Origin of the sequence: Bradyrhizobium sp. CCBAU 45321, from assembly GCF_028128975.1 — a bacterium.
In the GTDB taxonomy this organism is placed as follows: Bacteria; Pseudomonadota; Alphaproteobacteria; order Rhizobiales; family Xanthobacteraceae; genus Bradyrhizobium; species Bradyrhizobium yuanmingense.
The window spans coordinates 227,563-282,807 of sequence record NZ_LFKZ01000015.1 but is presented as its reverse complement, the minus strand read 5'-3'; the positions used below and the strand labels follow the sequence as shown (position 1 = coordinate 282,807).

The window sequence follows — 55,245 nt, the reverse complement described above, 5'->3', positions numbered from 1 at the left end:
GATGGCGCCGACGACGCCAAGCCGACCGCCGGTTTCCAGCGCGTGATCCAGCGCGCGGTGATCCATGTGCAGTCGTCCGGTCGCGAAGAGGTGACCGGCGCCAACGTGTTGATCGCGATCTTCGCCGAACGCGAGAGCCATGCCGCGTATTTCCTGCAGGAGCAGGACATGACGCGTTACGACGCTGTCAACTACATCAGCCACGGCATTGCCAAGCGGCCGGGCGTCTCCGAGGCGCGGCCGGTGCGCGGCGTCGACGAGGAGACCGAGACCAAGGGTAACGAGGACGCCAAGAAGAAGGGCGAGGCGCTCGAGACCTATTGCGTCAACCTCAACAAGAAGGCGCGCGACGGCAAGATCGATCCGGTGATTGGACGCAATTCCGAAATCAATCGCGCGATCCAGGTGCTGTGCCGCCGGCAGAAGAACAACCCGCTGTTCGTCGGTGAAGCCGGCGTCGGCAAGACCGCGATCGCAGAAGGGCTCGCCAAGCGCATCGTCGACAGCGAAGTGCCGGAGGTGCTGGCGGCCGCCACCGTGTTCTCGCTGGACATGGGCACGCTGCTTGCCGGCACGCGCTATCGGGGCGACTTCGAGGAGCGCCTGAAGCAGGTGCTCAAGGAGCTCGAGGCGCATCCCAACGCCATCCTGTTCATCGACGAGATCCACACCGTGATCGGTGCGGGCGCGACGTCGGGCGGGGCGATGGACGCCTCGAACCTGCTCAAGCCCGCGCTCGCCTCGGGCACGATCCGCTGCATGGGCTCGACCACCTACAAGGAATATCGCCAGCACTTCGAGAAGGACCGCGCGCTGGTGCGGCGCTTCCAGAAGATCGACATCAACGAGCCGACGGTCGAGGACGCCATCGCGATCCTCAAGGGCCTCAAGCCGTACTTCGAGGACTATCACCGGCTGAAGTACACCAATGAGGCGATCGAGGCTGCGGTGCAGCTCTCCTCGCGCTACATCCACGACCGCAAGCTGCCCGACAAGGCGATCGACGTGATCGACGAGTCCGGCGCGGCGCAGATGCTGGTCGCCGAGAACAAGCGCAAGAAGACCATCGGCATCAAGGAGATCGAGACCACGATCGCCTCGATGGCGCGGATCCCGCCGAAGAGCGTGTCGAAGGACGACGCCGAGGTGCTCAAGCATCTCGAGCAGACCTTGAAGCGCACCGTGTTCGGGCAGGACAAGGCGATCGAATCACTCGCCGCCTCGATCAAGCTGGCGCGTGCCGGCCTGCGCGAGCCGGAGAAGCCGATCGGCTGCTACCTGTTCTCGGGCCCCACCGGCGTCGGCAAGACGGAAGTGGCAAAACAACTCGCGGCGACGCTCGGCGTCGAGCTGCTGCGCTTCGACATGTCCGAGTACATGGAGCGGCACACCGTGTCGCGCCTGATCGGCGCGCCTCCCGGCTATGTCGGCTTCGACCAAGGTGGCCTGCTCACCGACGGCGTCGACCAGCATCCGCATTGCGTGGTGCTGCTCGACGAAATCGAGAAGGCGCATCCCGACCTCTACAACGTGCTCCTCCAGATCATGGACCACGGCCGGCTCACCGACCACAACGGCAAGCAGGTCAACTTCCGCAACGTGATCCTGATCATGACCACGAATGCCGGTGCGGCGGATCTCGCCAAGCAGGCGTTCGGCTTCACCCGGTCGAAGCGGGAAGGCGACGACCACGAGGCGATCAACCGGCAGTTCGCGCCGGAATTCCGCAACCGTCTCGATGCCATCGTCTCGTTCGGCCATCTCAGCGTCGAGGTGATCGGCACCGTGGTCGAGAAGTTCGTGCTTCAGCTCGAGGCGCAGCTCGGCGACCGCGACGTGACTATCGAGCTGTCCGAGCCGGCGAAGGCTTGGCTGGTCCAGCACGGCTACGACGAGCAGATGGGCGCACGTCCCATGGCGCGCGTGATCCAGGAGCACATCAAGAAGCCGCTGGCGGACGAGGTGCTGTTCGGCAAGCTGAAGGGCGGCGGCCACGTTCGCGTCGTGCTCGTCAAGGACGAGGCCGACGAGACCAAGGAGAAGATCGGCTTCGAATTCGTCGAGGGCCCGGTCACGCCGAAGCAGGAGAAGCTGCCCGGCACCCGCAAGCGCCCGCCGGGCAAATCCAAGCCGGGTGGCCCCGGCGGCTCGAAGGGGCCGACCTCCAAGGGGCCGCTGGTCAAGGTTTGATCGGCACAGGTGACAAATCGAAAAAGGCCGGCTGAGAGCCGGCCTTTTTTTGTTGGCTATCCGTACAGTGAACCGGTTTCAGTCGCCCCGGAGGCGCTGATCGTCCTGCACGCGGACGTGCTCGGCACCGCGCGCGCCGGCTGTGGAAAGCCGCAGCATGCTCAGCATCGCGCCGCAGAGCGCAAATCCAACGCCGACAAGGAGCGCCAGCCTGGTCCCCTCAACCGGATACCGTCCGAGCAACAGCGCCACCAGCGCCGCTCCGGTGGTCTGGCCGAGCAGGCGCGCCGTTCCCAGCATGCCGCTGGCGCCGCCGGCGCGCTCGCGCGGGGCGGCTGCGATCATGGTACGGTTATTGGGGGTCTGGAACAGACCGAAGCCGGCGCCGGCGAGCGCCATCCGCCAGATCACGTCGAGCGGCGTTGGCGTCGCCGGCAAGAAGGCCAGCGCGCCAAGGCCGCAGGCGAATAGCGTGAGCCCAATACCGCCGAGCAGGCCGGCCGGATAATGCTCGACCAGGCGGCCGGCGAGGGGGGCCGCAAACGCCAATGCAATCGGCCATGGCGTGATCAACAGGCCCATATGCACGGCCGAATAGCCGAAGCGGCTCTGGAGATAGAAGGGGATAGCGACGAAGGCGAGCATCTGCCCGCAGAACGACGCGATCGAGGTCGCAATCGACAGCGCGAAAACGGGGATACGCAGCAGGTCGACCGGCAAGAGCGGCGAGGTCATGTGAGTCTCGCGATAGATCAGCAGCGCACCCGCGGCGATCGCGATGGCGAATTGCACGAGACAGGTGATCGCGGCCTCGCCATGACCGACGCTGTCGACCGCCGCGATGCCGACGCCGAACGTGATCGCCGACAGCCCCGCACTCTGCCAGTCGAAGGAGCGGCTCGCGGGCTTGGTGTGCGGCAGGCTGCGCAGGCCCAGCACCAGCGTCACCACGCCGAGCGGCACGTTGATCGCGAACAGCCAGGGCCAGCTTCCGACTGCGAGGATGCCGGCGGCGAGCGTCGGGCCGATCGCGGCCGAGAAGGCGACGACGAGCGCGTTGAGCCCGATGCCGCGGCCGAGCAGGCTACGCGGATAGGTGAAACGCACCAGCGCCGCGTTGACACTCATGATGCCGGCCGCGCCAAAGCCCTGGAGGATGCGCGCGATCGTCAGCGTCGGCAGCGTGTGGGCCAGCGCACAGAAGGCCGATGACAGCGTGAACAGCGCCAGCCCGACCAGATAGACGCGTCGATAGCCGACGATCTCGCCGAGCGAAGCCAGCGGCAGCAGCGAGATCGTGATCGCGAGCTGGTAGCCGCTGACGATCCAGATCGACAAGGCCGGGGTCGCATCGAGATCGGCCGCGATCGTCGGCAGCGCCACATTGACGATGGTGCTGTCGACCACCGCCATGACGATGCCGAACGCAATGGTCAGCACCGCCTGATTGCGTTGCGGCTGCGGCAGGCCGTCGGCATGCTCGATGGTGACTGTCGACATCGTGAGCGGCGTATCGTTGGCGAATCGAACTCGGCCACATGCCGAGTATTGCGCCAACAGGGCAGGGTCGCGATAGTTCCGGAACCGCGCTGCCAGCGCGCCGGCTTACCCAAGCGCGCTTGATGCAGCTGTCCTACACCGCCGGTGGATTGCGGTCGCTGAAGGTCACGCGCTGGTGCCAGTAGGGATAGGGCAGCGTCACCGTGCTCGCGGCATCGAGCTTTGCGACCTGGTCCTTGGTCAAGGACCAGCCGACCGCGCCGAGATTTTCGCGCAGCTGGGTCTCGTTGCGTGCGCCGATGATCAGCGTCGAGACCGTCGGGCGCTGCAGCAGCCAGTTCAGCGCGATCTGCGATACGCTCTTGCCGGTCTCCTTTGCGATCTCGTCGATCGCATCGACGACACGGTAGACGTGCTCGTCCGAGACGGGCGGTCCGAATTCGGCCGTCTTGGGCAGGCGGCTGACTTCCGGTTTCGGCTGACCGCGGCGGATCTTTCCGGTGAGGCGCCCCCAGCCGAGCGGCGACCAGACCACGGCGCCCAACCCCTGGTCGAGGCCGAGCGGCATCAACTCCCATTCGTAGTCGCGCCCGATCAGGGAGTAGTAGGTCTGGTTGGCGACGTAACGCGGAAAACCGTGCTTGTCGGCGACAGCGAGCGACTTCATCAGGTGCCAGCCCGAGAAATTCGAGACGCCGACATAGCGGATCTTGCCGGCGCGCACGAGCACGTCGAGAGTCGAGAGCACCTCTTCGGGCGGCGTGAAGGCATCGAAACCGTGGAGCTGGAACAGATCGATGTAATCGGTGCCGAGCCGGCTCAGCGAACCGTCGATGGCTTTGAGCAGGTGCTCACGCGACGAGCCGATATCGTTGGGACCGTCGCCAAAGCGGAAGGTCGCCTTGGTCGAGATCAGGACCTTGTCGCGGCGACCCTTGATGGCCTCACCGAGCACCCGCTCGGACTCGCCGAGCGAGTAGACATTCGCGGTGTCGAACATCGACACGCCGGCCTCGAGGCAGATGTCCAGAAGACGCCGCGCCTCGGTCGCGTCCGTCGTGCCCCATGCCGCAAGGCGGCCGACGCCGCCGAACGTGCCCGTTCCCAGGCTCAAGGCAGGCACCATGAGGCCGGACCGGCCCAAGCGTCGGTATTCCATCGATCTGCTCCTCGGCTGGCCGCTCGTTGATCGGTACGGCCTTGGTGCCGAGTTTAGCGCAAGCGGGTGCCTTGTCCTATCACGCGCTCACATGGCGGCTCTGCTTGGTAGTCCGTATTTGTTAGGCTACGCTCGTGGTCTGCAAGTTTGCAGCCGAGATCTTCGCGCGCAGCCAAGCCTCGAACGCGCTGACATGGCTACGCCCTTTCGCCTCAGCCGAGCGCACCAGATAGTAGGAGATCGTCTCCACTTCGAATTTGGGTTCGCGGAACGGTACGATGAGCGTGCCCTTGTCCAGCTCCTCGGCGGCAAGGATCTCGCTCTCCAGCACCACGCCAAGCCCCTCGACGGCTGCATCGATCGCCATGGTGGAGCGGTCGAACCACAATTCGTGACGCGCCTTGATGATCGCGCCTGTGACCTTGCGCAGATAATCGGTCCAGGTCAGCGCGTTCGAGGAATGGATCAGCGTGGCGCGCGCGAGATCGCCGGGCTCGCGCAGGTCGAGCTGCTCGATCAGCCGCGGGCTGCAGAGCGGGCGCAGGCGCTCGGCGAGGAGCGGCTCAATCTGCCTGTCGTTCACGACTGGTGGGCGCCCATAGGCGATCGCGAGGTCGAAGCGGATGGTTTCGAGATCGCGCAGATCGGCGATGGTCGACAGTCTGATCCCGATCTCCGGATGCTGGCCGATGAAATCTCCGATCCGCGGTTGTAGCCATTTGGCGGCAAAGCTCGGTCCGCTGGCGATGAACAAATGATCACGCTGCGATTGCGGCGCCACCAGCCGCGTCGCACCCATGATCGTGCCGAACGCGCGCTCGATCTCGCCGGCATAGAGGCGGCCGGCGTTGGTAAGTACGGCACGGCCGGCCTGCCGCGAGAACACGCGCACGCCGAGAAAATCTTCGAGGTTCTGGATGTGATGGCTGATCGCGGAAGGCGTGACCCCGAGCTCCTCGGCAGCGCGGCTGAAGCTGCCGTGGCGGGAAGCAGCTTCGAACGCCGACAGCGCTTTCAGCGGCGGCATGCGCGGCCGCCCCGTTGAGCTTGCTTCATCGGCTGCTGAGTTTTTTGAACTGGCGCCCATCATGTCTGCCCGGTTACGAATTTCTCCATTGCACTGGCAAGTTTCGTACCGCGAACGCCCCGACGCAACAGCTGCGTGCCCACAACCTGACCCGAGACCGGCGAGCAGGCTCCGCATCGCCGCCCGTGCCCCGCGCGCGGCAGATGCCGCTTGCTTAAGGAGACGCCATGACTTCAGCGCTGAAACAAGCCGCCGACGAATTCCTGGTGCGGTACGGCGGAGACGTGTTCCCGAACCTTTTTACGACCGCGAAGGGGACCATCGTCACCGACAGCGACGGGCGCGACTATCTCGATTTCACCTCGGGGCAGATGTGCGCGACGATCGGCCACAACCACGCTGCTATTGTCGCGGCGGTGGAGCGGGCCGGGAAGAAGGCGTTCCATATGTTCAGCGGGATGATTCCCGAAGTGGTGGCCGAGCTCGCCCAGGTGCTGGCGACGGATTGGCTGCCCGGCGATCTCAAGCGCTCGATCTTCATCAACACCGGCTCGGAGGCGACTGAAGTCGCGCTCCGGATGGCCAAGATGTACACCGGCGGCTATGAGGTCCTTGTCCTCGGCGGCTCCTGGCACGGCATCACCGGCGGCGCCGCCTCGGTCTCGATGGCGAGCGACCGCAAGGGCTATGGTGTGCCGCCGCCCGGCGTGTTCGTCATCCCCGAGCCGAATGCCTATCGTCCCTACATCGACAAGGGGAGTGAGGAAGCATCCGCGCTCGCCAATCTCGAGCTGGCGCTGAAAATGTTCGACATGCAGTCGAGCGGGCGGGGCGCGGCGATCATCGCCGAGCCCGTGATCAGCGCCGGCGGCGTGCTGGTGCCGCCAAAGGCCTTCATGGAGGCGCTACGTAGAGCCGCCGACGACCGCGGAATGCTGCTGATCTTCGACGAGGCCCAGACGGCGTTCGGACGCATCGGCCGGAAGACGGGATCGGAACATTTCGGTGTCGTGCCTGACATCATAACGATGTCGAAAACGCTCGGCGGCGGGCTGCCGCTCGCGGCTGTATCGACCACCGAGGCGATCGAGAGCAAGCTGCACGAGGATCACTTTACCTATTACACCAGCCACGTCTCCGATCCGCTGCTGGCCGAGGTCGGGCTCGCGGTGCTGCGTGTGATCGCGGAGGAGAAGCTGGTCGAGCGTGCCAACGTCATGGGCGCCTATCTGCGCGACCACTTCGAGGGTCTTCAGCAGAAATACGAGCAGATCGGCGACATCAGGGGCATGGGGCTTCTGCTCGGCGTCGAGCTGGTCACCGACCGCAACAGTCGGCGCGCGGCCCACCAGCTCGGCGGCCTGACGACGAAGAAGTGCTTTGAACATGGGCTGAGCATGAACATCCGCCGCCGGCCCGAGCGCGGATCGGTGTGGCGCATCGCCCCGCCGCTGACCGTCTCGACCGAGGAGATCGACCGCGCCGTCGAGATCCTGGATCGATCCTTGAGGGAAAGCCTCGACGAGTTGTCGCGAAATTCCGCCGCATGATCAACAGTCCGGAGGCCGACATGATCCGCAGACACGCGCCGACGCTTGCCCTGGCCGTACTTTCGCTTGCGCTGTTGGACGTTCCGACGGCGCAAGCGGCCAGCCCAACCCTCGACAAGATCAGAGAGGTCGGCAAGATCAGCCTCGGCTATCGGGAGGCTTCCATCCCATTCGCCTATCTCGGATCGGACCAGAAGCCGATCGGGCTCTCGCTCGATCTCTGCTCCGCGGTGGCCGACAAGATCAGGATCGTGCTGCAGCGGCCGGAGCTGGGGATCGACTATGTCCCGGTGAATGCGTCCAATCGCATCCCGCTGCTCCAGAACGGCACCATCGACGTCGAGTGCGGCAGCACGACCAACACTGCCGAACGTCAGAAGCAGGTTTCGTTCTCCGTTGCGACCTATGTGGCATCACCGCGCTGGCTGGTGTCTGCGGCGTCGCGGGTGATGGAGCCGAAGGGCCTCGACGGGCAGACGGTCGTCATCACGCAGGGCTCGTTGAACGTTGCGGTCGCAAAGCAGGTTCTCGGCGAGCAGAAACTGAACGTGACGATCATCCAGGCCAAGGATCACGCCGAGTCCCTGCTGATGCTGGGAACGGGCCGCGCCGCGGCGTGGTTCGAGGACGACATCCTGATCGCCGGGCTCGTCGCGAACGCGTCCGATCCGAAGGCCTTCCGGATGCTGGGCGCGACCTATGCGCCGTCCTACTACGGATTGATGACCCGTCGGGAAGATCCCGAGTTCAAGGCCTTGGTCGACACCGCGATCAAGGAGAACATGGCCTCCGGCGCGTTCGACAAGCTCTATGCCAAATGGTTCGAGGCGCCGATTCCGCCGAAGGGACAGAACCTCCGGCTTCCCATGAGCGAGGCGATGAAGGCCCGCGTCGCCTCACCGAGCGAAACGCTCGCGCCGTAGGAGCGTCAATGCCGCAACTGGCTCTGCCTGAAGTCGCGCGGCGACATCCCGAAATGATCGCGGAAGACGCGGCCGAAATGCGAGAGGTCGTTGAAGCCCCAGGCGAAGGCGATCTCGCTGATGTGGCGATGGGCGAGCAGAGGCGAGGCGAGATCCCTCCGACATCGGGCGAGGCGTTCGGCAAGGACATGACGCTGGAAGGAGGTGTCCTCGTCTGCGAGAAGATCGTTGACATAGCGCGGGGAGATGCCGAGCGCGGCTGCGGTCTCAGCGACCGAGAGATCGGGATCGGCGAGGTGCGCGCGGATGTGCGCCTTCACTCGGTAGAGCAGGGCCGAGCGGTGGGTCGAGGACGGCAGCGGTGACTTGCCGAGCCGCTCGCTCAACGCCATCGCAAGCAGATCAACTGCCTGCTCCGACAGCGCCGTGGCCGTATCCGGAGCCAAGCTATCCGCATTCTGGCAGAGCCGGACAATGAAATCATAGGCGAGCCGCTCGAGCGGTGCGTCGACGCCAAATGACATTGCGGTCAGCGTCTCGGTGCCGCCGAGCCGCCGCTGCAGCATCTCGCGTGGGACCTTGAAGATGGTCTGCGTAAAACTGTCGTTGAACTTCAGCTCGTACGGGCGCGTTGTGTCGTAGATCGCGAACTCGCCAGGGTGGATCACGGTCTCGCGGCCGTCCTGCACAACACCACCGTTGCCGCGGTTGCCGAGCGCGACGAGGACGAAGTCCTGATCCGAGCGCGCGATGCGCGACGGTGTGCGGAAGACGTGCTGGCGGTCCGAGCAGACCTCGGAGCACACGGCCTTGCCGAGCGAGGCCTGCGTGACCGAGCCATGAAAGGCGCTGCCGAGGTCGGACTTGCAGTCGAGCCCGACGAAGACGTCGCAGACGATGTCCTGCCAGAGCGCGAGCCGCCGGTAGCCGGGACTGCCGTCTGTCGTGAACTGGATTGGCATCAGGACAGCCTCCCTTTCACATCCTGCAAAACCGCATGTTGGCGCAGATCGAGCCTGACCGGAGGCAAATTCCGTACCGGGCGATCCCTTCCAGTCGAGTTTTTGTTCCGCCGTGGTCGAGCGCCTGGCCGCCCGGCTTGGCCAAATAGACTGCATCGGACGTGGCTTGCGATCAACCGGCAATGGAGGCGGCAATGGGCATCGAACATCCGAAATACAAGGTTGCGGTGGTGCAGGCGGCTCCGGCCTGGCTCGATCTCGACGCTTCGATTGACAAGTCGATTGCGCTGATCGGGGAGGCCGCGGAAAAGGGCGCCAAGCTGATCGCCTTTCCGGAAGCTTTCATCCCCGGCTACCCCTGGCACATCTGGCTGGATTCCCCGGCCTGGGCGATCGGGCGGGGCTTCGTGCAGCGCTATTTCGACAACTCGCTGTCCTATGACAGCCAACAGGCCGAGCGCCTGCGCGAGGCCGTGCGCAAGGCAAAGCTCACCGCCGTGATCGGCCTGTCCGAGCGCGATGGCGGCAGCCTTTACCTCGCGCAATGGCTGATCGGCCCCGATGGCGAGACCATCGCAAAGCGCCGCAAGCTGCGGCCGACCCATGCCGAGCGCACGGTCTATGGCGAAGGCGACGGCAGCGACCTTGCCGTGCATGCGCGGCCCGACATCGGCCGGCTCGGCGCGCTGTGCTGCTGGGAGCATCTGCAGCCGCTGTCGAAATACGCGATGTACGCTCAGAACGAGCAGGTCCATGTCGCGGCCTGGCCGAGCTTCTCGCTCTACGATCCCTTCGCGCCGGCATTAGGGGCCGAGGTCAACAACGCGGCTTCGCGCGTCTATGCGGTGGAAGGCTCCTGTTTCGTGCTCGCGCCTTGCGCCACCGTCTCGCAGGCCATGATCGACGAGCTCTGCGACCGGCCGGACAAGAATGCGTTGCTGCATGCGGGCGGCGGCTTTGCGGCCATCTACGGCCCCGACGGCAGTCAGATCGGGGACAAGCTGGCGCCCGATCAGGAAGGCCTGCTGATCGCAGAGATCGATCTCGGCGCCATCGGCGTTGCCAAGAATGCCGCCGATCCCGCAGGCCATTATTCGCGGCCCGACGTCACACGGCTGCTGCTCAACAAGAAGCGGTACCAGCGGGTCGAGCAGTTCGCGCTGCCGGTCGACACCGTCGAGCCTATGGACATTGCCGCGGCGGCAAGCTGATCGCCGCGATCACGGGAGAGGATCCGGCCATGGAATCAGCAATTCCTGCGCATCTCGAAACCCCACGCACGCGCCACAAGCGCGTGCCGGACGATTACCAGCCGCCATATCCGTCCTTCGTGGCGCGCTACAAGCCTTCGGTCAGCCGGGTCGTGATGGCCTATTTCGGTGTTCAGTATGGCGGTGCGGCACCGGCGGCAGCAATTGACGCGTCGAAAGAACTCGCAGGATTGTTCGCAATGGATGGCGGCCCGTCACATTGGGACCGTGCGCGTTATGCCGATCAGTCCGGCTCCGAGAATGTTGTCACAGTCGCTTATTGGGACAATCTCGCGCGCTTTGATGCCTGGTTCGCGCGAGCTCGCGAGATGTGGACCGGGCGGCAGCGCGAAGGCATCGGTACCTTCATCGAGGTGTTGCGTCCCATTGTGACCCGTCACGAGACGCTGTTCTCCTCGCCCGATCGGCCCGAAGGTATCGCCGTCGTTGCGGAGGGCATGAGCGGTGAGGTGCAGGAGCACGCCTATTGGGGCGGCATGCGCGATCGCATCCCGCAATCACAGACCGATGCCATGGCGCCCGCGGGGACTCTAGGGCTGATCCGCGACGGCGCGCGGCTGAGAGTCGTGGCGCACGATAATCTCTGCCTGATCCGGTCCGGGCAGGACTGGAGCGATACGGAAGCATCCGAGCGAAAGCTCTATCTCGACGACGTCGAACCGGTGCTACGCGAGGGCATGGATTTTCTGCGCGATGATGGCCTCGCGATTGGCTGCTATGCCAACCGCTACATGCAGGTGCTGACGGCCGACGGCAGCGCGAGCGAAAAGTCCTACGGTCAGAGCTGGTGGAAGAGCCTCGCCGCGCTCGAACGCTGGGCGGAGTCGCATCCGACTCACGTCAAGATCTTCGGCGCGGCTATGAAATATCTGTCGACGCTCGGGCCGTCAGCCAAGCTGCGGCTCTATCACGAGGTGACGGTGGCAGCCGCCGATGAACAGTTCTTCGAATATCTGAACTGTCACTCGAAGACGGGTATGCTTGCTGCGGTCGAAACGGTCAGCACCTAAGCGACGCAATGGCCGAGCAGCTCGGGATGTGCCGCGCAGATGTGATGCGCGCCGGCCTCTCGCAGCTCGGTCTCGCTGCCATAGCCGTAGAGCACGCCGATGGCGGTCATTCCGTTGGTGCGGGCGCCGACCACGTCGTGGCTGCGGTCGCCGATCATGATCGCGCTGTTCCCATCGACCCTGGCCTCATCGAGCGCGTAGCGGAGCAGGTCGCGCTTGTCGACGCGCGTGCCGTCGAGCTCGGATCCGAACACGCGTTCGAAATACGGCTTCAACCCGAAATGATCGACGATGCGGCTGGCGTAGACGGCGGGCTTGCTGGTCGCCACGAACATGCGCTGACGTGTCGCTGCGAGCGAAGATAACGTGTCCGTAATTCCGCTGTAAGCCTCGTTCTCGAACAGGCCGATATCGCTGAAGCGCTCGCGATAGAGCAGCAGTGCGCGGTCGGCGAGCTCATCGGCTCCGGTGAGCTTGCGCAGGCTGGCAAGCAGCGGAGGGCCGATGCACCAGGTCAGTTCGTCCTCGCTCGGCACGGGAACGCCGAGCCGTTCCAGCGCATATTGGATCGAGCGGGTGATCCCGGGCTTCGGGTTCGTCAGCGTGCCGTCGAGATCAAAAAAGATTGTCACCATCGGGCGGGACCGGTGTTGATACTGCCGTCTGTTGCTAGTTGGCTCTGGTTCCAAGTCAAGGTCCGATTTGTCCTGTTACGTCGATGCCATGCGAATAGCTCGGGTCATTGCTGTCTTGTGCCAGGTCCTCGTGCAGTCGCCGGCGCTTGCAGAGGAGGCGCCCCCCATCGATGCGCCTCCGAAGGCCGAGGAACCCGAGAGGCCGCCGGAGAAACCGAACGACGCGCGCGAGAGCGACACGCGGGAGTCGATCTGCCTGATCGTGGAGGCGGCCGCGCGCGACAATAGCCTGCCGCTGGAATTCTTCGCGCGCGTGATCTGGCAGGAAAGCCGCTTCCAGGCCGATGCGGTCGGGCCCATGACGCGCAGTGGCCAACATGCGCAAGGGATCGCGCAGTTCATGCCGGGCACTGCCAGCGAGCGCGGGCTGCTCGATCCGTTCAATCCGGTGCAGGCCTTGCCGAAGTCGGCCGAATTCCTGAATGAGCTGCGCAACCAGTTCGGCAATCTCGGCCTTGCCGCCGCCGCCTACAACGCCGGCCCTCGGCGGGTGCAGGAATGGCTCGCCGGCACCGGACCGATGCCCGAGCAGACCCGCAATTACGTCTATGCCATCACCGGCACCAGTGTCGATGCCTGGGCCAAGGCGGGGAGCACCGGCAAGGGACCGCCCAGCTCACCCCCGACGAGCTGCCGTGATCTGATGGCGCTGCTCAAGCGTGCTCCCAATCCGTTCGTCGCCGAGCTCGAGCAGCATGTCGAGCTTGCAGCCGCAAAGATCTGGGGCGTCCAGCTCGCGGCCGGCTTCGACCGCAACAGGGCGCTGACGATGTATTCCCGGGCCGTGACGAAACTGAGCACCGTGATCGGCGAGCGTGATCCGAGCCTGCTCTCCTCGGTGATGCGCAGCCGCGGCACACGCGCGTTCTATCAGGTCCGCATCGGCACGGATACGCGCGCCGAGGCTGATGATCTGTGCAACCGCATCCGCAAGGCGGGCGGGGCGTGCTTCGTGCTGAGGAACAGGGGTGTGGCGGGGTAGGATAAGCTGTCATTCCGGGGCGCGACGAAGTCGCGAACCCGGAATCCATCGTCAGCGATTTCTGTGGCCTGATGGATTCCGGGTTCGCGCCAAGTGGCGCGCCCGGAATGACGGCGGTGGGTGTGTCACGCATGCCAGCCCCGCCGCACCCTTCCTTGACGCGCGCCCCCGTCTCGCCCGTTATGCCGGCACGATTCCTCACCGGCCAAAGCTTCCGTGGCGCTTCCTCCGCTCGATTCACCGCAATGGAATAGTCCCTGGCGCGCCTTCGCGTGGGGACTGCGCTCGATCACGCAGACGATCCTCACCATCGTGCTGTTCGTGACCTATCTCGGCATCGGTGCGCTCGCTCACGACACCCATTTCAGCCTGCTCTGGGCATTGTGCTCGACGCTGTTCGTCTGGGCAGGTCCGGCGCAGATCATCCTGATCACCACGCTCGGCTCGGGCGCCACCATCATCCAGTCGGCAATCGCGGTGACCGTCAGTGCCATCCGCCTGTTTCCGATGGTGGTCTCTGTGCTGCCGCTGATGCGCACACCCACGACCAAGCGGCGCGAGCTGATTTTCGCCGCGCATCTCACTGCAGTGACGCTGTGGGTCGAATGCCATCGCTTCCTGCCGCAGGTGCCGCGCGAACGGCGGATCGCCTTCGTCCACGGGCTCGGCTGCGGGCTCGTCTCCGTGTGCCTCGTCGCCAATATCGTCGGCTATTTCCTCGCCGCCAACCTGACGCAGACGCTTGGTGCGGCGATCCTGCTGTTGACGCCGCTGTCGTTCCTGTTCTCGACCGCGCGCAACAGCCGCGAGGTCGCCGATGTCGTCGCGCTCGTGCTGGGCATCGTGCTCTATCCTCTGGCGGCGAAGATGAACTCCGGTCTCGACATCCTCGTCAGCGGCGTGGTCGCCGGGACGATCGCTTATGGCGTGCACTGGTGGCGGGAGGTGCGCGCATGAGCTTTGCGCAAGCGATCGGCGACTGGCACGCGCTGGCGGTGCTGTTCGTCGCCGGCGTCGTTCCCAACCAGATCTGGCGCATGCTGGGCCTGTGGTTCGGCGGCGGCATCGACGAGGGCTCGGAGCTGCTGGTCTGGGTCAGGGCGGTCGCCACCGCGATCCTGGCCGGCGTCATCGCCCAGATCGTGGTCCAGCCACCGGGCGCGCTGGCCAGCGTGCCTGACGTCCTGCGTTATGGCGCGGTCGGTGCCGGGCTCGTCGTTTTCCTGCTGACCCGCCGTTCGATCTTCGCGGGCGTGGTCACGGGCGAGGTCTTCATGCTGGCCGGCAAGTGGTGGTTGGGCTAAAACCGCCAGCGAACAGCCAGGGAATAGGACATATGGTTCGCGAACAGGAGCTCCGCGAGGGCGAGGTCGCCATCGAGCTGCCGCCGCCGCAAGATGCCGGCCTCGTCTTCATCGGCCGTATCCGCACGCCCTGGTCGTCGCGGCTGGAGACGCCGCGGCAGGGGCGTCACGATGGCCCGATCTGCCGGCTCGAGATCTTCGAGCCGTTCGTGCCCGCGATCAAGGGCGTCGATTTCTACAGCAATCTCGAGGTCCTGTACTGGCTCGACAAGTCGCGCCGCGACATCATCCTGCAGAGCCCGAAGAACAACGAGAAGACCCGCGGCACGTTTTCGCTGCGCTCGCCGGTGCGGCCCAATCCGATCGGCACCTCGATCGTCAAGCTGGTCGGCATCGATGGCAATGCCATCCTGGTGCGCGGCCTCGATTGCATCGACAACACGCCGCTGATCGACATCAAGCCCGACCGCTGCGAGTTCACGCCGCTGGCCGCGCCGCAAAAGGGTGATTTCGAGACGGAGTGACTTTCTCCGTCATTCCGGGGCGACGCGAAGCGTCGAACCCGGAATCCATCGGGCGGCAGTGACGGTAGTGAAATGGATTCCGGGCTCGCGACTTCGTCGCGCCCCGGAATGACGATCAACCCTTCAACGCCGCCATCAGCTTCGCCGCGTGTTCTTGCAGCACCTTGTCGTCTTCCTTGCGGCTCGCCGGCGGCAACATGGCGACGCCGTCGTGGCGCGGCATCACGTGCATGTGCAGGTGAAACACCACCTGTCCGCCGGCGGGCTCGTTGAACTGCTGCACGGTGATGCCGTCGGCGTCGAACGCCTTCATCGCGGCGGCCGCGATCTTGTGCGCGCCGCGGGCGACATGGGCATAATCGTCGGGCTTGATGTCGAGGATGTTGCGGGCAGGGGCCTTCGGGATCACCAGCGTGTGACCGGGCACCCGCGGCATGATGTCGAGGAAGGCGAAGACGTGCCCGTCCTCGTACACCTTGTAGCAGGGCAGTTCGCCGCGCAGGATCTTTGCGAAGATGTTGTTGCTGTCGTAGGCGGTCATGGCGGCGGCTCCTCGGACGATTTGCGCTTACTGTCACCAGCCGTGGCGAGGCGTCAAGGCGCCTCGTCGGCCCCTTTGCGGAACGGGCCGAGCTCGGCGAGCTCTCGTCCGGCTTCCGCAACATAGGCGCGCTCGCGCTTGAGGTAATCGTCGATGGCGCGGCGCAGGCCAGGATCGGCGATGAAGTGGGCGGAATGCGTGGTGCGCGGCAGGTAGCCGCGCGCGATCTTGTGCTCGCCCTGCGCGCCGGCCTCGACGTGTTTGAGGCCGCGCTTGATCGCGAAATCGATCGCCTGGTAGTAGCAGACCTCGAAATGCAGGAACGGGTGATGCTCGACCGCGCCCCAATTGCGGCCGAACAGCGTGTCCGAGCCGATGAAGTTGATCGCGCCCGCAATCCAGCGATTGTTGCGGCGGGCCATCACCAGCAGCACGTCCTCGTTCATGGTCTCGCCGATCAGCGAGAAGAACTCGCGCGTTAGATACGGCCGACCCCATTTGCGCGAGCCGGTCTCCATATAGAATGCGAAGAAGGCATCCCAGGCATCTTCGGTGATGTCCTTGCCGGTGAGCCAATGGATCGTGATGCCGGCCGCGAGCGCATCGCGCCGCTCGCGCTTGATCGACTTGCGGTGGCGCGAGTTCAACGTCGCCAGGAAGTCGTCGAAGCTCGCAAAGCCCTCATTGTGCCAGTGGAACTGCTGGTCGGTGCGCTGGAGGAAGCCGTGCTCGGCGAGCAGCTTCCATTCCGACTCCCGCGCGAAGGTGACGTGAACGGAGGAGGCCTTGCTGACGCCGCACAGCGCGATGAGCCCGCTCGCCAGCGCCTCATTGATGCGCTCGCGATCGATGCCGTCGCGCACCAGCAGCCGCGGCCCCGTGGCCGGCGTGAAGGGAACCGAGACCTGGAGCTTCGGATAGTAGCGTCCGCCGGCGCGCTCATAGGCGTCCGCCCAGCCGCGGTCGAAGACGTACTCGCCCTGGCTGTGCGATTTCAGATAGCAGGGCACGACGCCAGCCACGCGGCCGCCTAGCCTGGCGACCAGATGCCGGGGTCCCCAGCCAGTCCGGATCGTGGCCGAACCCGATTTCTCCACGGCGGAGAGAAATGCATGTGAGACGAACGGGTTGTAGGCGGGACTTGAGAGGCCGAGGGAATCGCTTGGAAGAGCGGATGAGGTTCCGGCGCCAGCCCCATTGCACCGTCCGCCGGGATTGGCGCAGGCGTCCCAATCCTCCGGTGACACGTCGCCAATCGAAGGTACGGCCTCGAGCGTGATTTCCGATGATGCCATCGTGCCCAAGATCGTGCATTGCAGCAGCGACTTCAAGAGGGCGGGAACATCAGGGGGTCGCGTGTCCCGGACGCAGTGCAGCGCTCCTTCAGCGGTGCGCTGCAGAGCCGGGGCCCATGTGGCAGCGCGCTCGCAGAGAGATGGGTCCCGGCTCTGCGCCGCAACGCTGAAGCGTTGCAGCTTGTCCGGGACACGCGAGGTGCTACGGCACGAACCCCTCGAAGATCATCTGGTCCGCATACCGCCCGACCCGGCTCCGCTGCTCCGGGGTGCGGACGGTCCAGCCGAGCAGGGCGCAGCCGAACAGGTTGCGGGCGATCCAGGGGGCGGGGGCCGGCAGGTGGTCGACCTTGAAGGCGACGAAATGCGGCCGGGTCTGCAAGCCGTGGCGCAGGTACAGCATGCTGTCGCGCTGTTCTTGGGTGAGGTTGGCCCAGTACTCGTCCTCATAGCTCCGCTGCGCGACGATGCCGCGCGGACGGTTGGGCAACAGGTCACGCAGCGCCAGCACCTGGTCGGGATCGAAGGACATGCCGACGGCGGGGCCGTCATACGAGGCCAACACCTCGGCCATCCGCTTCACCAGCTTGCGATCGCCACCGAAATGGCTCTTCACCTCGATCACCAGGGGCACACGTCCGGCGACCATGGCGCAGAGGTCGGCGAGCGACATCATCCGCTCGTCGGTGTCCTTGAACCTGACGGCCTTCAGCTCGGTCGCGGTCTTTGCGATCACCTCGCCGGTGGCCTCGGTGAGTCGGCCCAGGGCATGGTCGTGATGGACCATGGCCTCGCCGTCGGCCGAGAGCTGGATATCGACCTCGATCGCAAAATTACCAGCAATCGCAGCCTGCACCGCGCCCGGCATGTTCTCGACGATGCCGCGCGAAATGTCATGCAGGCCGCGATGGGCGACCGGCCGCGCTGTCAGCCAATCCGGAGCGCGCATTTGGCGTCAGGCGACCTCGAACACGCCTTCGACCTCGACCGCCGCATCCGCGGGCAGCGAGGCGACGCCGACGGTGGTGCGGGCGTGGCGGCCCTTGTCCCCGAAGGCGGCAACCATCAGGTCGGAGGCGCCGTTGAGCACCTTCGGCGCATCCAGGAAATCCGGGGCCGAGTTGATGAAGCCGCCGAGGCGCACCACGCGTACGACCTTGTCGAGATCGCCGAGCGCCGCCTTGACCTGGGCCAGCAGGTTGACGGCGCAGCCGCGCGCGGCTGCGGCGCCGTCCTCGATCGAGACGCCGGCGCCCAGCTTGCCCTTGGCGATCAGCTTGCCGGCGGGGTCGAAGCAGACCTGGCCGGAGACGAACAGGAGGTTGCCCGTGCGCACGAAGGGCACGTAGTTGGCGACGGGGGAGGGGGCCTCGTGCAGCTTGATGCCTTGCTCCGCCAGTTTCTGCTCGACCGTGCCCGCCATGTCCGACCTCGTTGTCCAAAAATCCTTCGTTCCGGCGCGTCCCCTGGATGGCCGGGCGCGCCCTGTTTCGCCCATCGTGCCGCCACATGCAAGCAACCGGAGGGGGGCGCATTGTGTTGGGGGGGCAGCAGGTTCAACGTGGAGGGGCAATATTACCTGTACGGCCTCAGTTGCGGCGCAATGGAACGGTCATTAAAATGTCGAATCTGCGCTTTCCTCAGGGAACAGACATGTTGCACCTTTTCCGGACTTCGCTCGGTGTGATGGCGCTCGCCGCAGCCAGTGTTGGCCTTGGCGGCGAAGCCCAGGCCGCCAACGGTCCGTTTCTTGCGCACCAGGCGCTCTATGACCTCCGCCTCGTCAAATCGCGCACCAATTCGGTCAATAGCGCCCGCGGCCGGATCCTCTACAATTTCACGGGGAACGCCTGTGAAGGCTATACCTCGGAATTCCGCCAGGTCTCCGAGCTCGACAGCGGCGAGGGCAAGGTCACGCTCAGCGACCTCCGCTCCAACTCCTGGGAGGATGCCGCGGGCAAGAGCTACCGTTTCAAGATCGAGACGCGCATGAACGAGACGGATGCCGGCCGCGTCGACGGCTCTGCCGAGCGCGACGGCGACCACATCAACGTCAAGCTGAAGCTTCCGGCGCCGAAGACGTTCACGCTCGACGGCAAGATCGTGTTCCCGACCGAGCAGATCCAGCGCATCATCGCAGCGGCGAGGCAAGGCAAATCGCTGCTCGAACTCTCCGTCTATGACGGCTCCGATGACGGCCAGAAGGTCTACAACACGCTGACCGTGATCGGTCAGCCGATCCCCGCCGACCGCGCCACCTCGTCCGATCCGTCGACTGCGGACGAGCACATGAAGTCGCTCAAGCGCTGGCCGGTCACCGTCAGCTATTTCGACCGCGACGCCCAGCAGAAGGAGGGCGAGCAGACGCCGGTCTATGCGATGGCGTTCGAGCTCTACGAGAACGGCGTCTCGCGCCAGCTCATGCTCGACTACAACGATTTCGTCATCTCCGGCGCCATGGGCAAGTTCGACGTGAAGGACAGCAAGCCCTGTAATTGAGGCACAGAGCTCTCCGCGCGCGCAGTGCCCGTAGGGTGGGCAAAGCGTAGCGTGCCCACCACTTCGAGGCGCGAGTGATGAAAGATGGTGGGCACGGCGCAAGGGCGCCTTTGCCCACCCTACAAGATGCCTCTTCGCCGCTTCACCGTGACAGGGCTAGCTCTCGTCACACTCTCCCGCTACGCTCCCTCACAACCACAAACTCGGGGAGCCAGCCCATGCCGAAGCTCGACCATCTCCGCCCCAGCGGCCTGCATCACAATCCAGCCTATTCCCACGTCGTCACCGCGACGGGCGCGCGCACGATCTACATTTCCGGCCAGGTCTCGACCGACGAGGAGGGGCGGATCGTCGGCGAGGGCGATATCGCCGCGCAGACGACGCAGGTGATGCAGAATCTCGGCCTCGCGCTGAAGGCCGCGGGGGCAAGCTATTCCAACATCGTCAAGATCACGACCTTCGTGGTGAACTACAAGCCGGAGCTGCGCCCCATCATCGGCAAAGCCCGTTCGGCCTTCTTCGAAGGCATGGAGCCGCCGGCCTCGACGCTTGTCGGCGTCTCCGCGCTCGCTGCGCCGGAATGGCTGATCGAGATCGAGGCGGTCGCGGTTGCGGATTGAGGTTTTCCTGTACCCCGGATGAAGCGCAGGCGTAATCCGGGAAGCCTGTCGCCACGGAGCACTGTCCCGGATTGCGCTGCGCTCCATCCGGGCTACAGGTGCTATGAGTGCTTCGCCTCCGACAGCTCTTGCAGAACGGCTATCGCCTCATCCGCACGGTCAACGGGTACGAAGAGATGGTCGTGGTGGAACGCCGACACGGCATTCACGCTGATGCCGGCGTCGGCGAGGCGCGCCGTGATTGCCGCCAGGAAGCCGACCGCATCGAGCGCGGAGTGAACCGTGAGCGTGATCAAGCGTGAGGCGAATTCGTAGCGCAGTCCCGCCCGTTCGGCATCCTCCAGCGGTGCTACGACCGTTGTGCTCTCCTGCTCGCGGAAGATCAGGAGCGGATCGACTGCTGCGGGAATAGTCTCGTCTGCCGCGATCGTGCAAAATGCGAAGGTGCCCGGTCGCAGCTCCGGTTTCATCTGTCTCAGCAGCGCATTGAGATCGCGTTCGCCCGTCATCACTCCTGCGCCTTCTCCGGGCCCTGATAGGCAATGCCGCGGATCACCGCGGCGCTGCCGAACTTCTTGCGCAGGCTGTCGACCGCGCGTTCGGCGTGGGCGGCGCGGCGGTCGAGCATGTCGGTGTCGTCGATTGCCGAGCCCTCGCGCAGCGCGCTGACACCGGCGCCCATCAGGCGGAAGGCGGTGCCGTCGATTTCCTTGGCCAGCATCTCGCGGCAGATCGAGAAGATCTTCGCGGCGAGCTGCGTCGGCGCGGCGATCGATTGCGAGCGCGTGCGCTGGCGGAAGTCGGCGGTCTTCAGCTTCAGCGTCACGGTGCAGCCGGCGAGCTCGCTGCTCTTCAGTCGCGACGACGTCTTCTCGCAGAGTCGCCACAGGATCTTCTCCAGCGTCGCGAAATCGCGGATGTCGGTTTCGAACGTCGTCTCGCTGGAGATCGTCTTGGCGCCGCGGTCAGGCTCGACGCGGCGATCGTCGATGCCGCGTGCGAGCCGCCACAGCCTGCGGCCCTCGCTCGGAAACTGCCGCATCATCTCGATCTCGTCGGCCTTCTGCAGATCGGCGATGATGCGGAAGCCGCGCTGCACCAGGCGTTCCTGCGTCGCGGGACCGACGCCGAAGATGAAGCCGACCGGCTTTTCCGCCAGCATCAACCGCGCTTCCTCCTGGTCGAGCGCGGCAAAGCCTCTGGGCTTGTCGAGGTCGGAGGCGATCTTGGCCAGGAACTTGTTGCAGGACAGTCCGACCGAGACGGTGATGCCGATGTCGCGCTCGACGTCGCGGGCAAAGCGCGCCAGCACCTTGGCGGGGATCATGCCGTGCACGCGCTCGGTGCCGGAGAGATCGAGGAAGGCCTCGTCGATCGAGAGCGGCTCGACTAGCGGCGTCAGCGCCTGCATGGCCTGGCGGACCTCGCGGCCGACCCGGACGTACTTTGCCATATCCGGGCGGATCACGGTCGCATGCGGGCAGGCTTCCAATGCCTTGAACATCGGCATCGCCGAGCGAACGCCATAGGTGCGCGCGATGTAGCAGGCCGCCGACACCACGCCGCGCTTGCCCCCGCCGATGATGACAGGCTTGTCGGCGATGTCAGGGTTGTCGCGCTTCTCGACCGTCGCGTAGAAGGCGTCGCAGTCGATATGGGCGATGGTCAGGCCGGCGAGCGAGCGGTGGCGGACGAGGCGGGGGGAACCGCAGGCCGTGCAGCGCCGCACGCCCAGGTTCTCTACGCCCATGTCGAGGTCGGCCAGACAATCCCGGCAGAAGCAGCGGGGCCCGGCCGGCTCTGGGACGCTCACGGCACGTCGCGCTCCCAGGAGGGGTCGCCGAGCGCATCGCCGAGGACCTGCCGCGCCGCGGCAACGTTGGCCGGGTGCAGTTCCGCGGCCTTGGCAAAGGCCTTCACGGTAGCATCGTCCCGCATCACGAAATCGAGCACGTTGAGGAGGAAATTCGGGTCCGCGGCGGCGTTGCGCAGTGTCTCCGGACCGACCCCCGTCTCGGCCAGGAACAGGCCCAGCCGCTCAGGCTCGCCCGCGACGAAGGACAGGGCCTGAATCGCAACGATTTCAGCGACTTCGCGGGGGTTGTGAACAGGCTTTTTCACGGGGACGGTTTGCCTTTCCGTTAACTTTCGGTCTCTAATTTGGAATCATCATGCCCGAGTCTCGTGCTCAAGTCTTCCGGCCCCGGACAAGCAACTGGAAACCACATCGCAGAAAGTGGACCCTCGGGTTTAACGAAACTCAAGCGAATCTGAGGCTAGTTTGAATCCAGTTTTCGAAACGCCGGGAAGCGGCGTCTGAGGCGTCATATGTACCGGTCCTTCGGACCAATCAGGAGGGCGGGATGGCTAAGACCGTCCTGATCGTGGAAGACAACGAGCTCAACATGAAGCTCTTCCGCGACCTGTTGGAGGCGCACGGGTACCAGACCTCCGGCACCAGCAACGGCTACGAGGCGCTCGACCTCGTGCGCAAGATGCGGCCCGACCTCGTGCTGATGGACATCCAGCTGCCGCAGGTCTCCGGCCTCGAGGTGACACGCTGGATCAAGGACGATCCGGAGCTGCGTGCCATTCCCGTTGTCGCGGTCACGGCGTTCGCGATGAAGGGCGACGAAGAGCGCATCCGCGAGGGCGGCTGCGAAGCCTATTTGTCCAAGCCGATCTCGGTCGGCAAATTCATTGAGACGGTCCGGCGTTTTATCGGATAGGAAGTGAGTTCACAGTGTCCGCGCGTATCCTGGTCGTCGACGACGTTCCCGCCAACGTCAAGCTGTTAGAGGCCCGCCTTTCCGCCGAATATTTCGACGTGATGACCGCTGCGAACGGCACCGAGGCGCTCGCGATCTCAAGGCGTGCCGAATGCGACATCATCCTGCTCGACGTGATGATGCCCGACATGGACGGGTTCGAGGTCTGCCGCCGCCTCAAGACCGATCCGGCGACGCACCACATTCCCGTCGTGATGGTCACCGCGCTCGACAGCCCCGCCGACCGCAACCGCGGGCTCGAGGCCGGTGCCGACGACTTCCTGACCAAACCCGTCTCCGACGTCGTGCTGATCGCGCGGGTGCGCTCGCTGACGCGGCTGAAGATGATGACGGATGAGCTGCGCATGCGCGCCATCACCTCGCTCGAGATCGGCATGCAGGCGCCCGAGCGCAGTGCGATCGCCGACACCGGCAAGGGCGGCCGCATCCTGCTGGTCGACGACCGCCAGTCCTCCTACGAGCGGCTGGCGACAATCCTCGCTGCCGAGCACACCATCGACGTCGAGCCGAACCCGACGGAGGCGCTGTTCCACGCCGCCGAAGGCAATTACGACCTCCTGATCGTCTCGCTCGACCTCAACAATTTCGACGGCCTGCGCCTGTGCAGCCAGGCGCGCTCGCTGGAGCGCACGCGGCACGTGCCGATCCTGGCCATCGCCGACCCCGAGAACTCGACGCGGCTGCTGCGCGGCCTCGAGATCGGCGTCAACGACTACCTGCTGCGTCCGATCGACAAGACCGAGCTCTTGGCGCGCGCCCGCACCCAGATTCGCCGCCGCCGTTACACCGATCATTTGCGCGACAATGTGCAGAACTCGATCGAGATGGCGATCACCGACGCGCTGACCGGCCTGCACAATCGCCGCTACATGGAGAGCCATCTGGCGACGCTCGCCGAGCAGGCCGCGACCCGCGGCAAGCCGCTGGCGCTGATGATCCTGGACATCGACTATTTCAAGTCGATCAACGACAATTACGGCCACGATGCCGGCGACGACGTGCTGCGCGAGTTCGCGGTGCGGGTGCGCAAATCGATCCGCGGCATTGATCTCGCCTGCCGCTACGGCGGCGAGGAATTCGTCATCGTGATGCCGGAGACGGATCTCCACGTCGCCGGCATGGTCGCCGAGCGCCTTCGCCGCTCGATCGCGGGCGAGCCGTTCGCGATCCACAAGGGTGCCAAGCGCATCGAGGTCACGATCTCGATCGGCCTCACCACGCTGGAGCGCAAGGGCGAGGCCGTCGCCGACGTCCTCAAGCGCGCCGACACCGCGCTCTACCGCGCCAAGCACGACGGCCGCAATCGCGTGGTGTCGCACGCAGCGTAAGGGCCGTCCGCGCAAAGTTGCGAAAACAACCCCATGCACAGTAGCCGGTGCGAGCCGGATCAATGGGTTACGCGGGTGGCGAGTTGGCTTGCGCCTGCGGCAGCGTCATTTGACCCGTCGGGCAAAACAGGAGCATATTGGTAGGGTCGCGAAATGGTCCTGACGGTAGTCAGGCGCCCGCGCTTCCTCCGCAAATTCCGGTGTCATTCTCCGCCTTGTGCGCAGTCGCGCACTGGAGCGGGGAATCCAGTACGCCGCAGCTTCTCGGGTCTAGCCTCACTGTCTCTGGAATACTGGATCACCCGCTTTCGCGGGTGATGACAGCGAGCGATCAGGCGAGAGCGGTTAGTCTGGAGCGCGCTTGCTCCGTTTCTCCGCCGGGTTCGCATCCTCGCCCACATCCACCCCCGCATTCCGCAACAACACCTTCGCCGCTTCCTTCGCGGCCCTTGCCATCGCGGGATCGTCACGCACCAAGTCCTGCGCGATGGAGCCGTCGACCAGCAGCACCAGCTGTGTCGCGAGAGCCTCCGCATCGGCGACGCCGAGCTCGGTCAGGCGGTCGCGAAACCAGAGGCGGCGGCTTTCCTTGAAGGCGATCGCGATCTTCTTCACGGCGCGGTCGGCGGGGCCGAGCTCGGCGACCGCGTTGACGAACGGGCAGCCGCGAAAGTCTTTCGCCGCGAAGCGTCGCTCCAGCGAATCGAACGTTGCGAGGATCTGCTCGGCGGGCGGCTTGTCGGAGGGGCGTGCGCTGACGAAGCGGCGCTCGAGATAGGCCGCGATCAGCGCGTCCTTGGACGGGAAGTGATTGTAGAGCGTGCGCTTACTGATGCCGACCTCGGCCGCGATGGTGTCGACGCCGATGGCGCGAATGCCTTGCAGATAGAACAGCTTGTCGGCGGTCTGAAGGATCCGCTCTTTCATCGTCTGTGGGGCAGGCGGGGGAGCCATGCAGCGGAATGCGTCCTGTTCGCTTGACAGCCGCTTCCATCTATAGCCTAAGTAGACAGGTCTGTGTACCCAAAAACATCGGCAAAAGCAGACGACGGCACGCGTGCCGCGCCCAAAAGGGAGAAGAAAAATGCCCCTGCTGCAGGTCCTGCGTCCGACGTTGCCGATCCTGATCGGCGCCTCGATCATGCTGACGCTGAGCATGGGGCTGCGGCAGTCGCTCGGCATTTTCATGCAGCCGCTGACGCACGACATCCACATTTCGATCTCGGATTTCACGCTTGCACTGGCCGTGCAAAACCTCGCCTGGGGCTTCCTGCAGCCGCCCGCCGGTGCACTCACCGTGCGCTACGGCTTCCGACCGATCATGATCGCGGGCGCGCTGATGTACATCGCGGGCCTCGCGCTGATGGCAACGGCGAATGGGCTTCTCAGCATCATGATCGGCGCGGGCGTGCTGATCGGGACCTCGCTCGCCTGCACCGCGGCGGCGATCGCGATGTCGGTGGCGGCACGTGCGGTGCCAGAGACGGTGCGCTCGACCGTGCTCGGCATCGTCTCCGGCGCGGGCTCGCTCGGCGCGCTGCTGTCGGCGCCGATCGGGCAGATGCTCAACGAGGGCTTTGGCTGGCGCGTCGGGCTTGCCGGCTTCGTCATCATGTCGGTGCTGATGATCCCTGCGGCCTGGTATGCCGGGCGCGTCGACAAGATTCCGTTGCCGAAGCCGGCGGCCGACGAGATCGATGATGCCACGGCTGCAGCCGCGGCGAGGACCGCGTTCGGCAATGCCTCCTTCGTGGTGATGACCTGCGCCTATCTCGTCTGCGGCATGCAGCTCGTGTTCCTCACCACGCACCTGCCGTCATATCTCGCGATCTGCGGCCTCGATCCGATGCTGAGCGCGCAGACGCTCGGCATGATCGGCGGCTTCAACGTGCTGGGCTCGCTGTTCTTCGGCTGGGCCGGCCAACGCTGGAACAAGCTGGCGCTCTTGGGCGGGATCTACATCCTGCGCTCGCTCGCGCTCGCCTGGTACTTCATGCTGCCGGCAAGCCCGTTCTCGACGCTGCTGTTCGGCGCGATCATGGGCTTTCTGTGGATGGGCGTCGGCCCGCTGGTCGCGGGCGCGGTCGCCGAGATGTTCGGCCTGCGCTGGCAGGCGATGATCCAGGGCCTCGCCTTCATGAGCCACCAGATCGGCAGCTTCCTCGGCGCCTACGGAGGCGGGCTGCTCTACGACGCGCTCGGCTCCTACACCATGGCCTGGCGCATCGGCGTCGCGCTGGGCCTTGCCGGCGGCATCGTGCAGGTCGCGTTCGCGCTGATCAAGCCGTCGCAGCCGCCGGCGCCGGTGTTGCGGACGGCGTAGCAGGGCTGCGGTCGAAATCGCGCGCAGCCGGGACCAAGGCAAGTTCGCGTAGCAGATGGCCAGTACGGCCCATGTGACGAGCATGTTCCGAACGAGAAAGCCGATCGGCTTTCTCGGCCACATCACCAACATTGATACGAATTTACGCACTGAAGTTACCTGGCCTGCTCCTGCCGCGACGTTTCGGCGATGCCTTCGACAGCCCCGTTGCGTCAGATCACTTGTCGTTTCATTATGAATGGTTACACGCTACAGTAGTCTTCGCGAACGAGAAGCGAAGGCCTCGTCTTTTACGTTGCGTTCAAGGGGCCGCGCGACATTTCGTTCGGAGAGGGGCCGTGCGCGATGATGGCAGGAACTCTCTTGAATGCGTTGTACAGTGCGCGGCGCATCCGACCGCCGATCAGCGTAACATGTCGCTCGCTGTCGATCGCAGTCATGCTCTCGGCCTGGCCCGGTGGAGCGAGCCTGGCGCAGCAAGCGCTTCAGACCGGTGGCGCGGGCACGCTCTTTCAGAACGTCCGCATCTTCGATGGCAAGAGCGCCACGCTGTCTGCCTCCTCCAACGTCTTGGTGCGCGGCAACAAGATAGAATCAATCTCGCTCCAGCCGATAGCGGTGGATAGCCCGGCGGAGATTCGCATCATCGAAGGCGGCGGGCGCACGTTGATGCCCGGCCTCATCGACAACCATTGGCATGCGATGCTGATCCGAGTGACGCCGGAACAGTCGCTCGGCGACGTCGGCTACGTCAATCTTGTCGCTGGCGACGAGGCTGCGCACACTCTGATGCGCGGTTTTACCAGCGTTCGAGACGTGGGCGGGCCGGTGTTCGGGCTCAAGAGCGCCATCGACGAGGGTATCATCAAGGGGCCGCGCATTTTTCCGTCCGGCGCGATCATTACGGTCACGAGTGGGCATGGCGACTTCCGCCAGCTTACCGACCTGCCGCGGACGATCGGCGGCATGCTCAGCCGCATGGAACAGACCGGCGGGGCAATGGTTGCGGACAGTCCCGACGAGGTCCGCGTCCGTGTCCGCGAACAGCTCATGCAAGGCGCCTCCCAAGTCAAGTTGACGGCTGGCGGCGGGGTGTCGTCGCCTTTCAGTCCGATCGACGTGACCACCTTCACCGAACCGGAAATACGCGCCGCCGTCGAAGCGGCCGAGAACTGGGGCACCTATGTCGCTGCGCATGCCTTTACGCCTGCTGCCATTCGGGGAGCCATTGCGGCTGGGGTGAAGTGTATCGAGCACGGCTTCCTGATGGACGAGGCAACAGCGAAGCTGATGGCGGAGAAGGGTGTATGGCTGAGTCTACAGCCTCTCCCCGACGATTTGAGGCTGGGCTTTCCTGTAGGCTCGGTCCAGCGAGCCAAGGCGGATGAGGTCTGGCCCGGCATAGTCAGGTCCTACGAGTTGGCGAAGAAGTACAAGATCAAGACGGCGTGGGGCACCGACGTCCTGTTCTCTGCAGCGCTCGCGCGCCAACAGGGGGCCATCCTGGCCTCGCTCGCTCGCTGGTACACGCCCGCCGAAGCGCTGACGATGGCGACATCGACGAACGCCGAACTGCTGGCGCTATCGGGCAAGCGGAATCCTTATCCCGGCAAACTCGGCGTCGTGGAGCAGGGCGCGCTCGCGGATTTGCTGCTCGTCGACGGAAATCCCCTGGACAATATCGGCCTTCTTGCCGACCCCGCCAACAATTTCAGGGTCATCATGAAAGATGGGATTATCTACAAGGATGCGCTCGCCCGTTAAAGCGCGATGAGATTAGGGATGAATCATCATCGCGCTTTAGGTTGTCGTTCACGCATGATCTTTCCGGAGCCGCTTCGCACTTTTCCAGATCATGCTTGAGCACGACATCGTACCGGTGCCGGCGAATGCTCCGACAATCGCTGCCTGACGCTTCCCTTCCGCGACCGCCTCTATCGGGGATGCGGGCTGCGGCGTGGCTGGGGCGGCTGTTGCACGTAGGGGTTTTCCAGGCACATTGCCGACTGGCCCGCGGCGCTCGCTCTGCACTCGTCCCATGAACGATACTGGCACGAGATCCAGGTGATGCCGCCCCGTTTCCAGCTCTGAAGGCATACCGGCGAGTTGCCGCCGAACCGCTGCGCTGCGGCTGGACTGGGCGCGGACATGGTGATCAAGACGAAGAGGAGACAGGCAAGCGTGCGCACCACGATCAGCGCTGCCGGGGCGGAGGCGGCTGCTTGAACCTCACGCGTGGGTTCACATCGCAATACATGTTCCATCGCCCGGACGCCGACGCCAGGCATTGTTCTCGCGTCGAATACATGCATTCGCCGGGATAGCCGAGGTGCCCGCCAAAGACGCACCAGGGATATTCACGCTCAGCCTTTGCTGCGGAAGAAAATCCGATGACCATGACGACGATGAGTAGGGCGGTGCGCATGCGATTCTCCCATCATGTCTGAGCGGCGCAAGAGGTTCACTCTCGAAAGATAGCCGCTCGATGATCGTGGCTCAACAATGATGGCTCAAGCGGGTTCCTATCTCGCGCCGGAGTGTCGCAGGTAGGCGCTCGCAGAGGCGTGCGAGCGGTGTTGTCGCCACGCGCCGTCAGTGAGGGCCTTTTGCGACGAAGCAATCCAGATCCTTCTGCAGAGACGTCAGGAGCACATCAGTTTGGTCTCGTGCTCTCGATGCAGCGCAGCGCCCGATAGCTTGGCCCCGGGGCACGTGCGCCGAAACGACAACGGGGCCCGCAAGGGCCCCGCAAAAATCCTTAGCGCTACGCCGCGATCTTACTTGATCTTGGCTTCGCGGAATTCGACGTGCTTGCGCGCGACCGGGTCGTACTTCTTCTTGACCAGCTTGTCGGTCATGGTGCGCGAATTCTTCTTGGCGACGTAGTAGAAGCCGGTGTCGGCCGAGGACACGAGCTTGACCTTGATGGTGACCGCTTTGGCCATGTTCTGAACCTCAGAATATCAGGGGGAATCTGGAGCCGGCCAAACGGCCCGCGTTGGCCGGCAACCTAGTCAGAAACGGCGGGAAGTCAAGGTTTCAGGCTGCGGAAACTGCTCAAATCGGGCCCATTAGGCCGCAAAGAACCGGTTTTTCGGCCGCGGCAGGCCCAGATTCTCCCTCAAAGTGGGCCCTTCATACTCTTTGCGGAAAATCCCGCGCTTCTGCAACTCCGGGACCACCTTGTCGACGAAATCGTCGAGGCCGGCGGGCAGGAACGGGAACATGATGTTGAAGCCGTCCGAGCCGCGCCCGACCAGCCATTCCTCCATCTGGTCGGCGATGGTCCTGGCGGTGCCGACGAAGGACAGCCCACCATAGCCGCCGACTCGCTGGGCGAGCTGGCGCACGGTGAGCTTCTCGCGGGCGGCGAGATCGACCAGGCGCTGCCGGCCGCTCTTGCTGGCATTGGTCTCGGGGATTTCGGGAAGCGGCCCATCGGGATCGAAGCCGGAGGCATCGGTGCCGAGGATGACGGAGAGCGAGGCAATGGCGCTGTCGTAATGCACGCGGCTGTCGAGCAAAGCGCGCTTCTCCTTGGCCTCGTCCACGCTGTCGCCCACGACGACGAAGGCGCCGGGGAGGATCTTCAGGTGCTCGGGGTCACGGCCGATCTTCTCCATGCGGCCCTTGATGTCGGCATAGAGTTTTTGGCCATCGGCGAGGCTGCCGCCGCCGGTGAACACCGCTTCCGCGGTCTCGGCGGCGAGCTGCTTGCCGTCTTCGGAGGCGCCGGCCTGCACGATCAGGGGCCAGCCTTGCACGGGGCGGGCGATGTTGAGGGGGCCGCGCACTTTGAAGTATTTGCCCTTGTGGTCGAGGGTTTGCATCCTGGCGGGATCGAAGAACAGCCCGCTCTCGACGTCGCGCACGAAGGCATCGTCGGCGAAGGAGTCCCAGAGACCGGTGACGACGTCGTAGAACTCGCGGGCGCGCTTGTAGCGCTCGGCGTGCTCCATATGATCGTCGAGGCCGAAATTCAGCGCCGCGTCCGGGTTCGAGGTGGTGACGATATTCCAGCCGGCGCGGCCGCCGCTGAGATGGTCGAGCGAGGCGAAGCGGCGCGCGACGTGATAGGGCTCGTCGAAGGTGGTCGAGCCGGTCGCGATCAGGCCGATGCGCTCGGTCACGGCTGACAAAGCCGATAGTAGCGTGAACGGCTCGAACGAGGTCACGGTGTGGCTGCGCTTGAGCGCGTTGATCGGCATGTTCAGCACGGCGAGGTGATCGGCCATGAAGAAGGCGTCGAACTTGCCGGCCTCGAGCTTTCGGATCAGCGTCTTGATGTGGCCGAAATTGAAATTGGCGTCGGGCCAGGCCCCGGGATAGCGCCAGGCGCCGGTGTGGATGCTGATCGGGCGCATGAACGCGCCAAGCTTGAGTTGCCGTTGTGCCATCGACCGGTGTCCGTTCTTGGTGACGCTCGCAAAGACATAGGGACGCAGCGGAACTCCGCCATTGGGGGAGACGGGAAGATTATTTTGTTTTTCGATGCTCTCTCAGCACGTCATTCCGGGGCGCGCCTCTTGGCGCGAACCCGGAATCCATCGAATTGCGGAGACAATGGATGAATGGATTCCGGGCTCGCGCTGCGCGCGCCCCGGAATGACGGAGGAGAGAGCCGCGCTGGATGACGAACGAGGGCTTGGCACCTCGAAGCCTAGCTCAAAATATCCTTCTGCATCCTGCCGCCGTAGAAGTGGAAGAACGGCACCGGCGCGTCGTGGCGGAGCGGGCCGGTGGCAAGGCGGGTGTCGAGCTCGTTGAGCACGTTGCGCGTCATCGGATGCAGGTCGGCGAGCGGTTTTGAGCCGAGCTCGACCCAGACCAGCTCGACCAGCTCCGCATCGGCATGGATCACGCCCTCGACGCGGTGGGTGATCGCGGAGGCATCGGCGGTGAAGAAACGCGTGTCGAAGCGCTTGACGCGGCCGGGCGGGGTGATCGCGCGCGCGATCAGGAACAGGCTGGAGGGATCAGGCAGCAGGCCCGCATCCGCGAACGGCTGCCAGGGGCCTTCGAGCTTCGGCACTTTGCCTTCGGCCTTGCGGCCGAGGCAGAGGCCGGTCTCCTCGCAGGCTTCGCGGATGGCGGCAATGGCGAGCGATTTCGCGCGCGAGGCCGGCGTCTTCGGACTGCCCTTGGCGAGATTGGCTTCCAGCTCGGCGGTGATCGGCGCAGCGCAGGGTACGCGATAATCGGCCTTGTCGACGCGCCCGCCCGGGAAGACGAATTTTCCCGGCATGAACACCACCTTGTCGTGGCGCTTGCCGACCAGCACTTTCGGAATGGCGCCGCTGCGGTCGACCAGGATCAGCGTCGCTGCATCCTTCGGGCGGAAGTAAGGATGATGGTCGGCTTCCTTCTCCTCGTGAACCCTGGTCTTCTCCTCGGCCTGCGAAATATCGGTCATGTCCTCACCCGAACTGTTCTTGTACGTGTTTACACAGGCGGAATACCATCGGGAGGGTTGTCGTCAAACCCGTGCATGCGCAGAGCCCATTGCAAGCCGACCACAGCTCCCTTCACGGGCTGCAGCAGCGCGAGCGAGGCGACGAAGGTGAAGGGCAGATAGGCCGCGAAGCTGAGCCAGACCGGGGTCGAATAATTGGTCTCGATCCAGAGGATGGCCGGCACCACGATGTGGCCGACGATGACGATGACGAGATAGGCAGGCAGATCGTCGGCGCGATGCGGGGTGAAGTCGAGGCCGCACCTGGCGCAATGATCGGCGGTCTTCAGGAAGGCGCGGAACAGCTTGCCGTCGCCGCAGCGCGGGCAGCGGCCGCGGAAGCCGCGCTTCATTGCCGACCAGACGTCGCGCTTCTCGACGAGGCCGCTCTCGCGCGTCCAGATTTTCGGGGCCGTCCTCATCGTCACCACGCCTTGCCCTTCTTGCCCTTGCCTTTGTTCTTTCCTTTGGCCTTCTTTCCCTTGCCGGACTTTTGCTTCTCCGGCTTGCGTTTTCGCTCCGGGCTGCGCCCCGGATGCGGCTTGGACGATTTGCGCTGCGGACGGAGCGGCCTGCGCTCGCGCGGCCCGCCGTCGCTCTCCGACGACAGCAGCTCGAAGCGCAGTGCGCCCGCGATCGGAGCGGCCTCGATCAGGCGGACGTCGACGACGTCGCCGAGCTGGTACATGGTGCCGCTGCGCGTGCCGACGAGGGCATGGCGGCTCTCGTCATAGTTGAAATATTCCGTGCCGAGGGATCGGATCGGGATCAGCCCGTCAGCGCCGGTCTCGCTGAGCTTCACGAACAGGCCGGCGCGGGTGACGCCGGAGACGCGGCCCTGGAAGCTGGCGCCGATGCGGTCGGCGAGGTGATGGGCGATCAGGCGGTCGACGGTCTCGCGCTCCGCCTTCATGGCGCGCCGCTCGGTCAGCGAGATATGCGCGGCGACTTCGCTCAAGCTTTCCGGCGTCTCGCTGTCGGGCAGGGCGCCTTCGCCAAGGCCAAGCGCACGCACCAGCGCGCGGTGCACGACGAGGTCGGCATAGCGGCGGATCGGCGAGGTGAAATGCGCATAACGGCGCAGGTTCAGGCCGAAGTGACCGTAATTCTCCGAGGAATATTCAGCCTGCGCCTGCGCGCGCAGCACCACCTCGCTGACCAGCGGGTAATAGTCGTGGCCTTCGAGTTGAGCCAGCACGCGGTTGAACGTGGTCGGGCGGAGCGCGCCGGACTTGGCGAAGGGAACGTCCAGCGTCTCCAGGAATTCCGCGAGCGCGTGAACCTTCTCCAAGGTCGGCTCGTCGTGCACGCGGTAGATCAGCGGCAGCGATTTCTTCTCCAATGTCTCCGCTGCAGCGACGTTAGCGAGGATCATGAACTCCTCGATCAGCTTGTGCGCATCGAGACGCTCGGGGACCACGACGCGGTCCACGGTGCCGTCGCTCTTCAGGAGGATCTTGCGCTCGGGCAGGTCGAGATTGAGCGGATCGCGCTCGTCACGTGCGCGCTTGGCGCAGGCATAGGCGGCATAGAGCGACCTCAGGATCGGATCGAGCAGGGGGCCGGTGGTGTCGTCAGGCCGGCCGTCGATCGCGGCCTGCGCCTGCGCATAAGCGAGCTTGGCGGCCGAACGCATCAGGATGCGATGAAAACTGTGCGAGCGCTTGCGGCCGTCGGGGCCGAGCACCATGCGCACCGCCAGCGCGCCGCGCGGCTCGCCGGGCACCAGCGAGCAGAGATTGTTGGAGATGCGCTCGGGCAGCATCGGCACGACGCGGTCGGGGAAATAGACCGAGTTGCCGCGGTCGAGCGCGTCGCGGTCGAGCGCCGTGCCTGGCCGCACGTAGAAGCTGACGTCGGCGATGGCGACGTTGACGATGAAGCCGCCCTTGTTGTTGGGATCCGGATCGGGCTCGGCATGCACCGCGTCGTCGTGATCCTTGGCGTCGGGCGGATCGATGGTGACGAGCGGGACGTCGCGCCAGTCCTCGCGGCCCTTCAGATTGGCCGGCTCCGCCGCGTCCGCCTCGCGCTCGGCGGCGGAGGAGAATTGCAGCGGAATGTCGTGGGCGTAGATCGCGATCAGGCTGATCGCCTTCTCGGATTTGACCGAGCCGAGCTTCTCCTTGACCCGGCCGGAGGCGAGGCCAAAGCCGCGGCTGCGGACGATGTCGACGCTGACGAGGTCGCCATCCTCAGCGCCGCTAGTGTCGGTCTTGGCGATGTTCAGCTCGCGGTCCGCCATCTTCTTGTCGACGGGAACGAGCCGGCCGCCGCCCTCGGGCAGGCTGCGGAAGACGCCGAGGATGCGGCTCTTGGCCTTGTCGATGACCTTGATGATGCGGCCGCGATAGGGGGGACCTTCGTCGTCATCGCTGCGCTCGACGCGCAGCAGCGCGCGGTCGCCTACGCCGGCGGCGGTGCCGGGCCTCGGCCGGCGCGGCATCTCGATGAGGATCTTCGGCGGCTCGCCGTTCTCGACCTCGTCCCATTCGGCGGGGGAGGCGATCAGCTCGCCATCGGAGTCGCGGCCGGTGATGTCGGCGAGCAGCGTCGGCGGCAGCGCGTCCGGCTCGGAGACCTTGTGGCGCTTCTTCTTGATGATGCCGTCGTCGGCGAGCTCGCGCAGCATGCGCCTGAGCTCGGCGCGATCGGCGTTCTTCAGGCCGAACTCGCGCGCGATGTCCCGAGTCCCGACCTTTCCTGGATTTGCCTTGATGAAGGCGACGATGGCTTGTCTGTCGGGAAAGCCACGGTCTCTCTTTGGTTTCACTTAACCTCTAATTCTTGATCTCAGGTCTTGCCGGCACTCTTCTTGGCCGGAGTATTTGCCGGATTCTTGGTGGCAGCTGCCTTGGTCGGCGACGTCTTTGCGGTCGACGGCACGGCGGCGCGCGCCTTGCTGGTGGATTCGGATTTGGATTTGGCCGAGGCTTTCTTCGCAGCCGGCTTCTTCGGCTTCGGTGCGGCGTCCTCGCCGTCCGCAGCCTTCTCTGACGCTTTCTTGGCCTTGGTCGGCTTCGCCGCCTTCTTGGCCTTGCCGCCACTCTTGGCGGCGCGCTCGTCGATCAGCGCGATCGCCTGCGGCAGCGTGATGGTGTCCTTCTCGAACTCGGCCGGGATGGTCGCGTTGACGCCGCCCGCGGTGACATAGGCGCCGTAACGGCCGCTCTTCACGGTGACCGTGCCGAGCGTCGGATGATCGCCGAGCGCCTTGCCGGGATCGGCGCCGAAGCGGCGGCTCGGGCCCTTGGCAACCTTCTCCGCGATCAGCGTCACGGCACGATTGAGGCCGATGTCGAACACCTCATCGCCGGCCTCGAGGCTGGCATAGGTCTTCTCGTGCTTCACGAACGGTCCGAAGCGGCCGAGGCCCGCGGTGATGGGCTGGCCGGTCTCCGGATGCTTGCCGATCTCGCGCGGCAGCGACAGCAGCTTCAGCGCGAGCTCGAGATCGACGTCGCTGGGCGAGGTGCCCTTCGGAATGCCGGCGCGCTTGGGCTTCTCGCCTTCTTCATAATCCTTCTGCTCGCCGAGCTGGATGTAGGGGCCGAAGCGGCCGGCCTTGACCCAGACATCGCGACCCGTGTCGGGATCCTGGCCGAGCGAACGGTCAGCAGTCGCCTCGCCATCGGCGGCGAGCTGACGGGTGTAGCGGCATTCCGGATAGTTCGAGCAGCCGACGAAGGCGCCGAACTTGCCGGCCTTGAGGTTCAGCCGGCCGGTGCCGCAGTTCGGGCACTGCCTGATATCGCCACCATCGGCGCGCGGCGGATAGATGTGCTGGCCCAGCATGTCGTCGAGCACGTCGAGCACCTGGGCGACGCGCAGCTCCTTGATGTCGTCGACGGCGCCGATGAAGCCGGTCCAAAAGTCCTTCAGAACCTGTTGCCAGGAGATCTCGTTGTTGGAGATGCGGTCGAGTTGCTCTTCGAGGCTCGCCGTAAAGTCGTACTCGACATAGCGGGCAAAGAAGCTTTCGAGGAAGGCGACCACGACGCGGCCCTTGTCCTCGCCGTGCAGACGCTTCTTCTCCAGCTTGACGTAGCCGCGGTCCTTCAGGACCTGCAGGATCGAGGCATAGGTCGAGGGCCGGCCGATGCCGAGCTCCTCCATACGCTTGACTAGTGAAGCTTCCGAGAAGCGCGGCGGCGGCTCGGTGAAATGCTGGGTGACGGACAGGCTCTGCCGCTTCAGGGCGTCGTTCGGGCTCATCGCGGGCAGGCGGCGCGAATCCTCGTCCTCCTCGTCGTCGCGGCCTTCCTGGTAGAGCGCGAGGAAGCCGTCGAACTTGACGACCTGGCCGGTGGCGCGCAGCTCCAGGGTGCGGGAGCCGGCCTTCGCCGTGATGTCGACGGTGGTGCGCTCGAGCTCGGCGGATTCCATCTGGCTCGCGATGGTGCGCTTCCAGATTAGCTCATACAGCTTGGCCTGATCGGCATCGAGCTTGCGGCTCATGCTGTCGGGGCGGCGGGAGAGGTCGGTCGGGCGGATCGCTTCGTGCGCTTCCTGGGCGTTCTTGGCCTTGGCCTGGTACTGGCGCGGGCTATCCGGCACGTAGGCGTTGCCGTAGTCCTCGCCGATCACCTTGCGCGCCTGGGTGATCGCCTCCGGGGCGATCTGCACGCCGTCGGTACGCATATAAGTAATGAGTCCGGTGGTCTCGCCACCGATGTCGATGCCCTCATAAAGACGCTGGGCGATGCGCATCGTGTGCGCCGGCGCAAAGCCGTATTTGCGGCTGGCTTCCTGCTGCAGCGTCGAGGTGGTGAAGGGCGCCTGCGGATTGCGACGGGCCGGCTTGGCGTCGACCGCGGTGACCGCGTAAGTCGCCAGTTCCAGCGCCTTCTTGAAGTCTTCGGCTTCCGCGCCGGTGCCGATGTCGAGGCGCTGGATCTTCTTGCCGTCGGCGCCGACGAGGCGCGCCTCGAAGGCATCGCCCCGCGGGGTGAGCAGGGTCGCGATCAACGACCAATATTCGCGCGGCACGAACTTCTCGATCTCGAGCTCGCGGTCGCAGACGAGGCGCAGCGCCACCGACTGCACGCGGCCGGCCGAGCGGGCGCCCGGCAGCTTGCGCCACAGCACGGGGGAGAGAGTGAAGCCGACCAGATAGTCGAGCGCGCGGCGCGCCATGTAGGCGTCGACCAGGGCGCCGTCGATCTCGCGTGGATGCTTCATCGCCTCCGAGACGGCCTGCTTGGTGATGGCGTTGAACACCACGCGCTCGATCTTCTGATCCTTCAGCGCGCGCTTCTCCTTCATCACCTCCAGCACGTGCCAGGAGATGGCTTCGCCCTCGCGATCGGGGTCGGTGGCGAGAATCAGGCGGTCGGCGCCCTTCAGCGACTTCGCGATATCGTTGAGCCGGCCGGCCGCCTTGGGGTCGACCTCCCAGATCATCTTGAAATTGGCGTCGGGATCGACGGAACCGTTCTTCGCCGGGAGATCGCGGACATGGCCGAACGAGGCCAGAACCTCATAGGACGAGCCCAGATATTTGTTGATCGTCTTGGCTTTCGCCGGCGACTCCACAATGACGATATTCATTTAGTTCCAGTGGCTTACGGGGAAATCTTGGGCCGAAAACGAAAGGACTCGGGTCGGCCGTTTCGACCCGAACATGGGTGGTGAGCGGCCCCCTGTCAAATCGTGGGGTGTTGAAAGGCGCCGCAATGGGAAAAGTTTCATATCGAAAAAGTTGCAGAATACCACCTTGGAGTTGCGGTTGATGTGGGCGTAATGTCCTGTCGGGGCATGGATTCGGGTGGGGTACTGGTGACCAAGCCAGGAAAAAAACGGGCGCGCGCCGGGTCCGGCGCGCCGGGGGGCACGCGTCACGAGGAACCGGGGGAGGGCGGTGCGGACGAGGCCGTGGCCTTCATCGCCGAGCAAACGGGGGCCCTACGTAAGCTGGCCGAGCGCCACAAGCTGGACGTGCTGCATTACCTCCTGGGCATGACCAAGCTCGAGGCCGACGAGCATCTGCGGCTACGGACCAAGCGCAAGCTGTCGTGACAGGCTGGACGAATTGAACTGCCGCGCTCGACCCGCGACCAACCAAGCGTGAATAGCGCGTCCAATCTCTCGACCCTGGCTGACAAGCTCCGCAACGACATTCGTAGCCTCGTCATCATGGCGGCCTTGATCGGAGGGTTGATCCTCTGGTTTGCGGCTACCGGCTCGACCGACCGGGTGATCTATCGCGGCGTCGATCAAGCCTGGGCCGAGCCCGGCCGTGTCTATCTCATGACAGAGCCTTCCGGTCATTACATGATCGAGCGGAACGCAGATTTCGCCGCCATGAAGGTCGGCTGTGTTTATGACCTGAGCTACGACGTCCAGTTCGGGCGGCATCAACGCGCAAACCGCCTGAAAACCGTCCGCAAAGCCAGCCTGGTCGGATGCTAGCGAAGCTCAGCTTCGCCAGACTAGTTCGCTTCGGCCGACCTTCGTCGCCGCGCCGGCCGCGGCTTTAGGGTGGTGTCGGCGGGGCTGAGCAGGCGGCCGTCATCGGCGCGCATTTCCAGCTTCTTCACCGGACGGCCTTTCGCGCGATCGACCAGGATGGTCGCGATCTCCTCCGGGTGGTCGTCGAACTCCTCGCTCCATTGCCGCAGCGCGACCAGGATCGGGAAGGTGCCGCGGCCCTTCGTCGTCAGCACATATTCCTGATAGGCGCTGCCGTCGGAGGCGGGGGCGGTTTCCAGAATGCCGTGGTCGACCAGCGATCGCAGCCGCGCCGCCAGGATGTTCTTGGCCATGCCGAGCTTGTTCTGAAACTCGCCGAAGCGGCGGACGCCGAACAGCGCCTCGCGGATGATCAAGAGCGACCACCAGTCGCCGAGCGCCTCAAGCGACCGCGCGATCGGGCAGGCATCACCGGCAAAGCTCGTTCGTTTCACCATCGTCGTCCATCCGGTCGCGTTCAGTCGATCACGCGCTTGTGTGGTTGCATCATAAAACCATATGGCCTAAATCGCAATATGGTTTCATCATGCAACTACTGGAGGCGAGCGTGAGACTGAAGGACAAGACGGCGCTGATCACCGGCGGCAATAGCGGCATCGGGCTGGCGACGGCAAAACTGTTCGTGGCCGAGGGCGCCAAGGTGGTGATCACCGGGCGTAACAAGGAGACGCTGGCCGCGGCCGCGAAAGAGCTCGGGCCGAACGCGCTCGCGCTGCCAGCCGACGCGACGGACATCGCGGCGACGGAAGCTGCGATCAAGCAGGGCGCGGAGAAATTCGGCAAGTTCGACATCGTGTTCGCCAATGCCGGCATCGCCGGCGGCACTCCGCTGGGATCGGCGACACCAGAGGTGTTCGAGAAGGTGATCAGCACCAATCTGACCGGCGTGTTCTTCACCGTTCAATCCGCGTTGCCTTTTCTTAAGGACAGCGCCTCGATCATCCTCAACGGCTCGGTGATCTCGGTGCTCGGCATTCCCGGCTACTCGGCCTACGGCGCGGCGAAGGCCGGCGTGCGGGCGATGGCGCGGATCATGGCCTCAGAACTGTCGCCGCGCGGCATTCGCGTCAACGTGGTCGCGCCGGGCGCGATCCGCACCCCGATCTGGGGACCCGCGACCGCGACGCCGGAAGCCGAAAAGGTGTTCGAGAAGCGGATCGCGCTGTCGACGCCGCTCGGCCGCATCGGCGAGACCGATCACGTGGCGAAGACGGTGCTGTTCCTCGCCTCCGATGATTCCGCGCATGTGCAGGGCCAGGAAATCTTCGTCGACGGCGGCGCGGTGGCCTCGCCGAGCGGCGCGCCGATCTATCGCGGCTGATCACATCAAGCGAACCTGCTCGGGCGCAACATTCGCGTTGCGCCCGACGCGTTAGCCGCGGCTAGGCCGCGCGCAGGCTTGTTGCCGACTGGAGCGCACCGGCGATCGCCTTCTCGCGGTGCTCCGGCCCGAGTTGGATGCCGTCAGCCGGGATGAATTCGACGCTGGTGATACCGATGAAGCCGAACACCCAGCGCAGATAGGTTTCGAGATGCTCGCCGGCTGCGTAGGGCGTCTCTGCGCCGTAGTGGCCGCCGCGCGAAATGGCCACGATCACGCGCTTGCCGCCGGCGAGTCCCTCCGGCCCGGCCGCGCCGTACTTGAAAGTCTTCCCCGCCACGAGAATGCGGTCGATCCAGGCCTTGAGTTGGCTCGGAATGGTAAAATTGTACATGGGCGCGCCGATCACGACGATGTCGGCGGCCAGGAACTCCTCCAGCGCCGCCGCGCTTGCGGCAAGGTCGGGCCCGAGTTCCGCCGGCGCGGCGGCGCCTTGCGCGGCGGCGAGGTGCGAGCCGGAGAGGTGGGCGAGCGGCGTCTCGGTCAGGTCGCGGTAGACGACTTGAAGCGAGGGCGTCGCCTGCCGGAGCCGGTCGACGATGGCGGCGGAAACCTGCCGGCTAACGGAGTGGGGGCCGAGCACGCTGGAGTCGACATGGAGGAGTTTCATGTGGGGTCACCCTGGTATAAGTTTGTAACCAGCGCTACATGTGTGACTATCGAAATCCCCGCAAGAACGCACTTTTTTGAGCCATGGGCACATCATTGAAACCTGCGCACACCGATTTGCCTGCTCCGCCGCGGCCAAATCCGAGGCCGGATACCAGGCCCATGCCGGATCCCAACCATGCGGACTGCCGCGGGGTCGCCTCCGTGCTGTCCCGCGTCGGCGACAAGTGGAGCGTGTTCGTCATCATGATGCTGAGCGACGGGCCAAAGCGCTTCAACGAGCTCAAGCGCATGATCAACGGCATCTCGCAGCGGATGTTGACCCTGACGTTGCGTGGCCTCGAGCGCGACGGCCTCGTTACGCGCACGATCTTTCCGACCATCCCGCCGCGGGTGGATTATGAGCTGACCGATCTCGGCCGCGGCCTCCAGCAGCCGGTGCAAGCGCTCGGAGAATGGGCGATCGCGCATCTGGAGCAGATCGAGGCGGCACGAACGCGGTTCGACCAGCGCAAGGAAGGTTAGCGTACGGCCTCCATTTCGTCATTCCGGGGCCCCAGCGGAGCGAGGGAGCCCGGAATCCATTTGGCCGCAGATCAAGTGGATGAAATGGATTCCGGGCTCGCGACTTCGTCGCGCCCCGGAATGACAACTGGGGACGACGCTAAACCAGCGACACCAATCCGCCGCCGTGGCGTTCCAGCTTGCCGGCGAGCTCGAGCTCCAGCAGCACGGTGCGTACGATCGCGGGCGAGGCGCCGGACATCCGGACGAGGTCGTCGATCGTAACAGGGGCTGGGCCGAGCAGGGCGGTGATCTGGTCGCGATCATGGCTTTGCGGATCGCTTTCGAACGGTTCGCTGTCGGGCTCGCCCGCGGGATGCATCAGCGGCCGCTCCATGATCGGCTGAACCGCGTTGATGATGTCGGCAGCTTCGGTGACGAGCGTTGCGCCCTGCTTGATCAGGTCGTTGGTGCCGGCGGCGCGCGGATCGAGCGGCGAGCCCGGAACGGCGAACACCTCGCGGCCCTGTTCGGCCGCCATGCGTGCCGTGATCAGCGAGCCCGAGCGGTGCGCCGCCTCGACCACGACGACGCCGAGCGAAGCGCCCGAGATCAGGCGGTTGCGACGGGGGAAGTCGCGAGCGCGCGGCTCGTGGCCGAGCGGCATCTCGGAGATCGCAGCGCCGGCGTGATCCAGAATCGCGGCGAGCAGGTCGCCATGCTCGGGCGGATAGATGCAGTCATGGCCGCCGGCGAGTACGGCGATCGTGCCGCTCTTGACGCTGGTGCGATGCGCGGCCTGGTCGACACCGCGGGCGAGCCCGGAGATGACGACGAAGCCGGCTTCGCCGAGCTCGCGCGCGAGCTGGCCGGCGAATTTAAGTCCGGCGCCGGAGGCGTTGCGCGAGCCGACGATCGCGATCATCGGCCGCATCAGGGATTTGGTGTCGCCGCGCACCGCGAGCAGCGGCGGCGCATCGTCGATCATCACCAGCCGCGCCGGATAGCCGTCCTCGCCGGGCGCGCGCCAGGCGATGCCGAACTTGCGGCTCGCGGCGAGCTCGGCCTTTGCTTCATCCGGGCTGCAGATGCGCCCCGATCGCGCCGCGCCGCCGCGCCGGGCAAGGTCAGGCAGCCGCTCCAGCGCGGCGCGTGGGCTGCCGAAATGATCGACCAGCGAGCGGAAGGTGCGCGGCCCGACATTGTCGGAACGGATCAGCCGCAGGCGGTCGATCCGCTCGGCAGTCAGCTCCACGCTTCTGTTGATGGCGTCCACGGCGGCTCCTTGCAGGGACAGCATGGAACAACCTGAGGGCGTTGCGCAACAGGGACGTACGCTTGCACGACCTCGCTGCGATGCTAAAAGCGATCGCAATAAGAAGGATGTTGCCATGATCTCACTTGCCGACCTCCAGCGCCGCATCGAAGCGGGGGAGCTTTCGCCCGACGCCGCCATCGCTCAGTCGCATGCGGCGATCGAAGCCAAGGAGAAGGACGTTCAGGCTTTCGTCCGGCACGACAAATCCGCGAAGGCGCAAGCCTCGGGCCCGCTGCGCGGCATTGCCGTCGGCATCAAGGACATCATCGACACCGCCAACATGCCGACCGAGATGGGCTCGGAGATCTATCGCGGCTGGCAGCCGCGCGCTGATGCGCCGGTGGTGATGATGCTGAAGCGGGCGGGCGCCACCGTCATCGGCAAGACCACGACCACAGCATTCGCTTCGCGCGATCCGACGCCGACGCGCAATCCGCACAATACGGCGCATTCGCCCGGCGGCTCGTCCTCGGGCTCGGCGGCGGCCGTCGGCGCCGGCATGATCCCGCTGGGGCTGGGTACTCAGACCGGCGGCTCGGTGATCCGGCCGGCGGCCTATTGCGGAACGGCGGCGATCAAGCCGTCGTTCCGGATGCTGCCGACCGTCGGCGTCAAGTGCTATTCGTGGGCGCTCGACACGGTCGGCCTGTTCGGCGCCCGCGCGGAGGATCTTGCGCGCGGTCTCTTGGCGATGACGGGGCGCACGGAATTCTCCGGTATCACCCCGGCGAAGTCGCCGCGCATCGGTGTGGTCAGGCAGGAGTTCGCAGGCGCCGTGGAGCCGGCGGCCGAAGAGGGGCTGCAGGCTGCGATCAAGGCGGCGATGCGCGCCGGTGCCAAGGTGCAGACCATCGATCTGCCCGAGGCGGTGCAGGAGGCCTGGCGCATCCACCCGATCATCCAGGATTATGAAGCGCATCGCGCGCTCGCCTGGGAGTTTTCGGAACGTCACGACGAGATCGCGCCAATGCTGCGCGCCAGTCTCGATGCGACGGTCGGGCTGACGCCGAAAGACTATGACGAGGCGCGCCGCATCAGCCGTCGCGGCCGCCGCGAGCTCAGTGAATTGTTCGAAAGCGTCGACGTGCTGCTGACCTATTCCGCGCCCGGCACTGCGCCGGCCAAGGAGCTCGCGAGCACCGGCGATCCGCGCTACAACCGGCTGTGGACGCTGATGGGCAATCCTTGCGTCAACGTGCCGGTGCTGAAGGTCGGTGGCCTGCCTGTTGGCGTGCAGGTGATCGCACGCTTCGGCAACGATCCTTTGGCGCTCGCGGTGGCCTGGTTCCTGGAGGACGCGTTGGCAAAATCAGGCTAGCACAGGTTCGGAAGGAGCGAGGGCCTGAGCGGGCGCTGAGGGCGCCGCGCCGGCGCCCGCGCCTTGCCCGAGCCATTGCTCGGCGGCTGCGCGGCCGCTCCGGTGCAGCAGGCGAATAAAGCCGCGGCCGAGATCGGTGGATGAGCGCTGCGCCAGACCGTCAACGGAGTCTTCCGCCGCGATCCTCGTGAGCCGCAGCGGAGAGGTCATGTGCGACTGCGCCCATTCGATCGCGGCGATCTCGGCCTTGAGCGCGGCGTTGGCCGCGATCTGGTCGAGCCGGCGGTCGATCGCGGCGAGCGTGATCGGCACGTAGCTGTCGCGCGTTGGCGTGACCTGGACCAGCAGCAGATCCGTTGCCGCCGTGTCCTGCACCAGGCGCAGCAGCGGCGGATTGCCGCCAAAGCCGCCGTCCCAATAGGCCTCGCCGTCGATCTCGACCGCACAATGGACCAGCGGAGGGCAGGTCGAGGCCAGCGCGACGTCGGCGGTGATGGCCTCGTTGCCGAAAATCTGCTGCTGCCCGTCGCGGATCCGCGTCGCCGCGATCAGCAGTTTTGGGCACCGCGCATGGCGCAGGACGGAAAAGTTGATGTCGCGGGAGACCGCCTGCCGCAGCGGATCGAGGTCGAACGGATCGAACTGCCCGGAGCGCAGGGTCGGGCCGAACGCGACCGAGCTTCCCGCCGGCGAAAAGCCGCCGATCAGCATCAGTGAGCGGAACGAGGCCTCGTGCATCAGCCGGACCCAGAACCGGTTCAGCCTGGAACGGGCGCCTTCGCGGCCGCCTTCGGCCAGGCCGCAAGCGAGCAGCAGCGCATTGATGGCGCCGGCGCTGGCGCCGCTGACGGTGTCAATCTCGATGGACGTCTCTTCGAGCAGGCGCTCCAGCACGCCCCAGGTGAAGGCCGCAAAGGTGCCGCCGCCCTGCAGCGCCAGCGAAAGCTTTCGCCGCGGCCATTGGTCGGAACGAGCCCGCGCGGGCGCGGCCGGTGCAGCCTTGGCGACGACGATGTCAAGTGGAGCGTCAGGTTTAACGGTAGGCTCCGGCTGCTGCGCTGGCCGCGAAACGGGGGCAGGCGGGGGCAGCGGCGCGTCGGACCAGATATTGGTCGCCGAGAGCAGCCGGCTTGCTGCAGTGCCGGAAGCACCGAGCGAGCCGATCCCGTCATTCACGCCGACAATCTTCTCGCTCATTCTGAGCAACCGCCTAACGCCGTTTCCCGTGTCAGGATGACAGGCATGGAACCCGTTCGCTACAGCCTGCCGTGACTCGCACGGCAATTGCGAACAGGATTTGGCATATAATGCGGAAGGGGTGCGGCAGTATCCGTACTTTTTCCGACCTCAGATACTTGTTGACGCGTCTTCTTGACGCGAACCGGCATTCACTTCGCCCGAAAGCGCTCTAAAGCGCGATGCGATTAGGAATCGTCATCGCGCTTTAGGTTATTGTTTGAGCATGATCTTTTCGGAAAACCGCTACGCACTTTTCCGGATCATGCTCTAGGCTTTCTCGCCGATCCGGCTTTCCTTGCCCGCTTGCAGGCGCTTGATGTTCTCGCGATGCGCGTAGAACAACAGCAGGGTGAGCACGGCGGCAAGTGCCGACAATGCGAGATGACCGAACCACCACAGGAACATCGGCGTGATGAATGCCGCCACCAGCGCCGAGAGCGAGGAATAGCGGGTGGTGAAGGCGGTCGCCAGCCAGAGCAGGCAGAACACGACGGCGCCCGGCCAGAACAGCCCCAGCAGGATGCCGATATAGACCGCGACGCCCTTGCCGCCTTTGAACTTCAGCCAGACCGGGAAGAGGTGGCCGAGGAAAGCGCCGAGCCCGGCTACCATTGCGGCATAGGGGCCTGCGATGTAGCCGGCGATCACCACCGCCACGGTGCCCTTGAGCGCGTCGAACAGCAGAGTGCCCGCGGCGAGGCTCTTGCGTCCGGTGCGCAGCACGTTGGTGGCGCCGATGCTGCCGGAGCCGATCGAGCGGATATCCTGGGTGCCCGCGAGCCTAGTCAGGATCAGCCCGAACGGAATCGCGCCGAGGAGATAGCCGATGACGAAAGCCACCGGCAGAAACGGTTCAAGCGCCATGGCGGCATCTCCAAAGGCCCATTCTCCACGTCGAACGAAGCCGCACGTCAGACATGCTCATATACCGTTCGTCCGCCGACAATGGTGCGCACCACCCGGCCTGTAAAGCGGGCCTCGTCGAACGGGGTGTTCTTGCAGGGCGACTTGAGGTCGGCGGGATCGACCACCCAGGGCACGTCGGGGTCGATCACGATGACATCCGCGGGGCTGCCGGCGCGCAGGGTTCCGCCCGACAGGCCGAGCAGCTCGGCCGGGCGGGTCGACATCGCGCGGATCAGCGTCTTCAGTTCGATCTCGCCATTGTGCACCAGCCGCAGGCCGGCCGGCAGCATGGTCTCGAGCCCGACGGCGCCGGGCGCGGCTTCCGCGAACGGCAGGCGCTTGCCCTCGACGTCCTGCGGATTGTGGTCGGACATGATGACATCGAGCAGACCGGAGCCGATTGCCGCCACCAGGGCGCGGCGGTCGTCCTCGGTGCGCAGCGGCGGCGACAGCTTCAGGAACGAACGGTAAGGACCGATGTCGTTCTCGTTCAGAGCGAGATGATTGATCGAGACCGAGGCGCTGACGGCGAGCCCGGCATCGCGCGCGCGCTGAAGGATGTCGAGGGAATCGATGCAGGTCAGCGACGCCGCGTGATAGCGGCCACCGGTGAGGGCGACGAGGCGCAGATCGCGCTCCAGCATCACGGCCTCGGCGGCATTTGGGATGCCCATCAGGCCGAGCCGCGAGGCGAACTCGCCCTCGTTCATCACGCCTTCGCCGACGAGATCGGGGTCTTCGGTGTAATGCACGATCAGCGCGTCGAAATCGCGCGCATAAGTCAGCGCGCGGCGCATCACCTGCGCATTGGTCACGCTTCTGGCGCCATCGCTGAAGGCGACGGCGCCCGCGGCCTTGAGCAGGCCGAACTCGGTCATCTCCTGGCCGTGCATGCCCTTGGTGAGGGCGGCCATCGGCTGGATGTTGACGATCGCGGTGTCGCGGGCGCGGCGCATCACGAAGTCGACCGTTGCCGAATTGTCGATCACCGGCGAGGTGTCGGGCTGGCAGATGATGGTGGTGATGCCGCCGGTCGCGGCCGCCTGGCTCGCGGTGGCAAAGGTCTCGCGGTGGCTGAAGCCGGGTTCGCCGACGAAGGCGCGCATGTCGATCAGGCCGGGTGCGACGATCTTGCCGGAGCAATTGACGATGTCGGTGCCCTCGGGGACGCCGGCCGCGCCGATGCCGCGGCGGGTCTCGCGAATGCTGCCGTCGGCGATCAGGACGTCGCCGACGCCGTCGAAATCCCTGGAGGGATCGACGACGCGGGCATTGGCCAGCAGGATGGGGCGGCGATCGGTCAACATCGGCATCACGCGTTCGGCAGGTTACGGGCGAGCGCTTCCAGCACCGCCATGCGCACGGCGACGCCCATCTCCACCTGCTCTCGGATCAGGGATTGCGCACCGTCGGCGACCGCCGTGTCGATTTCGACGCCGCGGTTCATGGGGCCGGGATGCATCACGAGCGCGTCCGGCTTGGCGTAAGCGAGCTTCTTCTGGTCGAGCCCGAAATAGTGGAAGTATTCGCTCGACGAGGGCACGAAGGAGCCGTTCATGCGCTCGCGCTGCAGCCGCAGCATCATGACGATGTCGGCGCCGTTGAGACCCTCGCGCATGTCGCGCGCGACCTCGACGCCCATCCGCTCGATGCCCGGCGGCAGCAGCGTGGAGGGCCCGACGACGCGGACGCGGGCGCCCATGGTGTTGAGCAGGATGATGTTGGAGCGGGCGACGCGCGAATGCATCACGTCGCCGCAGATCGCGACCACGAGCCCCTCGATCCGACCCTTGTTGCGGCGGATGGTGAGCGCGTCGAGCAGCGCCTGGGTCGGATGTTCATGCGCGCCGTCGCCGGCATTGATCACGGAACCGTCGACCTTGCGGGCCAGCAGTTCCACCGCGCCGGAGGCGTGATGGCGCATCACCAGGATGTCCGGGTGCATCGCATTGAGCGTCATCGCGGTGTCGATCAGTGTCTCGCCCTTCTTTATGGACGAGGAGGCGACCGACATGTTCATGACGTCGGCGCCCAGCCGCTTGCCGGCGAGCTCGAACGAGGACTGGGTCCGGGTGGAGGCCTCGAAGAACAGGTTCACCTGCGTCCGTCCGCGCAGGACGGTGCGCTTCTTGTCAACCTGGCGGTTGAGCTCGACATATTCTTCGGACAGGTCGAGGAGGCCGCTGATGTCGGCCGCGGAAAGGCCCTCGATGCCCAGCAGATGCCGGTGGCCGAGGACGAAGGTCGATTTCGATGTCATTAAAAGCAGAGCTATAGGGGCGGACGGCGGGGGGAGCAAGCTTCAAATCCGGCCGCCGGACTTATCCACGGCGCTTTGCAGCGGAGGCGGCGCCGCCAGCCGGTGTTCGGGGCAGCCGCTTTGCGCTAGACTCGCAACATTGGTTGCGTCACGGGCTGGATCATGACGGGCACGCGGTATTTTAATCGACTGGCGCGCAATGTTGCTGCGCTCGCGACCGCGTGCATGGCTGGCCTTGCGACACCGGCTTGGGCCGAAAAACGCGTCGCACTCGTGATCGGCAACGATCTCTATCCGAACCTGCCGGCCGACCGGCAATTGAAGAAGGCCGCCAATGACGCAACGACCGTGGCCGACGCGCTGAGGTCGCTCGGGTTCGACATCGTGCTCGGGACCAATCTTGGCCGCCAGGGCATGATCGACCGGCTTGCGGATTTCACGTCGCGGCTCGAGCCGGGCGATACCGCGGCCGTGTTCTATGCCGGACACGGCGTTGCGATCGCAGGCGTGAACTACCTCGTGCCGAGCGACGTTCCCACCGTCAATGAGGGCGCCGAGGCGCGGGTGCGCGGGGCCTCGATCGCCGAGCCCGACGTGATTGCGGAGCTTCAGGCCAAGGCAGTGCGTGTCGCCTTCGTCGTCATCGATGCCTGCCGTGACAATCCGTTTCCGCGCGCCGCGGGCCGCTCGATCGGGAACACGCGGGGGCTCGCTGACGCGAAGCCCGCGCGCGGGATCTTCACGCTCTATTCCGCGGGGATCGGCCAGACCGCGCTCGACCAGCTCGGCAGCAACGATACGGCGCACAACTCGGTGTTCACGCGGATATTCGTCGAGCAGCTCAAGCGGCCCGAGCTGCATCTCGGCGACCTCGCGGTCGAGGTGCGCGAGCGCGTGGCGGCGCTAGCGCTGACGGCGACGGATGCCGGAGGACAAGCAGCACCGCACGAGCAGACGCCCGCTTATTACGACCAGACGCTCGGCGGGCGCATCTTTCTCTGGAATGCGGAATCGTCGAACGAGGCGCCGAAAGTGGCGGGCATGCTGATCAAGCCGCCGGCAAGGCTTGCGGTCGCGGAGCGCGCCACCATGCGTCCGCCGCGTCCCTCCGCGGCAGGCGAAAGCTGCGCCCGCAGCGGCTTCGAGACCTATTGCGTCAGCTCGATGCTGAAGCCGCAATTCGGCAATTCGTACGGCGCAGCGAATTTGTTCGACGCCTCGACGGGGACGGCCTGGGTCGAGGGCGCCTCAGGCAACGGCGTCGGCGAGTGGATCACCGTCGAGTTCGAAACCGTGCGGCGGGTCAAATCGATCCACGTGCAGAACGGCTACCAGAAAAGCCCCGACATCTTCGCCAAGAACAACAGGGTCCGCCAGATCCGCGTACTGTTCTCGGGCGGCGAGTCGCAGACCTTCATTCTCGACGACAAGCTGTCGGCGCAATTGCTGACATTGCGGCCGCCCGTGTCGGCCCATTGGATGCAGTTCATCATCGACGACGTCTGGGCCGGCAACAAATATACGGACACCGCGATCACGAAGCTTCTGGTCAACTCGGATCCGGTGCAATGACCGCAAGGACCGGAACCGCGGCGTGCGCCGCGCTTGTCGTGCTGCTCGCACTATCGTTTCTCGTTCCCGCGCGGGCGCAGACCTTGCCCGGCGACTTCGTCTATCTGCGCGACATCGATCCCAGCATCATCCAGGACATCCGTTACGCCACGTCGAACAATTTCGTCGGCCGTCCGCTCGCCGGCTACGATGCCGGCGAATGCGTGGTGAAGCGCGAGGTGGGGCTGCGGCTGAAAGCGGTGCAGCAGGAGCTGGCGGCGCAAAATCTCTCGCTCAAGATGTTCGACTGCTACCGGCCGGCGCGGGCCTCGCTCGACATGGTCAAGTGGTCGCAGAACGGCCGCGAGACCGCGTCGGAGCGGCGCTACAATCCGAAGATTCCCAAGACCGAGCTGTTCCGCCTCGGCTACATTGCGAGCCGTTCGCAGCATTCGACCGGTGCGGCACTAGATCTCACGCTGGTCGATCTCAGGGCGGACAATTCCGCCAAATATGATCCAGCCAAGACCTATTCGGATTGCACGGCGCCGGTCGAGGCGCGGGCGCCGGAGGGCAGCGTCGACATGGGCACAGGCTACGACTGCACCGACCCGAAGGGGCACACTGCGGCACCATCGATCACTCCGGAGCAGCGTGCCTGGCGCAAGCGGCTGGTGGCTGCGATGGCCAGGCAAGGCTTTGTGAACTATTCGAAGGAGTGGTGGCATTTTTCCCTGCCGGGGACGGGCGGGGCGGCCTATGATTTCCCGATCCAGCCGCGGACGAGGTAGAGTTCGGTTGAAACGGAAGCACCTGCGAGCAGGGTTACCTCTCCCAAGGGGAGAGGTCGGCGCGAAGCGCCGGGTGAGGGGATCAGGTCCCTCGATAGAGCGCAGCCCCTCACCCGCGCCTCCGGCGCGACCTCTCCCAATGGGAGAGGTGCGCCCGAGCCGAGATAGATTCGATGGAAGCAAAATGACCCAGCCCACATTTGCGACCCACGAGGTCTTCAACCAGTCGCCGCCATTCGAGGACATTGATCTTTTCGCCGTGGACCGACCGTTGGTCGAGGCGGTCAGGGCCAATGGCGGCGCAGCGGCCGAGCGTGAGCTCTCGGAGTTCGGCAGGCACTGGGGCTCGGCGGCGATGGCCGATCGCGGGCGCGTGGCGAACGAGAACACGCCGAAGCTGCGCAGCTTCGATGCCAAGGGCAATCGCCGCGACCAGGTCGAGTTTCATCCCGCCTATCACGAACTGATGGCGCACAGTGCGCATGCCGGCGTGCACAATTCTACCTGGACCGCGGATGGCAAGCCGGCCGGCGATGGCGCCGAGGTCATTCGCGCCGCAAAGTTCTACATGGCTGCGCAAGTCGAGACTGGCCACCTTTGTCCGATCACGATGACGCGCGCCTCCGTCGGTGCTCTGGCGATGCAGCCCGACTTGCTCGCGCGGGTGATGCCGGTGCTGTCGACCAAGAGCTACGATCCGAGCTTTGCGCCGTGGTGGCAGAAGCGCGGCATGACCCTCGGAATGGGCATGACCGAGAAGCAGGGCGGCACCGACGTGCGCGCCAACATGACGCGTGCGGTGCGCGACGGGGACGGCTATCGCATCACCGGGCACAAATGGTTCATGTCGGCACCGATGTGCGATGCATTCCTGGTGCTGGCGCAGGCGGATGGCGGGCTGACCTGTTTCTTCATGCCGCGCTTCGCGCCGGACGGATCGGTCAACGCCGTTCAGTTCCAGCGGCTGAAGGACAAGCTCGGCAACCGCTCCAATGCCTCGTCCGAGGTCGAGTTCGTCGGCGCCTATGCCGAAAGGGTCGGCGAGGAAGGCAAGGGCATCCGCACCATCATCCAGATGGTGCAGCTGACGCGGCAGGATTGCGCGATCGCCTCCGTCGGCCTGATGCGCTCGGGGCTTGCGCATGCGCTGCACCACGCCCGGCATCGCAGCGTGTTCCAGAAGCATCTGGCCGATCAGCCCCTGATGCAGGCCGTGCTGTCGGATATGGCGCTGCATGTGGAGGCGAGCACGGCGCTGGTGATGCGGCTCTGCCGTGCCTTCGACCGCACGCCGCACGATGCGGCGGAGGCGGCTTATATGCGACTGCTCACGCCCGCGATCAAATACTGGTCCTGCAAGAGCGCGCCGCCGTTCCTGTTTGAGGCGATGGAGTGCCTCGGCGGCAACGGTTATGTCGAGGACGGCATTCTGGCGCGCCATTATCGGGAGTCGCCGGTCAACGCGATCTGGGAGGGCTCGGGCAACGTGATGTGCCTCGACGTGCTCCGCGCGCTCTCGCGCGAGGGCGAGGCGGCGGCGGTGGTGCTGCAAGCGCTGGCGGCCGAGACCAAGGGGCTGCCGGGGGCGGGCGAGGCGGCCAGCTTCATCGGCAAGACGTTTCGGCGCGCCGACGGCGAGCGCGTCGCGCGGCTTGCGGTCGAGAAGCTGTCATTGCTGGCCGCGACGGCCGCGCTCAATGGCGTGTCGCCGCGCCAGGCCGAATTGTTCGCGGCCACGCGCCTTGCGACCAATCACGCCAGCATGTACGGCGCAGTCGAACTCGACAGCGCCGACGTGCGCGCCCTGCTGGAGCGGGCGCTGCCGTGACTGGGCACGGTCTCTCCGCAGCGTCATGGCCGGGCCTGACCCGGCCATCCACGTCTTGCTGCGCGGCAAGAAGAACGTGGATGCCCGGGACAAGCCCGGGCATGACGATCGCTCGATAGTTTGCGCTCTCCAACGAAAGCCTGCTGATGGACTCCCTCAACCCCGATCATCCGCCGTTGACCGCGACGCCGGCGACCCCCCGCGTCTGGAAGTTCTGGGGCACGGCGCTGTGGGGCCTCTTCATCTTCGTCGCGATGTTCGTCGGGCAGATCGGCGCCGTCCTTCTGCTGGCGGCGCAGCGTGGTCTACCCATGGACCTCGCTTCGCTGCAGGTCGTCGGCCGCGAGCCCCAGACGCTTGCGCTCTCGGTCATCATGGGCTTGCCGGCGACACTGGCCGCGGTCTGGCTCGCCATTCGCATCAAGAAAGCTTCGTTCGTCGATTATCTCGCGCTGCATTGGCCGTCCTGGAAGCAACTGCTGTTCGGCGCCGTCGGCCTCATCCTGATCGTGCTGCTCTGGGAGACGATGTCGCGCGCGCTCGGTCGCGAGGCGACGCCGGGCTTCATGACCGATCTGTTGAAAACGGGCCGCGACAAGGGCGCCGCGCTGCTGCTGCTCGCCGCATTCGCAGTGGCGGCGCCGATGTCGGAAGAGGTTCTGGCGCGAGGCTTCCTCTTCCGTGGCTGGTCGGCGAGCTTCCTTCGCGCGCCCGGCGCGATCCTGCTGTCGTCGCTGGTCTGGACAATCGTCCATCTGCAGTACGACATGTACTTCCTCGCCGAAGTTTTCGCCATCGGCCTGTGGTTCGGCTACATGCGCTACCGCTCCGGCTCGCTGTGGCTCACGATCGTGCTGCATGCGCTGAACAATCTCACCGCGGTGGTGCTGACGATGTGGCTGGGGAGCTAGCTCCACACTCCGTCATTGCGAGCGCAGCGAAGCAATCCAGAATCTCTCCGCCGCGGCAGTCTGGATTGCTTCGTCGCAAGAGCTCCTCGCAATGACGAGGTGAGAGAGGTGCGCTCGTCATGACGAGTGCTAAGCCGCCAGCCCGATCGCGATCGGCATCGTAATGGCTGCAAAGATCGTCTGCAGCGTGATGATCTGCGCCAGCAGCGGGGCGTCGCCGCCCATCTGGCGGGCGAGGACATAGGCGCTGGACGAGGTCGGCACCGCCGAGCAGATCGCCACGATCGCCAGGCTGTTGCCGGAAAGCCCGAACCAGAGACCGAGCCCCATCGCGAGCGCGGGCATCAGCAAGAGCTTTAAAACGACGCCGACGGCTGCGCCGAGGCTTGGACGGAAGAGCCCTTCGAGATGCAGGCCCGCGCCTGTGACGAGCAGGCCGATGGCGAGGGAGGAACTGCCGAGCGCGTCTGCAACCTCATGCCAGAGCCTTGGCAGCGGCAGGTGGGTGACATTGAAAGTAAGGCCGATGATGCAGGCCCAGATCAAGGGATTGCGCACCAATGTCATGACGATGGCGCGGCCGGATTGCTTTTCCGGGGATGCGTAACGAGCGAGCACCGAGACGCTGAACACGTTGACGAGCGGGATGATCGCCACCATCGCCACGGAGGCGAGCGCCAGCCCGACATCGCCGAACAGATTGGCGGCGATCGACAGGGCAACGAAGGTCTGCCAGCGCGTCGCACCCTGGAAGATCGACGTGAAGGCGGGGCCGTCGATGTCGAGCCGGGACAGAGCCGGGCGCAATGCGAGGCAGAGCAGCGACATCGCCAGCGCCGACAGCAGCAGCGCGCCGCCGACGCCGGCGACCGGAACTTTCGTGAGGTCCGCCTTGACCAGGGTCTGGATCAGCAGCATCGGAAACAGCACGAAATAGGTCAGCTGCTCCAACCCGTGCCATTGCGTGTCCAGCCGCATCAGGCTGCGCTTCAGCACGACGCCGAGCACGATGAGGATGAAGACCGGCAGCAGCGCCGCGACGACGACGGCCATGGGATCAGCCGGGTCCGGTGCGCAGGTTTGCCAGGCGATCGAGCGCGCCTTGCAGGATGAAGATCGCGGCGTGCTCGTCGATCACCTCGGCGCGCTTGGCGCGGCTGACGTCCATGCCGATCAGCTCACGCTCGACCGCCGCCGTCGAAAGGCGTTCGTCCCAGAGACCGATGGGCAGCGCGGTCAATCCGGCCAGATTTCGCGCGAAGGCGCGGGTCGATTGCGCGCGTGGACCTTCGCTGCCGTCCATGTTGATGGGCAGGCCGAGCACGAAGCCGACCGCCTTGCGCTCCGTGGCGATGGCCAGCAGCCTGGCGGCATCCTGCTTGAACTGCTTGCGCTGGATCGTCTCGACGCCGGTCGCCAGCCGCCGGTCCGGATCGGATACGGCAACGCCAATGGTCTTGGTCCCCAAGTCGAGCCCGACCAGCGCGCCGCGCGCGGGCCAGTGGGTTGCAGCATCGATGAGAGGCAGGATAGGAGCCGGCATGGCTTTAGCGCATATCACGCGTTGCGCTGCGGGGTGAACTGATAACCATGGATGCACTGACACTATTCGGCCTGTTTGCCGTGACGGCGATGCTGGTCTGCTATGCCCTGGAGGATCGCAGCCACTGGTTCGTGCTGCTGTTCGCGGCGTCCTGCGCGCTCGGTTCCGCGTATGGCTTCCTGCAAGGCGCCTGGCCGTTCGGCCTCGTCGAGGCGATCTGGGCCGTCGTGGCATTGCGGCGCTGGTACCTGAAGCCGTAGATCGCCAGAGGGCCGCAAGCAGCGCGCGAATTCGTGATGCACGGCTGTATCGATCAAATGTGGGAAATCTCACACTGGTGATGCTGCAGGCCATGGCATGATGCCGCGTGGTTGCGTGGCAATAGAGTTACAGGTCTAAAGTAGTATTGGGTGCATGCCCCCGATTTCGGGAACGATCGGCTGCGACCGGCAGTCCGGCCCGCCGCTGCAACTTGGCGCCAATTTTTTTGGGGGCGCCGACGACGTCCAATATTCGCCAATCATTTGAGAGGTCATGATGCTCATCAAGCCAAGCCTGATCGCGGGCTCAGAACGGCGATTCAAGCAAGCCGAGTTCTCACCCGAAGCCTTGAACCGGAAATTGGGCGACGGTCCGATCGACATGTCGGTCGAAAAGATGCGTCTGCGCCA

General features: G+C 65.3%; 56 protein-coding genes (2 of these 56 cut by a window edge). 26 read left to right on the top strand and 30 right to left on the bottom strand.

Annotation, left to right across the window (positions count from 1 at the left end):
• Positions 1–2,190, top strand: partial view of an ATP-dependent Clp protease ATP-binding subunit ClpA gene (clpA, locus tag ACM43_RS04140; RefSeq protein WP_036015184.1) — the 3' portion only. It extends 219 nt beyond the left edge of the window; only the last 2,190 of its 2,409 coding nucleotides appear in the window; its start codon lies beyond the left edge, outside the window; the stop codon is at positions 2,188–2,190.
• Between the two features lie 78 nt (positions 2,191–2,268).
• Here clpA and ACM43_RS04135 read toward each other — a convergent pair whose 3' ends face one another.
• From ACM43_RS04135 to ACM43_RS04125, 3 genes are all read right to left on the bottom strand, one after another.
• Positions 2,269–3,690, bottom strand: coding sequence for an MFS transporter (locus tag ACM43_RS04135; protein WP_271538209.1), 1,422 nt, complete (start codon positions 3,688–3,690; stop codon positions 2,269–2,271).
• Between the two features lie 133 nt (positions 3,691–3,823).
• On the bottom strand, positions 3,824–4,849 hold the full coding sequence (locus ACM43_RS04130) for an aldo/keto reductase (protein WP_157286657.1): 1,026 nt from the start codon (positions 4,847–4,849) through the stop codon (positions 3,824–3,826).
• A gap of 121 nt (positions 4,850–4,970) precedes the next feature.
• Positions 4,971–5,876 carry a LysR substrate-binding domain-containing protein gene (locus tag ACM43_RS04125; protein ID WP_271538207.1) on the bottom strand — a complete coding sequence of 302 codons (906 nt, stop codon included), beginning with the start codon at positions 5,874–5,876 and terminating at the stop codon, positions 4,971–4,973.
• A 227-nt stretch (positions 5,877–6,103) separates the two neighbouring features.
• On the opposite strand from ACM43_RS04125, the gene ACM43_RS04120 reads away from it, so the two are divergent.
• Both ACM43_RS04120 and ACM43_RS04115 read left to right on the top strand, forming a co-directional pair.
• Positions 6,104–7,426 carry an aspartate aminotransferase family protein gene (locus ACM43_RS04120; protein ID WP_271538205.1) on the top strand — a complete coding sequence of 441 codons (1,323 nt, stop codon included), beginning with the start codon at positions 6,104–6,106 and terminating at the stop codon, positions 7,424–7,426.
• Positions 7,427–7,446: 20 nt separating this feature from the next.
• Positions 7,447–8,349 carry an amino acid ABC transporter substrate-binding protein gene (locus ACM43_RS04115; RefSeq protein WP_271538203.1) on the top strand — a complete coding sequence of 301 codons (903 nt, stop codon included), beginning with the start codon at positions 7,447–7,449 and terminating at the stop codon, positions 8,347–8,349.
• Positions 8,350–8,354: 5 nt separating this feature from the next.
• Here ACM43_RS04115 and ACM43_RS04110 read toward each other — a convergent pair whose 3' ends face one another.
• Positions 8,355–9,311, bottom strand: coding sequence for a helix-turn-helix domain-containing protein (locus tag ACM43_RS04110; RefSeq protein ID WP_271538201.1), 957 nt, complete (start codon positions 9,309–9,311; stop codon positions 8,355–8,357).
• A gap of 194 nt (positions 9,312–9,505) precedes the next feature.
• On the opposite strand from ACM43_RS04110, the gene ACM43_RS04105 reads away from it, so the two are divergent.
• Both ACM43_RS04105 and ACM43_RS04100 read left to right on the top strand, forming a co-directional pair.
• On the top strand, positions 9,506–10,522 hold the full coding sequence (locus ACM43_RS04105) for a carbon-nitrogen hydrolase family protein (protein WP_271538199.1): 1,017 nt from the start codon (positions 9,506–9,508) through the stop codon (positions 10,520–10,522).
• A 29-nt stretch (positions 10,523–10,551) separates the two neighbouring features.
• Positions 10,552–11,592, top strand: coding sequence for a phenylacetaldoxime dehydratase family protein (locus tag ACM43_RS04100; RefSeq protein WP_271538197.1), 1,041 nt, complete (start codon positions 10,552–10,554; stop codon positions 11,590–11,592).
• Here ACM43_RS04100 and ACM43_RS04095 read toward each other — a convergent pair.
• A complete protein-coding gene (locus ACM43_RS04095; RefSeq protein ID WP_271538195.1) occupies positions 11,589–12,227 on the bottom strand; it encodes an HAD family hydrolase in 639 nt (212 codons plus the stop codon). The genes ACM43_RS04100 and ACM43_RS04095 overlap by 4 nt on opposite strands.
• Before the next feature lie 88 nt (positions 12,228–12,315).
• Between ACM43_RS04095 and ACM43_RS04090 the strand changes: the two genes are divergently transcribed.
• From ACM43_RS04090 to tsaA, 4 genes are all read left to right on the top strand, one after another.
• Positions 12,316–13,269 carry a lytic transglycosylase domain-containing protein gene (locus ACM43_RS04090; RefSeq protein WP_271538193.1) on the top strand — a complete coding sequence of 318 codons (954 nt, stop codon included), beginning with the start codon at positions 12,316–12,318 and terminating at the stop codon, positions 13,267–13,269.
• Positions 13,270–13,485: 216 nt separating this feature from the next.
• Complete coding sequence (locus ACM43_RS04085) at positions 13,486–14,226, top strand: AzlC family ABC transporter permease (protein WP_036039333.1); 741 nt, start codon at positions 13,486–13,488, stop codon at positions 14,224–14,226.
• Positions 14,223–14,573 carry an AzlD domain-containing protein gene (locus tag ACM43_RS04080; protein WP_036015173.1) on the top strand — a complete coding sequence of 117 codons (351 nt, stop codon included), beginning with the start codon at positions 14,223–14,225 and terminating at the stop codon, positions 14,571–14,573. The genes ACM43_RS04085 and ACM43_RS04080 overlap by 4 nt, the downstream gene beginning before the upstream one ends.
• 32 nt (positions 14,574–14,605) lie before the next feature.
• Positions 14,606–15,097, top strand: coding sequence for a tRNA (N6-threonylcarbamoyladenosine(37)-N6)-methyltransferase TrmO (gene tsaA / locus ACM43_RS04075; RefSeq protein ID WP_271538189.1), 492 nt, complete (start codon positions 14,606–14,608; stop codon positions 15,095–15,097).
• Positions 15,098–15,212: 115 nt separating this feature from the next.
• On the opposite strand, the gene ACM43_RS04070 is transcribed toward tsaA, so the two are convergent.
• From ACM43_RS04070 to ACM43_RS04055, 4 genes are all read right to left on the bottom strand, one after another.
• Positions 15,213–15,638 (bottom strand): HIT family protein, encoded by a 426-nt coding sequence (locus ACM43_RS04070; protein ID WP_157286646.1) that lies wholly within the window; start codon positions 15,636–15,638, stop codon positions 15,213–15,215.
• A 53-nt stretch (positions 15,639–15,691) separates the two neighbouring features.
• Complete coding sequence (locus ACM43_RS04065; RefSeq protein ID WP_271538186.1) at positions 15,692–16,933, bottom strand: GNAT family N-acetyltransferase; 1,242 nt, start codon at positions 16,931–16,933, stop codon at positions 15,692–15,694.
• A 202-nt stretch (positions 16,934–17,135) separates the two neighbouring features.
• Entirely contained in the window at positions 17,136–17,882 is a 747-nt protein-coding gene (locus ACM43_RS04060) for a glycerophosphodiester phosphodiesterase (RefSeq protein WP_271538184.1), read from the bottom strand.
• 6 nt (positions 17,883–17,888) lie between these two features.
• Positions 17,889–18,356, bottom strand: a complete 468-nt coding sequence (locus ACM43_RS04055; protein WP_271538182.1) for a RidA family protein — start codon at positions 18,354–18,356, stop codon at positions 17,889–17,891.
• Between the two features lie 230 nt (positions 18,357–18,586).
• Between ACM43_RS04055 and ACM43_RS04050 the strand changes: the two genes are divergently transcribed.
• Both ACM43_RS04050 and ACM43_RS04045 read left to right on the top strand, forming a co-directional pair.
• The gene (locus ACM43_RS04050; protein ID WP_271538180.1) at positions 18,587–19,432 is read left to right on the top strand and encodes a cell envelope integrity EipB family protein; all 846 of its coding nucleotides are present in this window, start codon (positions 18,587–18,589) and stop codon (positions 19,430–19,432) included.
• 218 nt (positions 19,433–19,650) lie between these two features.
• The gene (locus ACM43_RS04045; RefSeq protein WP_018646938.1) at positions 19,651–20,052 is read left to right on the top strand and encodes a RidA family protein; all 402 of its coding nucleotides are present in this window, start codon (positions 19,651–19,653) and stop codon (positions 20,050–20,052) included.
• A 101-nt stretch (positions 20,053–20,153) separates the two neighbouring features.
• Here ACM43_RS04045 and ACM43_RS04040 read toward each other — a convergent pair whose 3' ends face one another.
• The 3 genes from ACM43_RS04040 to ACM43_RS04030 are packed head-to-tail and all read right to left on the bottom strand — an operon-like array spanning position 20,154 to position 22,173.
• A complete protein-coding gene (locus tag ACM43_RS04040; protein WP_271538178.1) occupies positions 20,154–20,561 on the bottom strand; it encodes an ACT domain-containing protein in 408 nt (135 codons plus the stop codon).
• Entirely contained in the window at positions 20,561–21,865 is a 1,305-nt protein-coding gene (locus ACM43_RS04035) for a DNA polymerase IV (protein WP_271538176.1), read from the bottom strand. The genes ACM43_RS04040 and ACM43_RS04035 overlap by 1 nt, the downstream gene beginning before the upstream one ends.
• Positions 21,862–22,173, bottom strand: a complete 312-nt coding sequence (locus ACM43_RS04030; RefSeq protein WP_271538174.1) for a DUF3572 domain-containing protein — start codon at positions 22,171–22,173, stop codon at positions 21,862–21,864. Before ACM43_RS04030 ends, ACM43_RS04035 begins: the two co-directional genes overlap by 4 nt.
• Positions 22,174–22,415: 242 nt before the next feature.
• Between ACM43_RS04030 and ACM43_RS04025 the strand changes: the two genes are divergently transcribed.
• Complete coding sequence (locus ACM43_RS04025; protein ID WP_008566616.1) at positions 22,416–22,781, top strand: response regulator; 366 nt, start codon at positions 22,416–22,418, stop codon at positions 22,779–22,781.
• Positions 22,782–22,795: 14 nt separating this feature from the next.
• Positions 22,796–24,169, top strand: a complete 1,374-nt coding sequence (locus ACM43_RS04020; RefSeq protein ID WP_225152436.1) for a PleD family two-component system response regulator — start codon at positions 22,796–22,798, stop codon at positions 24,167–24,169.
• 345 nt (positions 24,170–24,514) lie between these two features.
• Here ACM43_RS04020 and ACM43_RS04015 read toward each other — a convergent pair whose 3' ends face one another.
• Entirely contained in the window at positions 24,515–25,123 is a 609-nt protein-coding gene (locus tag ACM43_RS04015) for a TetR/AcrR family transcriptional regulator (RefSeq protein ID WP_333919199.1), read from the bottom strand.
• A gap of 130 nt (positions 25,124–25,253) precedes the next feature.
• Here ACM43_RS04015 and ACM43_RS04010 point away from each other — a divergent pair, with 130 nt between their 5' ends.
• Both ACM43_RS04010 and ACM43_RS04005 read left to right on the top strand, forming a co-directional pair.
• Positions 25,254–26,492, top strand: a complete 1,239-nt coding sequence (locus ACM43_RS04010) for an MFS transporter (RefSeq protein WP_271538166.1) — start codon at positions 25,254–25,256, stop codon at positions 26,490–26,492.
• 345 nt (positions 26,493–26,837) lie between these two features.
• On the top strand, positions 26,838–28,256 hold the full coding sequence (locus ACM43_RS04005; protein WP_271538164.1) for a metal-dependent hydrolase family protein: 1,419 nt from the start codon (positions 26,838–26,840) through the stop codon (positions 28,254–28,256).
• Between the two features lie 170 nt (positions 28,257–28,426).
• Here the strand turns inward: ACM43_RS04005 and ACM43_RS04000 are convergent, their stop codons facing one another.
• The 8 genes from ACM43_RS04000 to topA form a co-directional block, all read right to left on the bottom strand.
• Positions 28,427–28,756, bottom strand: coding sequence for a DUF3551 domain-containing protein (locus tag ACM43_RS04000; protein WP_271538162.1), 330 nt, complete (start codon positions 28,754–28,756; stop codon positions 28,427–28,429).
• Positions 28,687–28,917 carry a DUF3551 domain-containing protein gene (locus tag ACM43_RS03995; RefSeq protein ID WP_271538160.1) on the bottom strand — a complete coding sequence of 77 codons (231 nt, stop codon included), beginning with the start codon at positions 28,915–28,917 and terminating at the stop codon, positions 28,687–28,689. Before ACM43_RS03995 ends, ACM43_RS04000 begins: the two co-directional genes overlap by 70 nt.
• 352 nt (positions 28,918–29,269) lie before the next feature.
• Positions 29,270–29,437, bottom strand: a complete 168-nt coding sequence (gene rpmG / locus ACM43_RS03990; protein WP_007603295.1) for a 50S ribosomal protein L33 — start codon at positions 29,435–29,437, stop codon at positions 29,270–29,272.
• A 126-nt stretch (positions 29,438–29,563) separates the two neighbouring features.
• Positions 29,564–30,889, bottom strand: a complete 1,326-nt coding sequence (locus ACM43_RS03985; RefSeq protein ID WP_271538159.1) for an LLM class flavin-dependent oxidoreductase — start codon at positions 30,887–30,889, stop codon at positions 29,564–29,566.
• A 263-nt stretch (positions 30,890–31,152) separates the two neighbouring features.
• The gene (locus ACM43_RS03980; protein ID WP_271538158.1) at positions 31,153–31,905 is read right to left on the bottom strand and encodes an NUDIX hydrolase; all 753 of its coding nucleotides are present in this window, start codon (positions 31,903–31,905) and stop codon (positions 31,153–31,155) included.
• Between the two features lie 29 nt (positions 31,906–31,934).
• Positions 31,935–32,375, bottom strand: coding sequence for a DUF983 domain-containing protein (locus tag ACM43_RS03975; RefSeq protein WP_271538157.1), 441 nt, complete (start codon positions 32,373–32,375; stop codon positions 31,935–31,937).
• Positions 32,369–34,717 (bottom strand): ribonuclease R, encoded by a 2,349-nt coding sequence (gene rnr, locus ACM43_RS03970; RefSeq protein WP_271538156.1) that lies wholly within the window; start codon positions 34,715–34,717, stop codon positions 32,369–32,371. The genes ACM43_RS03975 and rnr overlap by 7 nt, the downstream gene beginning before the upstream one ends.
• Before the next feature lie 20 nt (positions 34,718–34,737).
• A complete protein-coding gene (topA, locus tag ACM43_RS03965; RefSeq protein WP_271538154.1) occupies positions 34,738–37,494 on the bottom strand; it encodes a type I DNA topoisomerase in 2,757 nt (918 codons plus the stop codon).
• A 228-nt stretch (positions 37,495–37,722) separates the two neighbouring features.
• Here topA and ACM43_RS03960 point away from each other — a divergent pair, with 228 nt between their 5' ends.
• Positions 37,723–37,962, top strand: a complete 240-nt coding sequence (locus ACM43_RS03960; protein WP_036025554.1) for a hypothetical protein — start codon at positions 37,723–37,725, stop codon at positions 37,960–37,962.
• Between the two features lie 117 nt (positions 37,963–38,079).
• A complete protein-coding gene (locus ACM43_RS03955) occupies positions 38,080–38,355 on the top strand; it encodes a hypothetical protein (protein ID WP_271538151.1) in 276 nt (91 codons plus the stop codon).
• A 20-nt stretch (positions 38,356–38,375) separates the two neighbouring features.
• Here the strand turns inward: ACM43_RS03955 and ACM43_RS03950 are convergent, their stop codons facing one another.
• Complete coding sequence (locus ACM43_RS03950; RefSeq protein ID WP_271538149.1) at positions 38,376–38,852, bottom strand: winged helix-turn-helix transcriptional regulator; 477 nt, start codon at positions 38,850–38,852, stop codon at positions 38,376–38,378.
• A 110-nt stretch (positions 38,853–38,962) separates the two neighbouring features.
• Between ACM43_RS03950 and ACM43_RS03945 the strand changes: the two genes are divergently transcribed.
• Entirely contained in the window at positions 38,963–39,736 is a 774-nt protein-coding gene (locus ACM43_RS03945) for an SDR family oxidoreductase (RefSeq protein ID WP_271538148.1), read from the top strand.
• Positions 39,737–39,797: 61 nt separating this feature from the next.
• On the opposite strand, the gene ACM43_RS03940 is transcribed toward ACM43_RS03945, so the two are convergent.
• Positions 39,798–40,406: an FMN-dependent NADH-azoreductase gene (locus ACM43_RS03940; RefSeq protein WP_271538146.1), complete on the bottom strand. Its 609-nt coding sequence runs from the start codon at positions 40,404–40,406 to the stop codon at positions 39,798–39,800.
• A gap of 83 nt (positions 40,407–40,489) precedes the next feature.
• Here ACM43_RS03940 and ACM43_RS03935 point away from each other — a divergent pair, with 83 nt between their 5' ends.
• Positions 40,490–40,930: a winged helix-turn-helix transcriptional regulator gene (locus ACM43_RS03935; RefSeq protein WP_271538143.1), complete on the top strand. Its 441-nt coding sequence runs from the start codon at positions 40,490–40,492 to the stop codon at positions 40,928–40,930.
• A 139-nt stretch (positions 40,931–41,069) separates the two neighbouring features.
• Here the strand turns inward: ACM43_RS03935 and dprA are convergent, their stop codons facing one another.
• Positions 41,070–42,209: a DNA-processing protein DprA gene (gene dprA, locus ACM43_RS03930; RefSeq protein WP_271538141.1), complete on the bottom strand. Its 1,140-nt coding sequence runs from the start codon at positions 42,207–42,209 to the stop codon at positions 41,070–41,072.
• Positions 42,210–42,300: 91 nt separating this feature from the next.
• On the opposite strand from dprA, the gene ACM43_RS03925 reads away from it, so the two are divergent.
• The gene (locus ACM43_RS03925; RefSeq protein WP_271538139.1) at positions 42,301–43,545 is read left to right on the top strand and encodes an amidase; all 1,245 of its coding nucleotides are present in this window, start codon (positions 42,301–42,303) and stop codon (positions 43,543–43,545) included.
• Here the strand turns inward: ACM43_RS03925 and ACM43_RS03920 are convergent.
• The 4 genes from ACM43_RS03920 to ACM43_RS03905 all read right to left on the bottom strand — a co-directional run bounded on the left by ACM43_RS03920 (position 43,537) and on the right by ACM43_RS03905 (position 47,950).
• Positions 43,537–44,742: a patatin-like phospholipase family protein gene (locus tag ACM43_RS03920; RefSeq protein ID WP_271538138.1), complete on the bottom strand. Its 1,206-nt coding sequence runs from the start codon at positions 44,740–44,742 to the stop codon at positions 43,537–43,539. The genes ACM43_RS03925 and ACM43_RS03920 overlap by 9 nt on opposite strands.
• 309 nt (positions 44,743–45,051) lie before the next feature.
• Positions 45,052–45,648 (bottom strand): glycerol-3-phosphate 1-O-acyltransferase PlsY, encoded by a 597-nt coding sequence (plsY, locus tag ACM43_RS03915; RefSeq protein WP_271538136.1) that lies wholly within the window; start codon positions 45,646–45,648, stop codon positions 45,052–45,054.
• 47 nt (positions 45,649–45,695) lie between these two features.
• A complete protein-coding gene (locus ACM43_RS03910; RefSeq protein WP_036015131.1) occupies positions 45,696–46,997 on the bottom strand; it encodes a dihydroorotase in 1,302 nt (433 codons plus the stop codon).
• A gap of 5 nt (positions 46,998–47,002) precedes the next feature.
• Complete coding sequence (locus tag ACM43_RS03905; RefSeq protein ID WP_036015092.1) at positions 47,003–47,950, bottom strand: aspartate carbamoyltransferase catalytic subunit; 948 nt, start codon at positions 47,948–47,950, stop codon at positions 47,003–47,005.
• A 225-nt stretch (positions 47,951–48,175) separates the two neighbouring features.
• Here ACM43_RS03905 and ACM43_RS03900 point away from each other — a divergent pair, with 225 nt between their 5' ends.
• The 4 genes from ACM43_RS03900 to ACM43_RS03885 all read left to right on the top strand — a co-directional run bounded on the left by ACM43_RS03900 (position 48,176) and on the right by ACM43_RS03885 (position 53,031).
• Positions 48,176–49,522, top strand: coding sequence for an NADase-type glycan-binding domain-containing protein (locus ACM43_RS03900; RefSeq protein ID WP_271538133.1), 1,347 nt, complete (start codon positions 48,176–48,178; stop codon positions 49,520–49,522).
• Positions 49,519–50,292: a M15 family metallopeptidase gene (locus tag ACM43_RS03895; protein ID WP_271538131.1), complete on the top strand. Its 774-nt coding sequence runs from the start codon at positions 49,519–49,521 to the stop codon at positions 50,290–50,292. The genes ACM43_RS03900 and ACM43_RS03895 overlap by 4 nt, the downstream gene beginning before the upstream one ends.
• Positions 50,293–50,476: 184 nt before the next feature.
• Positions 50,477–52,120: an acyl-CoA dehydrogenase family protein gene (locus ACM43_RS03890; RefSeq protein ID WP_271538129.1), complete on the top strand. Its 1,644-nt coding sequence runs from the start codon at positions 50,477–50,479 to the stop codon at positions 52,118–52,120.
• Positions 52,121–52,266: 146 nt separating this feature from the next.
• The gene (locus tag ACM43_RS03885) at positions 52,267–53,031 is read left to right on the top strand and encodes a CPBP family intramembrane glutamic endopeptidase (RefSeq protein WP_271538127.1); all 765 of its coding nucleotides are present in this window, start codon (positions 52,267–52,269) and stop codon (positions 53,029–53,031) included.
• A gap of 129 nt (positions 53,032–53,160) precedes the next feature.
• Here ACM43_RS03885 and ACM43_RS03880 read toward each other — a convergent pair whose 3' ends face one another.
• Positions 53,161–54,084: an AEC family transporter gene (locus ACM43_RS03880; RefSeq protein WP_271538125.1), complete on the bottom strand. Its 924-nt coding sequence runs from the start codon at positions 54,082–54,084 to the stop codon at positions 53,161–53,163.
• A 4-nt stretch (positions 54,085–54,088) separates the two neighbouring features.
• Positions 54,089–54,574: a Holliday junction resolvase RuvX gene (ruvX, locus tag ACM43_RS03875; RefSeq protein ID WP_271538123.1), complete on the bottom strand. Its 486-nt coding sequence runs from the start codon at positions 54,572–54,574 to the stop codon at positions 54,089–54,091.
• 47 nt (positions 54,575–54,621) lie between these two features.
• Here ruvX and ACM43_RS03870 point away from each other — a divergent pair, with 47 nt between their 5' ends.
• Together ACM43_RS03870 and ACM43_RS03865 are read left to right on the top strand one after the other, a co-directional pair.
• A complete protein-coding gene (locus ACM43_RS03870; RefSeq protein ID WP_157287544.1) occupies positions 54,622–54,834 on the top strand; it encodes a hypothetical protein in 213 nt (70 codons plus the stop codon).
• A 274-nt stretch (positions 54,835–55,108) separates the two neighbouring features.
• On the top strand, positions 55,109–55,245 hold the 5' portion of the coding sequence (locus ACM43_RS03865; protein WP_271538116.1) for a DNA/RNA non-specific endonuclease. 2,110 nt of this gene lie beyond the right edge of the window; the window shows 137 of its 2,247 coding nt (coding positions 1–137); it begins with the start codon at positions 55,109–55,111; its stop codon lies off the right edge, out of view.

Bases quoted from the DNA above. Each gene is read 5' to 3' on its own strand.
- ACM43_RS03895 (WP_271538131.1), top strand. From the start codon at position 49,519: ATGACCGCAAGGACCGGAACCGCGGCGTGCGCCGCGCTTGTCGTGCTG.
- dprA (WP_271538141.1), bottom strand. From the start codon at position 42,209: ATGCTGTCCCTGCAAGGAGCCGCCGTGGACGCCATCAACAGAAGCGTG.
- ACM43_RS04105 (WP_271538199.1), top strand. From the start codon at position 9,506: ATGGGCATCGAACATCCGAAATACAAGGTTGCGGTGGTGCAGGCGGCT.
- ACM43_RS04070 (WP_157286646.1), bottom strand. From the start codon at position 15,638: ATGACCGCCTACGACAGCAACAACATCTTCGCAAAGATCCTGCGCGGC.
- ACM43_RS04060 (WP_271538184.1), bottom strand. From the start codon at position 17,882: ATGCGCGCTCCGGATTGGCTGACAGCGCGGCCGGTCGCCCATCGCGGC.
- ACM43_RS04110 (WP_271538201.1), bottom strand. From the start codon at position 9,311: ATGCCAATCCAGTTCACGACAGACGGCAGTCCCGGCTACCGGCGGCTC.
- ACM43_RS04000 (WP_271538162.1), bottom strand. From the start codon at position 28,756: ATGGAACATGTATTGCGATGTGAACCCACGCGTGAGGTTCAAGCAGCC.
- ACM43_RS03935 (WP_271538143.1), top strand. From the start codon at position 40,490: ATGGGCACATCATTGAAACCTGCGCACACCGATTTGCCTGCTCCGCCG.
- ACM43_RS04015 (WP_333919199.1), bottom strand. From the start codon at position 25,123: ATGGCTCCCCCGCCTGCCCCACAGACGATGAAAGAGCGGATCCTTCAG.
- ACM43_RS03950 (WP_271538149.1), bottom strand. From the start codon at position 38,852: ATGGTGAAACGAACGAGCTTTGCCGGTGATGCCTGCCCGATCGCGCGG.
- ACM43_RS04050 (WP_271538180.1), top strand. From the start codon at position 18,587: ATGTTGCACCTTTTCCGGACTTCGCTCGGTGTGATGGCGCTCGCCGCA.
- ACM43_RS04045 (WP_018646938.1), top strand. From the start codon at position 19,651: ATGCCGAAGCTCGACCATCTCCGCCCCAGCGGCCTGCATCACAATCCA.
- ACM43_RS03940 (WP_271538146.1), bottom strand. From the start codon at position 40,406: ATGAAACTCCTCCATGTCGACTCCAGCGTGCTCGGCCCCCACTCCGTT.
- ACM43_RS04025 (WP_008566616.1), top strand. From the start codon at position 22,416: ATGGCTAAGACCGTCCTGATCGTGGAAGACAACGAGCTCAACATGAAG.
- ACM43_RS03900 (WP_271538133.1), top strand. From the start codon at position 48,176: ATGGCTGGCCTTGCGACACCGGCTTGGGCCGAAAAACGCGTCGCACTC.
- ACM43_RS03985 (WP_271538159.1), bottom strand. From the start codon at position 30,889: ATGGCACAACGGCAACTCAAGCTTGGCGCGTTCATGCGCCCGATCAGC.
- ACM43_RS03920 (WP_271538138.1), bottom strand. From the start codon at position 44,742: ATGAGCGAGAAGATTGTCGGCGTGAATGACGGGATCGGCTCGCTCGGT.
- ACM43_RS04130 (WP_157286657.1), bottom strand. From the start codon at position 4,849: ATGGAATACCGACGCTTGGGCCGGTCCGGCCTCATGGTGCCTGCCTTG.
- ACM43_RS03910 (WP_036015131.1), bottom strand. From the start codon at position 46,997: ATGTTGACCGATCGCCGCCCCATCCTGCTGGCCAATGCCCGCGTCGTC.
- ACM43_RS03880 (WP_271538125.1), bottom strand. From the start codon at position 54,084: ATGGCCGTCGTCGTCGCGGCGCTGCTGCCGGTCTTCATCCTCATCGTG.
- ACM43_RS03890 (WP_271538129.1), top strand. From the start codon at position 50,477: ATGACCCAGCCCACATTTGCGACCCACGAGGTCTTCAACCAGTCGCCG.
- ACM43_RS03885 (WP_271538127.1), top strand. From the start codon at position 52,267: ATGGACTCCCTCAACCCCGATCATCCGCCGTTGACCGCGACGCCGGCG.
- ACM43_RS03905 (WP_036015092.1), bottom strand. From the start codon at position 47,950: ATGACATCGAAATCGACCTTCGTCCTCGGCCACCGGCATCTGCTGGGC.
- ACM43_RS04080 (WP_036015173.1), top strand. From the start codon at position 14,223: ATGAGCTTTGCGCAAGCGATCGGCGACTGGCACGCGCTGGCGGTGCTG.
- ACM43_RS03925 (WP_271538139.1), top strand. From the start codon at position 42,301: ATGATCTCACTTGCCGACCTCCAGCGCCGCATCGAAGCGGGGGAGCTT.
- ACM43_RS04065 (WP_271538186.1), bottom strand. From the start codon at position 16,933: ATGGCATCATCGGAAATCACGCTCGAGGCCGTACCTTCGATTGGCGAC.
- ACM43_RS04125 (WP_271538207.1), bottom strand. From the start codon at position 5,876: ATGCCGCCGCTGAAAGCGCTGTCGGCGTTCGAAGCTGCTTCCCGCCAC.
- ACM43_RS03870 (WP_157287544.1), top strand. From the start codon at position 54,622: ATGGATGCACTGACACTATTCGGCCTGTTTGCCGTGACGGCGATGCTG.
- ACM43_RS04095 (WP_271538195.1), bottom strand. From the start codon at position 12,227: ATGGTGACAATCTTTTTTGATCTCGACGGCACGCTGACGAACCCGAAG.
- ACM43_RS04010 (WP_271538166.1), top strand. From the start codon at position 25,254: ATGCCCCTGCTGCAGGTCCTGCGTCCGACGTTGCCGATCCTGATCGGC.
- ACM43_RS04040 (WP_271538178.1), bottom strand. From the start codon at position 20,561: ATGACGGGCGAACGCGATCTCAATGCGCTGCTGAGACAGATGAAACCG.
- ACM43_RS04115 (WP_271538203.1), top strand. From the start codon at position 7,447: ATGATCCGCAGACACGCGCCGACGCTTGCCCTGGCCGTACTTTCGCTT.
- tsaA (WP_271538189.1), top strand. From the start codon at position 14,606: ATGGTTCGCGAACAGGAGCTCCGCGAGGGCGAGGTCGCCATCGAGCTG.
- ACM43_RS04135 (WP_271538209.1), bottom strand. From the start codon at position 3,690: ATGTCGACAGTCACCATCGAGCATGCCGACGGCCTGCCGCAGCCGCAA.
- ACM43_RS04055 (WP_271538182.1), bottom strand. From the start codon at position 18,356: ATGGCGGGCACGGTCGAGCAGAAACTGGCGGAGCAAGGCATCAAGCTG.
- ruvX (WP_271538123.1), bottom strand. From the start codon at position 54,574: ATGCCGGCTCCTATCCTGCCTCTCATCGATGCTGCAACCCACTGGCCC.
- ACM43_RS03955 (WP_271538151.1), top strand. From the start codon at position 38,080: ATGGCGGCCTTGATCGGAGGGTTGATCCTCTGGTTTGCGGCTACCGGC.
- ACM43_RS04100 (WP_271538197.1), top strand. From the start codon at position 10,552: ATGGAATCAGCAATTCCTGCGCATCTCGAAACCCCACGCACGCGCCAC.
- rpmG (WP_007603295.1), bottom strand. From the start codon at position 29,437: ATGGCCAAAGCGGTCACCATCAAGGTCAAGCTCGTGTCCTCGGCCGAC.
- ACM43_RS04005 (WP_271538164.1), top strand. From the start codon at position 26,838: ATGATGGCAGGAACTCTCTTGAATGCGTTGTACAGTGCGCGGCGCATC.
- ACM43_RS03995 (WP_271538160.1), bottom strand. From the start codon at position 28,917: ATGCGCACCGCCCTACTCATCGTCGTCATGGTCATCGGATTTTCTTCC.
- plsY (WP_271538136.1), bottom strand. From the start codon at position 45,648: ATGGCGCTTGAACCGTTTCTGCCGGTGGCTTTCGTCATCGGCTATCTC.
- ACM43_RS03980 (WP_271538158.1), bottom strand. From the start codon at position 31,905: ATGACCGATATTTCGCAGGCCGAGGAGAAGACCAGGGTTCACGAGGAG.
- ACM43_RS04120 (WP_271538205.1), top strand. From the start codon at position 6,104: ATGACTTCAGCGCTGAAACAAGCCGCCGACGAATTCCTGGTGCGGTAC.
- ACM43_RS04090 (WP_271538193.1), top strand. From the start codon at position 12,316: ATGCGAATAGCTCGGGTCATTGCTGTCTTGTGCCAGGTCCTCGTGCAG.
- topA (WP_271538154.1), bottom strand. From the start codon at position 37,494: ATGAATATCGTCATTGTGGAGTCGCCGGCGAAAGCCAAGACGATCAAC.